At 67.8% G+C, this 55,882-nt stretch carries 53 protein-coding genes and 1 tRNA gene (1 of these 54 running past the window's edge); 29 read left to right on the top strand and 25 right to left on the bottom strand.

The features are described from left to right. Window positions 1-747, bottom strand: partial view of a DUF3137 domain-containing protein gene (locus ABDC25_RS09730; protein WP_167254263.1) — the 5' portion only. Its footprint begins 261 nt before the window's first position; 747 of the gene's 1,008 nt are visible here — the first part of the coding sequence; it begins with the start codon at window positions 745-747; its stop codon lies off the left edge, out of view. Window positions 748-749: 2 nt separating this feature from the next. Then, on the bottom strand, window positions 750-1,247 hold the full coding sequence (locus ABDC25_RS09725) for a hypothetical protein (RefSeq protein WP_167254261.1): 498 nt from the start codon (window positions 1,245-1,247) through the stop codon (window positions 750-752). 143 nt (window positions 1,248-1,390) lie between these two features. Between ABDC25_RS09725 and ABDC25_RS09720 the strand changes: the two genes are divergently transcribed. Continuing rightward, on the top strand, window positions 1,391-3,853 hold the full coding sequence (locus ABDC25_RS09720; RefSeq protein ID WP_021200412.1) for a tetratricopeptide repeat protein: 2,463 nt from the start codon (window positions 1,391-1,393) through the stop codon (window positions 3,851-3,853). Between the two features lie 51 nt (window positions 3,854-3,904). Next, window positions 3,905-6,388, top strand: a complete 2,484-nt coding sequence (pepN, locus tag ABDC25_RS09715) for an aminopeptidase N (protein WP_347122758.1) — start codon at window positions 3,905-3,907, stop codon at window positions 6,386-6,388. A gap of 20 nt (window positions 6,389-6,408) precedes the next feature. Here the strand turns inward: pepN and ABDC25_RS09710 are convergent, their stop codons facing one another. From ABDC25_RS09710 to ABDC25_RS09700, 3 genes are all read right to left on the bottom strand, one after another. After that, window positions 6,409-7,335 (bottom strand): serine protease, encoded by a 927-nt coding sequence (locus ABDC25_RS09710; RefSeq protein WP_208323568.1) that lies wholly within the window; start codon window positions 7,333-7,335, stop codon window positions 6,409-6,411. A 115-nt stretch (window positions 7,336-7,450) separates the two neighbouring features. Then, window positions 7,451-8,347 carry a phosphotransferase gene (locus tag ABDC25_RS09705; RefSeq protein ID WP_167254254.1) on the bottom strand — a complete coding sequence of 299 codons (897 nt, stop codon included), beginning with the start codon at window positions 8,345-8,347 and terminating at the stop codon, window positions 7,451-7,453. 2 nt (window positions 8,348-8,349) lie between these two features. After that, window positions 8,350-8,988 carry an MBL fold metallo-hydrolase gene (locus ABDC25_RS09700; RefSeq protein ID WP_029265478.1) on the bottom strand — a complete coding sequence of 213 codons (639 nt, stop codon included), beginning with the start codon at window positions 8,986-8,988 and terminating at the stop codon, window positions 8,350-8,352. A gap of 150 nt (window positions 8,989-9,138) precedes the next feature. Between ABDC25_RS09700 and ABDC25_RS09695 the strand changes: the two genes are divergently transcribed. Next, a tRNA-Glu gene (locus ABDC25_RS09695) sits at window positions 9,139-9,211 on the top strand. A gap of 66 nt (window positions 9,212-9,277) precedes the next feature. Here the strand turns inward: ABDC25_RS09695 and ABDC25_RS09690 are convergent. From ABDC25_RS09690 to ABDC25_RS09675, 4 genes are all read right to left on the bottom strand, one after another. Continuing rightward, window positions 9,278-10,519: an MFS transporter gene (locus ABDC25_RS09690; RefSeq protein ID WP_021200417.1), complete on the bottom strand. Its 1,242-nt coding sequence runs from the start codon at window positions 10,517-10,519 to the stop codon at window positions 9,278-9,280. After that, a complete protein-coding gene (locus tag ABDC25_RS09685) occupies window positions 10,519-11,067 on the bottom strand; it encodes a helix-turn-helix domain-containing protein (RefSeq protein WP_021200418.1) in 549 nt (182 codons plus the stop codon). The genes ABDC25_RS09690 and ABDC25_RS09685 overlap by 1 nt, the downstream gene beginning before the upstream one ends. A 117-nt stretch (window positions 11,068-11,184) precedes the next feature. Next, window positions 11,185-12,333 carry a DUF4349 domain-containing protein gene (locus ABDC25_RS09680; RefSeq protein WP_167254252.1) on the bottom strand — a complete coding sequence of 383 codons (1,149 nt, stop codon included), beginning with the start codon at window positions 12,331-12,333 and terminating at the stop codon, window positions 11,185-11,187. Then, window positions 12,330-12,890, bottom strand: coding sequence for a sigma-70 family RNA polymerase sigma factor (locus tag ABDC25_RS09675; RefSeq protein WP_029265475.1), 561 nt, complete (start codon window positions 12,888-12,890; stop codon window positions 12,330-12,332). The genes ABDC25_RS09680 and ABDC25_RS09675 overlap by 4 nt, the downstream gene beginning before the upstream one ends. Before the next feature lie 289 nt (window positions 12,891-13,179). Between ABDC25_RS09675 and ABDC25_RS09670 the strand changes: the two genes are divergently transcribed. Beyond that, window positions 13,180-14,184: a TerC/Alx family metal homeostasis membrane protein gene (locus ABDC25_RS09670; RefSeq protein ID WP_021200421.1), complete on the top strand. Its 1,005-nt coding sequence runs from the start codon at window positions 13,180-13,182 to the stop codon at window positions 14,182-14,184. Window positions 14,185-14,223: 39 nt separating this feature from the next. On the opposite strand, the gene ABDC25_RS09665 is transcribed toward ABDC25_RS09670, so the two are convergent. Beyond that, a complete protein-coding gene (locus ABDC25_RS09665) occupies window positions 14,224-14,820 on the bottom strand; it encodes an LON peptidase substrate-binding domain-containing protein (RefSeq protein ID WP_167254250.1) in 597 nt (198 codons plus the stop codon). 36 nt (window positions 14,821-14,856) lie between these two features. Between ABDC25_RS09665 and ABDC25_RS09660 the strand changes: the two genes are divergently transcribed. After that, window positions 14,857-15,354, top strand: a complete 498-nt coding sequence (locus ABDC25_RS09660) for a DUF427 domain-containing protein (protein WP_029259080.1) — start codon at window positions 14,857-14,859, stop codon at window positions 15,352-15,354. A gap of 19 nt (window positions 15,355-15,373) precedes the next feature. Here the strand turns inward: ABDC25_RS09660 and ABDC25_RS09655 are convergent, their stop codons facing one another. Further along, window positions 15,374-16,687, bottom strand: a complete 1,314-nt coding sequence (locus ABDC25_RS09655; RefSeq protein ID WP_347122753.1) for an LLM class flavin-dependent oxidoreductase — start codon at window positions 16,685-16,687, stop codon at window positions 15,374-15,376. Beyond that, the gene (locus tag ABDC25_RS09650) at window positions 16,684-17,979 is read right to left on the bottom strand and encodes a PLP-dependent transferase (RefSeq protein ID WP_347122751.1); all 1,296 of its coding nucleotides are present in this window, start codon (window positions 17,977-17,979) and stop codon (window positions 16,684-16,686) included. The genes ABDC25_RS09655 and ABDC25_RS09650 overlap by 4 nt, the downstream gene beginning before the upstream one ends. Before the next feature lie 191 nt (window positions 17,980-18,170). On the opposite strand from ABDC25_RS09650, the gene leuC reads away from it, so the two are divergent. The 6 genes from leuC (at window position 18,171) to ABDC25_RS09620 (ending at window position 24,522) form a co-directional block, all read left to right on the top strand. Continuing rightward, on the top strand, window positions 18,171-19,616 hold the full coding sequence (gene leuC, locus ABDC25_RS09645) for a 3-isopropylmalate dehydratase large subunit (protein ID WP_347122749.1): 1,446 nt from the start codon (window positions 18,171-18,173) through the stop codon (window positions 19,614-19,616). Between the two features lie 3 nt (window positions 19,617-19,619). Next, on the top strand, window positions 19,620-20,216 hold the full coding sequence (gene leuD, locus ABDC25_RS09640) for a 3-isopropylmalate dehydratase small subunit (protein WP_021200427.1): 597 nt from the start codon (window positions 19,620-19,622) through the stop codon (window positions 20,214-20,216). 66 nt (window positions 20,217-20,282) lie between these two features. Continuing rightward, entirely contained in the window at window positions 20,283-21,650 is a 1,368-nt protein-coding gene (gene murA / locus ABDC25_RS09635; protein WP_347122747.1) for a UDP-N-acetylglucosamine 1-carboxyvinyltransferase, read from the top strand. Then, entirely contained in the window at window positions 21,647-22,411 is a 765-nt protein-coding gene (locus tag ABDC25_RS09630) for a lysophospholipid acyltransferase family protein (RefSeq protein WP_029259084.1), read from the top strand. Before murA ends, ABDC25_RS09630 begins: the two co-directional genes overlap by 4 nt. Continuing rightward, on the top strand, window positions 22,401-23,534 hold the full coding sequence (locus ABDC25_RS09625; protein ID WP_029259085.1) for an NAD(P)H-dependent glycerol-3-phosphate dehydrogenase: 1,134 nt from the start codon (window positions 22,401-22,403) through the stop codon (window positions 23,532-23,534). Before ABDC25_RS09630 ends, ABDC25_RS09625 begins: the two co-directional genes overlap by 11 nt. Continuing rightward, window positions 23,440-24,522, top strand: a complete 1,083-nt coding sequence (locus tag ABDC25_RS09620) for a D-alanine--D-alanine ligase family protein (RefSeq protein ID WP_036271561.1) — start codon at window positions 23,440-23,442, stop codon at window positions 24,520-24,522. Before ABDC25_RS09625 ends, ABDC25_RS09620 begins: the two co-directional genes overlap by 95 nt. Window positions 24,523-24,544: 22 nt before the next feature. Here ABDC25_RS09620 and ABDC25_RS09615 read toward each other — a convergent pair whose 3' ends face one another. Continuing rightward, window positions 24,545-25,027, bottom strand: coding sequence for a DUF3515 domain-containing protein (locus ABDC25_RS09615; RefSeq protein WP_021200432.1), 483 nt, complete (start codon window positions 25,025-25,027; stop codon window positions 24,545-24,547). 23 nt (window positions 25,028-25,050) lie between these two features. Here ABDC25_RS09615 and thiL point away from each other — a divergent pair, with 23 nt between their 5' ends. After that, the gene (thiL, locus tag ABDC25_RS09610; protein WP_167254242.1) at window positions 25,051-26,046 is read left to right on the top strand and encodes a thiamine-phosphate kinase; all 996 of its coding nucleotides are present in this window, start codon (window positions 25,051-25,053) and stop codon (window positions 26,044-26,046) included. Here thiL and rsmD read toward each other — a convergent pair. Further along, window positions 26,016-26,630 carry a 16S rRNA (guanine(966)-N(2))-methyltransferase RsmD gene (rsmD, locus tag ABDC25_RS09605; RefSeq protein WP_167254240.1) on the bottom strand — a complete coding sequence of 205 codons (615 nt, stop codon included), beginning with the start codon at window positions 26,628-26,630 and terminating at the stop codon, window positions 26,016-26,018. The genes thiL and rsmD overlap by 31 nt on opposite strands. Before the next feature lie 61 nt (window positions 26,631-26,691). On the opposite strand from rsmD, the gene ABDC25_RS09600 reads away from it, so the two are divergent. The 6 genes from ABDC25_RS09600 to mutM all read left to right on the top strand — a co-directional run bounded on the left by ABDC25_RS09600 (window position 26,692) and on the right by mutM (window position 31,788). Next, window positions 26,692-28,866 (top strand): ATP-dependent DNA helicase RecG, encoded by a 2,175-nt coding sequence (locus tag ABDC25_RS09600; protein ID WP_029265468.1) that lies wholly within the window; start codon window positions 26,692-26,694, stop codon window positions 28,864-28,866. 30 nt (window positions 28,867-28,896) lie between these two features. After that, window positions 28,897-29,394, top strand: coding sequence for a pantetheine-phosphate adenylyltransferase (coaD, locus tag ABDC25_RS09595; RefSeq protein WP_021200436.1), 498 nt, complete (start codon window positions 28,897-28,899; stop codon window positions 29,392-29,394). A 71-nt stretch (window positions 29,395-29,465) separates the two neighbouring features. Next, complete coding sequence (locus tag ABDC25_RS09590) at window positions 29,466-30,014, top strand: DUF177 domain-containing protein (protein WP_021200437.1); 549 nt, start codon at window positions 29,466-29,468, stop codon at window positions 30,012-30,014. Window positions 30,015-30,016: 2 nt separating this feature from the next. Next, a complete protein-coding gene (gene rpmF / locus ABDC25_RS09585) occupies window positions 30,017-30,226 on the top strand; it encodes a 50S ribosomal protein L32 (RefSeq protein WP_017830754.1) in 210 nt (69 codons plus the stop codon). A gap of 10 nt (window positions 30,227-30,236) precedes the next feature. Beyond that, a complete protein-coding gene (gene rnc / locus ABDC25_RS09580; protein WP_029265467.1) occupies window positions 30,237-30,929 on the top strand; it encodes a ribonuclease III in 693 nt (230 codons plus the stop codon). Further along, entirely contained in the window at window positions 30,922-31,788 is an 867-nt protein-coding gene (mutM, locus tag ABDC25_RS09575) for a bifunctional DNA-formamidopyrimidine glycosylase/DNA-(apurinic or apyrimidinic site) lyase (protein ID WP_347122742.1), read from the top strand. Before rnc ends, mutM begins: the two co-directional genes overlap by 8 nt. Before the next feature lie 81 nt (window positions 31,789-31,869). On the opposite strand, the gene ABDC25_RS09570 is transcribed toward mutM, so the two are convergent. The 4 genes from ABDC25_RS09570 to ABDC25_RS09555 form a co-directional block, all read right to left on the bottom strand. Further along, window positions 31,870-33,192 (bottom strand): FtsX-like permease family protein, encoded by a 1,323-nt coding sequence (locus ABDC25_RS09570; RefSeq protein ID WP_167254234.1) that lies wholly within the window; start codon window positions 33,190-33,192, stop codon window positions 31,870-31,872. Then, on the bottom strand, window positions 33,189-33,884 hold the full coding sequence (locus ABDC25_RS09565) for an ABC transporter ATP-binding protein (protein WP_021200441.1): 696 nt from the start codon (window positions 33,882-33,884) through the stop codon (window positions 33,189-33,191). The genes ABDC25_RS09570 and ABDC25_RS09565 overlap by 4 nt, the downstream gene beginning before the upstream one ends. Before the next feature lie 101 nt (window positions 33,885-33,985). Then, window positions 33,986-35,065: a GNAT family N-acetyltransferase gene (locus ABDC25_RS09560; protein WP_021200442.1), complete on the bottom strand. Its 1,080-nt coding sequence runs from the start codon at window positions 35,063-35,065 to the stop codon at window positions 33,986-33,988. 173 nt (window positions 35,066-35,238) lie between these two features. Beyond that, the gene (locus ABDC25_RS09555; protein WP_021200443.1) at window positions 35,239-35,523 is read right to left on the bottom strand and encodes a hypothetical protein; all 285 of its coding nucleotides are present in this window, start codon (window positions 35,521-35,523) and stop codon (window positions 35,239-35,241) included. A gap of 530 nt (window positions 35,524-36,053) precedes the next feature. Between ABDC25_RS09555 and smc the strand changes: the two genes are divergently transcribed. The 3 genes from smc to ABDC25_RS09540 are packed head-to-tail and all read left to right on the top strand — an operon-like array spanning window position 36,054 to window position 41,071. Next, window positions 36,054-39,596, top strand: coding sequence for a chromosome segregation protein SMC (gene smc, locus ABDC25_RS09550; protein ID WP_347122739.1), 3,543 nt, complete (start codon window positions 36,054-36,056; stop codon window positions 39,594-39,596). 57 nt (window positions 39,597-39,653) lie between these two features. Beyond that, complete coding sequence (gene ftsY / locus ABDC25_RS09545) at window positions 39,654-40,526, top strand: signal recognition particle-docking protein FtsY (RefSeq protein ID WP_167254230.1); 873 nt, start codon at window positions 39,654-39,656, stop codon at window positions 40,524-40,526. Between the two features lie 44 nt (window positions 40,527-40,570). Further along, the gene (locus ABDC25_RS09540) at window positions 40,571-41,071 is read left to right on the top strand and encodes a DUF2004 domain-containing protein (RefSeq protein WP_017830742.1); all 501 of its coding nucleotides are present in this window, start codon (window positions 40,571-40,573) and stop codon (window positions 41,069-41,071) included. Window positions 41,072-41,106: 35 nt separating this feature from the next. On the opposite strand, the gene lipA is transcribed toward ABDC25_RS09540, so the two are convergent. Both lipA and lipB read right to left on the bottom strand, forming a co-directional pair. Beyond that, complete coding sequence (gene lipA / locus ABDC25_RS09535; RefSeq protein ID WP_167254228.1) at window positions 41,107-42,096, bottom strand: lipoyl synthase; 990 nt, start codon at window positions 42,094-42,096, stop codon at window positions 41,107-41,109. Then, entirely contained in the window at window positions 42,093-42,746 is a 654-nt protein-coding gene (gene lipB / locus ABDC25_RS09530; RefSeq protein ID WP_021200449.1) for a lipoyl(octanoyl) transferase LipB, read from the bottom strand. The genes lipA and lipB overlap by 4 nt, the downstream gene beginning before the upstream one ends. 98 nt (window positions 42,747-42,844) lie before the next feature. Here lipB and ABDC25_RS09525 point away from each other — a divergent pair, with 98 nt between their 5' ends. Then, window positions 42,845-43,429, top strand: coding sequence for a TetR/AcrR family transcriptional regulator (locus ABDC25_RS09525; RefSeq protein WP_029259099.1), 585 nt, complete (start codon window positions 42,845-42,847; stop codon window positions 43,427-43,429). 52 nt (window positions 43,430-43,481) lie between these two features. After that, the gene (gene ffh, locus ABDC25_RS09520) at window positions 43,482-45,041 is read left to right on the top strand and encodes a signal recognition particle protein (RefSeq protein WP_021200451.1); all 1,560 of its coding nucleotides are present in this window, start codon (window positions 43,482-43,484) and stop codon (window positions 45,039-45,041) included. Between the two features lie 6 nt (window positions 45,042-45,047). Here the strand turns inward: ffh and ABDC25_RS09515 are convergent, their stop codons facing one another. Next, a complete protein-coding gene (locus ABDC25_RS09515) occupies window positions 45,048-45,965 on the bottom strand; it encodes an EamA family transporter (protein ID WP_347122735.1) in 918 nt (305 codons plus the stop codon). A gap of 78 nt (window positions 45,966-46,043) precedes the next feature. On the opposite strand from ABDC25_RS09515, the gene ABDC25_RS09510 reads away from it, so the two are divergent. Further along, window positions 46,044-46,925, top strand: a complete 882-nt coding sequence (locus ABDC25_RS09510) for a LysR family transcriptional regulator (RefSeq protein WP_347122733.1) — start codon at window positions 46,044-46,046, stop codon at window positions 46,923-46,925. 107 nt (window positions 46,926-47,032) lie between these two features. Further along, entirely contained in the window at window positions 47,033-47,950 is a 918-nt protein-coding gene (locus ABDC25_RS09505) for a hypothetical protein (protein ID WP_347122731.1), read from the top strand. A gap of 80 nt (window positions 47,951-48,030) precedes the next feature. Here ABDC25_RS09505 and glpK read toward each other — a convergent pair whose 3' ends face one another. The 3 genes from glpK to ABDC25_RS09490 form a co-directional block, all read right to left on the bottom strand. Further along, window positions 48,031-49,545 carry a glycerol kinase GlpK gene (gene glpK, locus ABDC25_RS09500; RefSeq protein ID WP_021200455.1) on the bottom strand — a complete coding sequence of 505 codons (1,515 nt, stop codon included), beginning with the start codon at window positions 49,543-49,545 and terminating at the stop codon, window positions 48,031-48,033. A 26-nt stretch (window positions 49,546-49,571) separates the two neighbouring features. Then, entirely contained in the window at window positions 49,572-50,324 is a 753-nt protein-coding gene (locus tag ABDC25_RS09495) for an MIP/aquaporin family protein (RefSeq protein WP_347122728.1), read from the bottom strand. Window positions 50,325-50,416: 92 nt separating this feature from the next. Next, entirely contained in the window at window positions 50,417-52,126 is a 1,710-nt protein-coding gene (locus ABDC25_RS09490; protein ID WP_021200457.1) for a glycerol-3-phosphate dehydrogenase/oxidase, read from the bottom strand. A gap of 103 nt (window positions 52,127-52,229) precedes the next feature. Between ABDC25_RS09490 and ABDC25_RS09485 the strand changes: the two genes are divergently transcribed. Further along, window positions 52,230-53,201, top strand: coding sequence for a sugar-binding domain-containing protein (locus ABDC25_RS09485; RefSeq protein ID WP_021200458.1), 972 nt, complete (start codon window positions 52,230-52,232; stop codon window positions 53,199-53,201). A gap of 18 nt (window positions 53,202-53,219) precedes the next feature. Here ABDC25_RS09485 and ABDC25_RS09480 read toward each other — a convergent pair whose 3' ends face one another. Beyond that, window positions 53,220-54,371: a glutamate--cysteine ligase gene (locus tag ABDC25_RS09480; protein WP_347122726.1), complete on the bottom strand. Its 1,152-nt coding sequence runs from the start codon at window positions 54,369-54,371 to the stop codon at window positions 53,220-53,222. 210 nt (window positions 54,372-54,581) lie between these two features. Between ABDC25_RS09480 and rpsP the strand changes: the two genes are divergently transcribed. From rpsP to rimM, 3 genes are read left to right on the top strand one after another with little or no spacing between them, the layout of a single operon-like run. Further along, the gene (rpsP, locus tag ABDC25_RS09475) at window positions 54,582-55,016 is read left to right on the top strand and encodes a 30S ribosomal protein S16 (protein ID WP_021200460.1); all 435 of its coding nucleotides are present in this window, start codon (window positions 54,582-54,584) and stop codon (window positions 55,014-55,016) included. Window positions 55,017-55,022: 6 nt separating this feature from the next. Continuing rightward, the gene (locus ABDC25_RS09470) at window positions 55,023-55,253 is read left to right on the top strand and encodes an RNA-binding protein (RefSeq protein ID WP_017830729.1); all 231 of its coding nucleotides are present in this window, start codon (window positions 55,023-55,025) and stop codon (window positions 55,251-55,253) included. Beyond that, entirely contained in the window at window positions 55,237-55,863 is a 627-nt protein-coding gene (rimM, locus tag ABDC25_RS09465) for a ribosome maturation factor RimM (protein ID WP_347122723.1), read from the top strand. The genes ABDC25_RS09470 and rimM overlap by 17 nt, the downstream gene beginning before the upstream one ends. Window positions 55,864-55,882: the final 19 nt, after the last annotated feature.

The following is a 55,882-nucleotide window of genomic DNA, read 5'->3' as shown; positions in this document are numbered from 1 at the left end:
GTCGACGGCGGGGAAGTACACGTGGAGCGTGCTGTCAATGATCTCCAGATCGAGGTCGGCGCTCTGGTCGAGGAGCACGACCATCAGGTCGGGTGTGAGCACGTAGAGCGCATCCGTCTCGTAGCCCGCCGGCACCGAAACCTCGAAGACGTCGCTGAAGTCGCCCTCGAGTCGAATCCGGGACGCGCCCGTCGGACGTCGGGGGAGCACGCTGAGTGCGCCGCCGCCGCGCCGTGATCGGAGCGTGATACGCGGCGCTTCGGAAGGAAGGGGGATCCGCACCGCCCGCACCGTGTGCATCGTCGCCCCCTCGCGGTCGCCGACGACGAACGTGCGCTCGATGCTGTCGAAGGGGAGGGCCGCGTGTCGCGCGTCCAGATGATCCCGTGCGGTTCGGGCGCCGCGATCGATCTGCTCATCGATGGAGCCACCCCACACGCGGTCGCCGATATCCGTGCGGAACTCCCAGCCGAGTGTCTCTGCGACGGCGGCGAGAGCGGCCCGATGTCGATGATGCCGGCGAACGGCGATCGTCGACGAGGCGACGATCGCCGCGCAGAGAAGCATCGCGGCGACCTGCGCGAGCACGAGCGTCGCGCCGGTCAGGCCGAAGCCCACGGGCAGCAGGTAGAACGCGATCACGGCGGCGATGCCGACCGTGGCCAGCGACGACCCGATGAGGGCGAGGCCGCCCGGCACGCGCTCGTCGGCGTGCGGGGCGGACTCGCCTTCCAGGAGCGTCGGCACCGTCAGGGCTTGTACACGATGGCGATGTTCAGCTGATCGCCCTCACGTGCCCACGCGAGCCAACGCGGCTCGACCGTGCCGGTGAGTCGCTGGATGGGGATCACGTAGATCCCCTGGTCCAGCCGGCTCAGAGCGCGGAACTCGGGCTTCTTCGAGATCCAGATGGTGCCGCCCCCGTCCCAGGGCTCGAGGCAGGTGTACACATAGCCGTGTGCGCGCAGGTTGACCTGGTCGGCGAGGGCATCCGCTTGTTGCCGGAGTTCGGAGACGACCTCCGCGGGCACGATTCCGTCGAGGGCGAAGGCCGCGACGTCGTACACGTTCCCCTCGCCGTAGTCTCGTGTGGTGAGCAGCGTCAGCTCCGTGACGCCCTTGTCGGAGGTGCGGGTCCACAGTGCGTGCGAGCTCTTGGCCCGCTTGTTCATCAGGAACCCGCCGAAGTTCATCTTCTGAAAGGAGAAGTCGTCGAGTTTCGCTGCGATCACTGCACGTGTCGTCATGGGGTTTGTCTCCTCGTCCGGGAGGTCGCGGTCGGCCTCTCCGTCGAGCGAGCATAGGGGTGATGAGCACAGGGCCGTCCGACTCCGAACGAGCCCGAACGGCCGCCGTCCGTCGCCGCGACGGCGTGCCATAGGCTCGACCCATGCCCGCGCCGCGCACCCTCGACGAGCTCTGTCTGGGGCTCGGACGGATGCGCGCGAACGCGGGATCACCGTCGTATGCCGAGATCGCCCGTCGCATCGGCGGCCTGCGCGACGGCGCAGAGCCGCCCAAGGTGACCGTGTACGACTGCTTCCGCCCGGGGCGGAGGCGACTCGATGAACGCCTGGTCGGCGACATCGTGCTCGCCCTCGGCGGTGACGATGCCGAAGCCGGCATCTGGCGGGAGAACGCGCGTCTCCTCAACGGTGAGAGAGCGGGTGTGCACGTCGAGGTGACGCTCGATGTTCGGGACGCGGCGGGAGCGGACGTCGGACGGGAAGAGCTGCTGGCCTCGGTCCCCGAGGCCGAAATCCTCCTCCTCACCGGTCTGCCGGGAGCGGGGAAGACCACTCTCGCGACGGCGTTGGCCGGTCCGTCACCCGTGCTCACCGTGCATCTGCGCGAATCGGACGTGGATCGTCCCCGAGCCGACCCGATCGACGTCCTCCGGCGGATGCTGGGAGCCCTCGGCGTCCGCTCTCTTCCTTACGAGCTGTCGCGGCTGCGCGAAGGGCTGCAGTCCGCGGCGCGAGGCATGACCGTGATCATCGAGGACGCGGGCGATGCCAGGCGTCTCGCCGCGCTGCTCGTCCCCGGTGTGCGATTCATCGTGACGACGCGCGTCGACCTTGCCGACCTGGAGGAGCGGATCTCGGCGATGGGTGCACGCGTGGCGCGGGTCCTCGTCCCACCGATGACGAGCGCCGAAGCCCTCCGACTCCTCACCCATCTCCTCCGGGGGGATGACGCGTCGTCAGGGGCCGATGCCGACGCCGACGTGAACGTGCACGCGGATGCGCTGCGCCGCATCGTCGCCGTCGGCGGGGGTCTCCCTCTCGATCTCGCGATGCTGGCGGGGATCGTGCGGGAGCACGAGGGCTGGTCGTTCCAGGATCTCGCATCGCGGTTCGAGCACGAGCCTCGTGATCTGCGCATCCGCTCCGTCCTGGAGGCGGCGACCCGGTCGCTGTCCCCCTCCGAGGAAGCCCTGCTCGCGGACGCCGCCCTGTTGGACAGGGACATCGACGAAGGAGTGCTCCTGGCCGCGGGCGGGGCATCGTCCGCCCTCGATCTGCACCGGCTGCACGCCCGCCATCTGGTCGAACTGCGCGACGGCCGAGTGCGCATGCACGACACGGTCTTCGCCTTCGCTGCGTCTCGGTCACGATCACTGCGCCCGTCGTCCACCCGCAGAGGGTTCGTGGAGAGGTCCGCGTCTGCGGTGCTCGCGCGGATCCACGAAGATCCCGACTTCGCCGCACGTGCGGTCACGACGGTGCTCGCGGTCGCGGCGGCGGCCCGCGAGCACGGCCTCGACTCCTCGGTGGAGCGGCTGGCGATCGAGGCGCATCCCGCGCTCTCACGCTGGTCGTTCTGGAACGAGTCGCTGCGGCTGCACGACCTCGCGTCGCGAGGAGAGGGGCTCGACCTGGTCCCGGACATCGCCCTCGGCATCGCGCACTGCGCCGAGAAGCTCGGGCGCCTCGACGAAGCGTTGGTGACCCTGAATCGCGTGCGCCGCATCGCCTCGGGTGCGGCGCTGGCGCGCACGTGGAATCAGATCGGCAACGTGCAGCGCTGGATGAGTCACCTCGATGAGGCTGTGGAATCGTACGAACGAGCGATCGCGCACGCACGGGACGCGGGGGACCGGATCGTCGAGGGCCGTGCCACCGGGAATCACGCCGACACCCTTCGTATCCTCGCCCGCTATCCGGAGGCGCTGGAGCGCTACGCGAGTGCCCTGTCCATGGCGCAGGCCGAAGGCGATGAGCTCAACATCGCCGTCGTCCGTGGCAACCGCCCGCTCCTGCTCCTCGCCATCGGTCGACTCGATGACGCGGAGGTGGAGCTGCACGGGCTGTTGGACGAGTCGAACGGCGAGCCGCTGCCCTTCGTCCGGCGCACTCTGGCCCTCGTCGCAGAGGCACGAGGCGATGATGTGCGCGCCCGCGAGCTCTGTGCGACTGCGATGCAGACGCTGGCGACCGCGGGCGAGTATGGGACCTCTGCCGACCTCGTGCTCCTGCACGCGCGCATCGACGGACGAGCGGGAGATGTCCGGAAGGCGACGGCTGCCGCGGAACAGATCCTCCGTGAGGCGGAGCGCGCGGGCTCGCCGTTGATCGCGACAGAGGCTGCGAACTCCCTCGCCGAGATCCTGCTGTCGGCGAACACGGAAGACGCGGCGGATGCGGGCGCGGTCCTGCACGAGGCTGAACGACACGCGCAGGAGGCCCGGAGCATCGCAGAGGCGACCGGTGATCGTGCCGAAGTGGCACGAAGCGATGCGATCCTCTCGTCCATCGCGCGGGTGCGAGAAGACGAGGAGTCCGCCGAGGCACGCGCTCACGCTTCGGCACAGGTCTACGCCGAGATCGGGCATCGTCTCCAGAACGCCTGATCCGTCGCACGAGGGTCTGTCCGCCTCGCCTCCGGATGCCAGGATGGAAGCATGGACACAGCCAACCTCACCCGCGAGGAGACCGCAGCGCGATCCGCTGCCGTCACCGTGCACCGCATCCGCGTCGAGCTCGATCTGACCGGAGCGCCGGAGCGTGCTCGGACCGGGTTCCCCAGCGTGACGACGCTCGAGTTCGACGCGACCACCGACACGACGTGGCTCGACTTCATCGGCGAGGGCGTTCAGCGGGTCTCCGTGAACGGGGTCGACCAGGAGATCGTCTATGACGGGGCACGCATCTCGCTCTCCGGGCTCGCCGCGTCCAACCTCGTGCGGGTCGAAGCGGTCGGAACGTACAGCCGTTCCGGTGAGGGACTGCATCGCTTCCACGACCCCGTCGACGATGAGACCTATCTGTACACGCAGTACGAGCCGGCGGATTCGCGACGCGTCATGGCATGCTTCGAGCAGCCCGACATGAAGGCCGAGTACACGTTCGTGGTGGACGCGCCGACCGGATGGGAGGTGCTCTCCAACCAGTCTCCGACGCATACCGACCTCGGCGTCGGTGTGCAACGTGTGGAGTTCGCCCCCACGCTGCCGATCTCGAGCTACATCACCGCCGTCGCTGCGGGACCGTACTCCCGCGTGGATGGGGAGTGGCAGCGCGGCGAGCAGAGCGTCACGCTCGGGGTGTTCGTCCGGAGGTCGCTCGCTCCGCACCTCGAGGCCGAGGAGATCCTCGAGGTCACACGCCAGGGTCTCGACTTCTTCACCGACGCCTTCGCCTCCCCGTATCCGTGGGGCAAGTACGACCAGATCTTCGTTCCGGAGTACAACCTCGGTGCCATGGAGAACCCCGGTCTGGTCACGTTCACGGAGTCGTACCTCTCCCGCGGCGCGGCGACCGATGCGCAGCGCGCGGCTCGCGCCAACACGATCCTGCACGAGATGGCCCACATGTGGTTCGGCGATCTCGTCACGATGACGTGGTGGGACGATCTGTGGCTCAAGGAGTCTTTCGCCGACTACATGGGTGCGCACGCCTCAGCGGTCGCGACGCGCTATCACGATGCGTGGGTCAAGTTCGCCGCGAGTCGCAAGGCATGGGCGTACCAGCAGGACCAGCTGCCGACGACGCACCCCATCGTGGCGGACATCACCGATCTCGAGGCCGCCAAGCTGAACTTCGACGGGATCACTTACGCCAAGGGCGCCGCCGTGCTCAAGCAGCTCGTCGCATTCGTCGGAGACGAGGCCTTCTTCGAGGGGGCGCGGCGCTACTTCGCCGCCAACGCGTTCGGCAACACCACCCTCGACGACTTCCTGGTGCAGCTGAGCGCGGTGTCGGGGCGCGATATGAGCGACTGGTCCGCGGCATGGCTGCAGACGTCCGGCGTGTCGACGCTCTGGACGGAGACCGACCCAGAGGGACGACAGATCCTCGTGCAGACCGACCCACGGCCGCATCGACTCCGGATCGGGCTGTACGAGCGCATGGACGGTCGTATCGTCCGCCGTGAGCAGCGCGAGCTCGACGTGGTCGGAGAACGCACGGAGCTCGACCTGCCCGAGGCCGATCTCGTTTTGCTCAACGACGATGACCTCACATACGTCAAGGCGCGTCTCGACGAGGGCTCTCTCGTCACCGTCGAGGAATCCCTCTCGGCGATCGACGATCCGCTGGCCCGTGCACTCGTCTGGTCGTCGTTGTGGAATGCGACGCGGGACGGCGAACTCGCCGCGCAGCGCTATCTCGCGATCGTCCGCTCCCATGCGCCTCACGAGTCCAATATCGGGCTGCTGACGGGAGTCCTCGCGAACGCGATCTACACGATCCGCCATTATGTCTCCGCGACCAGCCGCGAAGAGGAGCAGCGGACGTGGACCGACGGCGTGTGGAGCGCGCTGGTATCCGCCGAGGCCGGCAGTGACGCGCAGCTCTCCTGGGCACGGGCGTTCGCGACCGCATCCGCTTTCGACGACGAGCATCATGCACAGGTGCGAGCACTGCTCGAGGGTGATGCGCCGGAGGGACTCGTCATCGATCCCGACCTGCGCTGGCAGCTGCTCAGCGCACTCGTCACCACCGGACATGCCGACCTGGCCGATGTGGCGGTCGAAGAGCAGCGGGATGACACGGGCGACGGTCGAACAGCCGCACGCCGGGCTCGGGCATCGCGCCCGGATGCGGCGGTACGTCGCGACGCGTGGCAGTCCGCCTGGGAGGATCTCGCGCTCAGCAACGATCACCTCGATGCCGAGATCAGCGGTTTCGGGGCCGGCGGGCGGCGCGACCTGATCGCCGGGTTCGACGCGGAGTACTTCGCCAGGATCGTCCAAGCCTGGGACGAGCGCAGCATCGAGATCGCACGACGGCTGGTCATCGGTCTGTTCCCTGCCGGGGACTCCCTGGATGCCGTCGACGCGTGGTTGGCTGCCAACACAGCGGCGCCGGCGGCATTGCGGCGTCTCGTGGTCGAGCAGCGCGACCACCTCGCGCGGGACCTCCGGGTCAGGGCCGCACAGGACTGAGCCTGCGCGGCCCCGGCTGCTCAGCGTCCGAGGGCCTCCTTCAGGGCCTTGCCTTCGCTGCTCTCCGCCATCGTGTCCCACAGGTCGGCAGAGCTCAACGAGACGTACACCCCAGGCGCTCCTTGTCCGCCGCATCCGTCCCCGTAGGAGACGACACCGATCTGATAGGCGGTCTCGCGAGCGGGCGGCTGGCGGAAGAGGGGGCCGCCGCTGTCGCCCTGACAGGAGTCCTTGCCGACGACCCCGGCGCACAGGTTGACGTCGGGCCGGAAAGCACCGTAGCTGAGCTCGCACTCGGCAGTCGCGAGCATCGGCACCTGTACCTGACGAAGACGGTCGGGGAAGTTGGCGAGAGCGGTGTCCGTGTTCCCCCAGCCGATGACGGTCGCACTCTGACCGGGGCGCAGCAGGGCGTCCGTCCCCTTGGTCGGCAGCTTCACCGGGACGATGCCCTGGACGGGCGCGTCCAGCACGAGGAAGGCGACGTCATAGGCACTGTCGCCGGCGAGGTAGCGAGGATGGACGATGGGCTCGGCGCCGGGGGACTCGGACAGCCCGCGTTCCTGTCCCTGCGTACCGTCGGACAACACCGTACGCCCCACGACCACCGAGACGCCGTCGACGTCGATCGTCGGCAGACCGGTGAGGGAGTCCGTGCCGGTGACGCAGTGCGCTGCGGTCATCACCAGCGTCGGGCCCAGGAGCGAGCCCCCGCAGAAGGATTCGCCGCCGGCCTGGAGCGAAGCCATGAACGGGTAGGCGTCGTTCGGGACCGCCTGGCCCCCGATGATGCGCGACAGCGCGCGCTCGTCCTGGTCCGGTGGGGTCGTGCCGTCATTCGTCGTGGCGCCTGCTGCGGGCCCGATCAGCAGGCTGGCGCAGATGACGGCGGCGCCGGTAATCCCGGCGCCGAGAATCTTCTTCGTTCTGGATCGTACGGTCGTCATGGTGATCTCCGTTCAGATGAGTGATGGGTAACACGCTACTGCGCAGTCAGTACACCATGTCCGAAAACCTGTGGCAAGGATGAGCCCCGAACGTCGGGCGCCCGCCCGCGCGGCATCAGCAGGAGGAGGAAACTCCGGACAGCTCCAGAGCGGTGTCGTGGCCGAGCGCGCGCAGGTCCTCGCGATCGTCGCTCGAATGGCAGAGGATGGCCGCGACGGCTGCTGCCCAGGCGCGAGCGCGCATCCAGGTGGCGTCGTCGTATCTCGATGCCGTCGCGCGCCGGAACACGTGTCGGCCTTCGGTGTCGAAGGCGAGCCACCCCGCGGCGAGATCGTAGGCGGGATCGCCCGAGGTCACATCACCGAAATCGATCAGTGCGGAGAGGCGGTCGCCGTCGACGAGGATGTTGCCGGGGTGCAGATCACCGTGGATCCAGGTGCTCTCGGCTGCTGGTGCGGCGTCCAGGCCCGTCTGCCAGAGGGCGTCGAGAGGCTCCGCGAGCGCTGGGGCGAGGTCGGCGAGGCGCGAGCGGATGCTCTCATCGCGAGCACTCAACGGGACGCCGCGCATGGGGTTCCGGGGCGCATCGACGGGCGCGTCATGGTGCAGGGCGACGAGCACCGCGGCGAGGTCTGCCGCCCAGGAGGTGTTGTCGCGACGGGCGCGACCGAGCGCGTGGCTTCCCGGAAGCCACGGCACGATCGACCACGGCCAGGGGAACATCGGCGTGGGTGCGCCGGCGAACACCGGAAGAGGGGTGCGGACGTTCGTGGGGGCGAGGCGGAGGGCGATCGCAGGAAGGGCGCGCTGTTCGTGCCTGATCAGAGGCGCCGCGCGTTCGCGGCGGGGGATGCGCACCGCGAGGTCGGGCCCGAGGCGCCACGTGACGTTGTCCCATCCCTCAGCGACGCGTGTCAGGGGAAGCGCTGCCCATTGTGGCGCGACACCGTGGAGGAGCTCTCGCACATCACGCTCGGCGAGGGTGAGCTCGGCGGCAGGGGAGTCCGCCATGTTCAGAGATCGAGGGATTCGCCGGGCTCGAGGACGAAGAACTCGCCGCCGCCCTGCTCCGTGGCCCACTGCAGTCGCTGTCGGTGCATGTTCCTGCCGATCACGGACAGCGTCATGTCGTGGGTGCCGAACGCGCGGCGCGGGGCGACAGCGAGCACGTAGTCCATCGCGTCACCGATCTTCAGCCAGGGGGCGCCGAGCGGCGCGGCCAAAGTACCGACGGCGACACCCTCGGGAACCGCGTAGGAGTCGCCGGGGTAGTAGAGCTCGTCGTTCACGAGGACCCCGACGTTCTCGACCGTCGGGAGAGAGGCGTGGATGACCTCGTGCGTTCCGCCGAAGAATCGCAGAGTGAATCCGCCGATCTCCACGGTGTCGCCGGGGGAGACCACCGTGATGTCGTATCCCTCGGCCGCGCGGGCGACACCCGCGGGCGCGAAGATCGGCGTTCCGGGCGCTGCGCGGAGGAGGCGGTCGAAGTGATCGGTCGTCCAGTGGTCCGGATGCTCATGGGTGATCACGATTCCCACCAGATCGGTGAGGTCGTTCAGGGGTGCCGTGAACGATCCGGGATCGATCAGAAGGGTCTTCTCGTTCGCATCGAGACGGAGGGCGGCATGTTCGAACTTGGTGACGCGCATGGCATGAGTCAACTCCTTCAGGTCGCCCACGGCAAACGGAATCGGTGCGCCACGCCCGGGATTCGTTTCAGGGCGGCGCCGATTTGGCGCAGTGAGAATCGCCGTGGCATACTTGAACGGTTGTCGCGCGACGGAAACGTTTCGCCAGACGGCCCCATCGTATAGCGGCCTAGTACGCTGCCCTCTCACGGCGGTAACGCGGGTTCGAATCCCGCTGGGGTCACACAACAGAGAAAGCCTCCGGTTCGCCGGGGGCTTTCTTGTTTCCGCCGTCCACGTGCCCGTGCGCTCAGACTGCGGGTTTCAGCGACATCGCCCGGAAAGTCCGATTGCTCAAGGGCAGGATCATCAGCGCCATCATCGCGCCGCCGAAAATGGTGAACGGCACCCAGAGTGCGGTCGCGGAGGCGAGTGCGCCGAATCCGGCCATCGCGAGCGGCATGAGGCAATCGTCGCCAAGACGGGTGAGGGACCCCATGCGACCGAGATATGCGGTGTCGACGGTCGCCGAGAACGTCGCACTCAGCAGCACCGATGCGTACCCCGCGGTGGCGCCGATGACGAAAGCGGCGGTACCGACGGTCCATGCCGGCCCGAAGCCGAGCGCCACGATTCCGGCGCCCTGCACGACCAGCGCCCAGAAACCTGCCCGTGCCTCGTGCCGCGGGCGCCACTTCGCCACCGACACAGCCCCGAGTGCGGCGCCGAGGCCGAGCAGCGCCTCGAACAGGCCGACAGCCTGGGCGCCCCACCCCTCGTCATGCGCCCTCAGGGCGAGCCCGATCCCGACGGCGGGTCCGACGGCCAGGTTCAGTCCCGAGAGGGCGATCACGAGCGTGCGGGTCGTGGGGTTCGCGGAGAGATGGGCGAACCCGCGCGCGATGCCGCGCAGAGCGGTCTCCTTCTCCGCACGGGCGAGACGGAAGCGGGGGCGCAGCCAGATCGCGATGAAAGCGACCACCAGTGTGAAGGTCAGGGCGTTCACGGATGCGCTTCCGGCGAGACCGGCGTGCGCGACGACGAATCCACCGATCGCCGCGCCGCCCATGGTGCCGAGCCGAGACGCCGTCTGCGCTGCAGCGCCGTAGCTGGGGAGGTCGACGGCTCTGACCAGCTGGCGGGCGATCGTGCCCGCCGACGGCTCGTAGAACGCATCGCAGACGCCGAACGCGATCGCGGCGAAGAGCAGCACGGCGACAGAGGGAGGAGTCGTGAGCACCCAGACCGCGACGGCGACCAGCACGCCGACCCGGAGCACGTTGAACACGAGCATGATGCGACGGGCGTCTGCGCGGTCGGCGATCACGCCTCCGAACAGCAGGATCACCGCCCGGGGCACGGTTCCCGCGGCGACGATCAGTCCTGCGACGGCGGGAGAGGCGACCTGCACGGCCGTCCAGGCGAGGGCGATGGTCCAGAGAGCGTCGCCGGCATCCGAGAGCGCCTTCACGCCGATCCACGCGTGCACCAGGCGATCGCGGCGGAAGGCGGGGGGCGCGACGATCTCGACAGGGTCGCTGACGGTCGACATCACGGCGCCGTCGGGAAGGCGTGCGCGAACACGAAGACGGGAGCGCGGTCCTGGCCATCGTCGAGGTCGATGTCGTCCTGCCACGCGCGGATCGTCGTGAGGATCCGCGCGGAGAGGTCCCGCAGTTCCTCGGGTGACGCCCAGGCTGTGGTCTCGGTGTTCGAGCCGTCGTACCCGGCGAAGGCCGGATCGTGGCGACTGCGATGCCAGCGCTGGAGCCGATCGATCTGCATCCGGATGCCCTGTCGCTGGGCCTCTCTGGCGAGCAGGGCATCGGCGGGCGAATCGGCGTAGTCGTCGGTCGACCAGGTGAGGCCCCGACGCGCGACCTTCCACCAGCTGGTGCGTCTGTCGCCCGCAGGATCCGGGGCGCGTTCCACGACACCGGCGCGCTCGAGCATGCGCAGGTGATGGCTGATGCTGCCGACCTGACTGTCGAGTGCGCGGGCGATCGCGGTGACCTGCGCCGTGCCGTACAGGAGCAGGTAGTCGTAGATGCGGCGGCGCAGCGGGTGATGCACGGCGGTGATCACGGAGATGTCTTCCACGGCAGACGACGCTAATCGCGGTTCACAAGATGCACAAGTGTTCTTGTATAAGCCGGAAAATCAAGAAGGGGCCAGCTCCCGTCACAGGGAGACGGCCTCTTCCTGACACCGCCCGCGTCAGGCTTCGACGATCGTCTCGTCTGATGTCGTCGCGCCGGCGAGGCGTCGGTTCCGTCGTGCGCGGCGGAGGAACCAGACGACGAGCACGACGGCGCCCGCGATCACGAGCCAGGGGAGGAGGAAGCCCAGGGCGATGACCAGCGCGTTCAGCGACACGACGAGCCCGTTCCATCCCGCCGTCAGCCCGTCGACGAAGCCGGCAGGGTCGGCGGTGGTCGGCGTGCTCGCCTTGGTCAGCTGCACCTGCAGCGATGACATGGCGACCTGATCGTCGAGAGCGGCGAGCTGCTGCTCATACGATTCGAGCTGTGCCTGGCGGTCTGTCAGCGCCACCTCGGCTTCGATCAGCTCGGCGACGGTTCCCGACTGCGCCATCAGCTGCGTGAGCCGCTCGACCGACGCTCGGGTGGAGTCGACGCGCGCCTGGAGGTCGATCGCGACCGATGTCACGTCCTGCTTCGACGTCGACGACGAGAGCACGTCGCCGGTGTCATCGAGAGCGGCGATCACGTCGACCAGATCAGCCGACGGCACCCGGATGCTGATCCAGCCGTACGCCGAATCGGCGGGAACGGGGGCCGGCTCGGAGGGGCCGTCGGCGGCGATCGACTTCCCGATCTCCGTGCTCTCGACGTAGCCGCCGTGCTCCTCCGCCAGGGCGGCGATCGCCGTCGCGGCATCGGGAATGCTCTTCACCTGGACCGTCGCCTGCGCCGTGGCGATGATCTGGCGTCCGGTGTCGGCCTCCGCGGTGCCGGACTCCACCGTGCCGGGGAGAGTTCCGTCCGTGCCGGAGCTCAGTGCGCCGTCGGGCAGCGATTCGGGTGTGATCCCGGTGATCCGCTCGGGGGAGGAAGGAGCGGAATCGGCGACGGAGCCGCCGGAAGTGCTCACGCCGTCGGCCGTGACAGAGGTGCCTCCGCCGACGGCACCGAGGATCGGCGGAGTCACGAGCACACCCACGACGAAAGCCGCAGCGATGCCTGCGCCGGTGAGCCAACGCCGATGGCGCGTCCGCGATCGCGCTTCCCCGACGTGCGCAGGGGCCCGCTCGGTGGCGATCTCGGCGAAGACCGCGTCTTCGATGCGGGAGATCGTCTCGTCCGAGAGCTCGGGCAGGTCGCCGCTGGTGGTCTGTTCGTTCATGCGTCTCTCGCTTCCGTGACGGCGCCCCGCAACTGCGTGCGCACTCGGGAGAGACGATTCCGAACGACCGCGTGGGTCACCCCGAGCTCCTCGGCAGCCGTCTGATAGGCGTAGCCCTCCGACGCGCACAGGCGGAAGATCTCGCGGTCCAGCTCGCTCAACGTGCCCACCTCCTGCGCGATCCGCGCTGCCAGCTCCGCCGTGATGACCTGTTCCTCGACGCTCACCGTGTCCGGCAGCAGGGTCTCATCGACCGCCTCCGCGGTGTGCGCCTGATCCCTCCGACGTTGGCGAACTCGATTCGCTGCCTGGAAGCGACAGATCGTGGCCAACCAGGGCAGGATCGACTCGCCCTGGAGCTCCAGACGGGGGAGTTTGCGCCAGGCGACGACGAACGTCTCCTGCGTCACATCCTCCGCGTCGGCCGGCGAGGCGAGGATGCCGTGCGCGATCCAGTACACAGGTCGCACGTGTGTGCGGTACAGCTCGCGGAAGGCGCTCTCGTCGCCCGCCGCGGCCTGCGCCGCCCATCTCTGGTCATCTGTCTGCAGGGGCATCCCGGTTCCGTTCGGTGTCTCTCACAGGGAGAGTGTCGATCGACGCCCCATCGTCTCAGATTCGATGCGGGAGCCGGGGGTCGGGTGGGGCGCGAAGATTCGGGCGTCATCCGCTCCCGCTGATGCCGAGGCTCCGGTAGCATTGCCCGGGCGAGAGGGAGTATCCCGAATCCGCGCGTAACGTCATCACGAGCACCGTCATCGCTGCTCCGGGCGCGCGCCGCACGTCAGTGCGGGGGAGAGACTTTCGACTCATTCCCGACCCCTCCGCGAAAGGTGCAGTGCGCCCTTGGACATTCCCGTCTGGTTCGAGATCACCTCGATGATCGTCCTCACGATCATCCTGATCGGCGACCTGCTCCTCATCCGGCTCCGGCCGCACATCCCGTCGACGAAGGAATCCACACTCTGGGTGGTCTTCTACGTGGGCCTCGCGCTGTTGTTCGCTGTGCTCCTCGGAAACGTCGGGGGCTGGCAGAACGCCGGCGACTTCATCACCGGATGGGCGTTGGAGTACAGCCTCTCCATCGACAATCTGTTCGTCTTCGTGCTGATCATGGCCCAGTTCGCCGTTCCGCGACGGCTGCAGCAGCAGGTCTTGATGATCGGCATCATCATCGCGCTCGTCCTGCGAGGGCTCTTCATCCTCGCCGGCGTCGCGATCGTCGAGAACTTCTCGCCGATCTTCTACATCTTCGGCGCCTTCCTCATCTGGACCGCGATCCGCCAGGCCATGCCGGACGGCGACCACGAGGGCGAGGTGCAGCGTGAGAACTTCATCGTGCGGCTGCTGCGTCGCCGGGTGGACATCAGCGAGACCTACGACGGCTCGAAGATCCGCACCACGGTGGACGGCAAGCGCATGTGGACGCCGATGGTCATCGTCTTCATCACCATCGGTGTGACCGATCTGATCTTCGCGATCGACTCCATCCCCGCGATCTTCGAGATCACCACGAACGGCTTCCTCGTCTTCGCCGCCAACATCTTCGCGCTGATGGGGCTCCGCCAGCTCTACTTCCTGCTCGGCGACCTGCTCGACCGGTTGCGCTACCTGCACTACGGCATCGCCGTCATCCTCGGTTTCATCGGCATCAAGCTGATCCTGCACGCCCTGCACGTCAACGAACTGCCGTTCATCAACGGCGGCGAGCACGTCGAGTGGGTGCCCGACATCAGCAACATGGTCTCGCTCGGCGTGATCCTGGCCTCGATGACCATCGCGACGGTCGCAAGCCTGATCGCGTCGTCCCGTGAGAAGCGCGTGGCGAGGCGATCCACCACCGTGGAGTGACGCCGGCGGCGGCACGCTCGCCAGCGGACGCCTCTCCTCTCATCCGCGTGACCACAGAAGCTCGGCGTCCAGGGTGAGGTCGATGATCTGACGAAGCAGCCCACCCATCGTGGTGGAGTTCAGCAGTGCATATCTGTCGTACTCGCCCAGGGGAGCGATCGCCGCGAGCTGCCAGGCCGCGGCGACCGGCTCGTCCGAGATCTCGGTGTCGGCGTCCCACTGCGCTCCGGGGGCGCGTGCGAGAGTGCGGCGCACGATCGCCTCGGCTTCGGTGCGGAGCGGAGTGAGCTCGTCGTTCCATTCGAGCGCGGACAGCGACGTCACCTCGGCGCGGGGGAAGGGGTCGTCATCGAGCCACTCCTCGACAGCGAAGCGGTCGGTGCCGACGGCGACGGCGAGCAGCGCATCCGCACCGGCGGATACGTTCACCAGCCGGGCCATCGTCCCGATACGACTGCGCCGATCACCCCCGCCGACCTCGTGACCGCGTTCGATGAGAACGACCCCGAATCGAGGGTCCTCCTCATCCAGGAGCCGGCCGATCATCGTGAGGTAGCGCGGCTCGAACACGCGGAGGGGAAGCGGCGTATGCGGGAAATGCACGGAGCCGAGGGGGAACATCGGGATGACGGTCACGGCACCAGTCAACACCGAGAGACGTAAAGTGAACAGATGCGTCGACCTCGTCCCATCGCCCCGGCCGCCGGACAGGAATCCGTCTGGGACTACCCGAGGCCCCCGCGCGTCGAGCCGGTCACGGAGCGCGTCACGATCCGCCTCGGCGGAGACCTGATCGCCGATACCCGTCGTGCGGTGCGCGTGCTGGAGACGAGCCACCCTCCCGTGTATTACCTTCCGATCGCCGACTTCGTCCCCGGTGCACTGGTCGAGGCCGATGGTGCATCGTTCTGCGAGTTCAAGGGCGCGGCCCGCTACTTCGACGTGCGCAACGGCGGCACCGTGCGCCGGGGCGCCGCCTGGAACTATCCGAATCCGACACCGGGATTCGAGGCGCTGACCGATCGGATCGCCGTGTACGCGGCCCCGATGGACGAGTGCACGGTGGGCGACGAGATCGCGACGCCACAGCCGGGTGGGTTCTACGGCGGCTGGGTCACCTCGTCCGTCGTCGGCCCTTTCAAGGGCGATCCCGGTTCCCTGGGCTGGTGACGGTCGGCCCCACCGACGATCAGAACGCGCGCAGGTTCGCCTGCAGGCCACCCTCTGCGTACTCGCGTCGGAGGATCCCGCGGCGACGCAGAACGGGTACGAGCTCATCGAGCGTCCGGTGCAGCGTCACGGGGTGGAAGTCGCCCCACAGCAGCACGCCGTCGTTGCCCCAGTCGCCGAGCTCCTCGATCACGTCTGCGAACTCCTCGGCGGTGCCGACGAATCCGGTGCGATCCTTGAGGCGACCGGCGCGGGCGAGCGCGCTCAGATGCGCACGCAGCGGGGCGTCCTCCCCGCGGTCGCCGATCAGGCGCTGGATGCTGCCCCGCGAGACATGGGCGCCGAAGATCGAGAGGTCGAGCGGCCGGTCGAGGTCGAGTGACGTCAGGTCGGTCTCGAGATCACTCGACTGCTTGCGGGCGATCTGCACGAGCGCGGCGTCGTCGGGGTGCGTAGAGGCCGCGACGATGCGATCGGCTTCGTCGCTCGACGACGTGATCACGGGCTGGATGGCGAAGAGGATCTTGATGTCGTCCGGACGTCGGCCTCTCGCGACCGCCGCCTCGTGCACCTTGGCGCGGTAGTCGCGCACGGACTTCTCGTGCAGCGGGGCGAGCGCCAGCTGTACGTCGGAGTTCGCGCCGGCGAAGCCGAGTCCTCGGCCCGAGCCGCCGGGCGAGACGATCGCGGGTTCCCCCTGGGTGAACGGCACGGCGTTCAGCGGTCCGTCGAACGCGAAGTAATCGCCCCGGTGCGTGACGGCCCGCAACCGCGTGCCTTCGGCGAAGACATCGGTCTCGCGGTCGGCGACGAGGGCCCCGTCATCCCAGCTGCGCCAGAGCGAGCGGATGCCGGTGAGCCATTCCTCGGCGCGGTCGTACGCTTCGTCGTGTCCCAGCTGCGTCGCGTCGGAGAAGTGGCGGGCGCTGCCGGTGTCGGTGACGACGTTGAGTCCGAGCCGGTGACCGCTGAGGTGCTGCAAGGTCGCGAACTGCCGCGCCGCCGTGTAGGGGAGGGAGGCGGCGGGATTCACCGTCGGGACCACGCCGAGATGCCTGGTCGCCTGGAAGAGGTACGGCGCGAGGAGGAGCGGATCATGCTTCGGCCCGCCGAAAGCGTGCCGCACCCGCAGGTCGATCGTCGAAGGCGATCCCAGAGATGGTGCGTCCTCGATGATGACCAGATCGAACCCGGCCTGTTCGAGCGTCCGCGCGGCCTCCTGATAGATCTCGGGACGCGTCCAGTCGTAGTCCCAGTCGAGCGACGGATACCCCCAACCCTGCGGGCCGAAGCCACGGGCGACGAACCAGCCGAAGTGCTGAGGGCGGGTCATGCCACCGTCTCCCGCACACCCTGGAGCACGCGAGACAGGTCGGAGAGAAGATCGTCGACGTCCTCGATGCCGATCGACAGGCGGAGGGTGCCCGGTCCGACGCCGAGGATCTCGCGTTCTTCGTCGGTGCGCTGCGCATGACTCGTTGTCCCCGGATGCAGCACCAGGGAACGGACGTCTCCGATGTGGGTCATGTGGGTGAAGACCTGGACATCCTCGACGAAGCGGCGCGCTGCGGGGAGTCCGCCCCGAAGGGTGAAGGTGAAGATCGAGCCGGAGCCGCCGTCGAGGTAGCGCTTCCCGAGCGCGTGGTCGGGGTGGGAGGGGAGTCCGACGTAGTCCACGCTCTCGACGGCCTCGTGCTGCTCCAGCCACCGGGCGATCTGCAGAGCATTGCGGGACTGACGCTCGACCCGGAGTCCGAGCGTCTCCACGCCCTGTCCGATCAGGAAGGCGTTGAGCGGCGAGGGAGAGGCGCCGAAGCGCGGAGCCACCGACTCCCTGGCGTACGCGATGCGGGCACGACCGCCGTGTCGCGCGAAGACACTGGGCGTCTCGCCTCGACCGGGAAGTACGAGGTGGGGGGCGTTGTGGCCCGCCAGCTCGGCGTCGAAGCGTCCGTCGTCGACGAGCACGCCACCGAGCACGGAGCCGTGACCGGCGAGGAACTTCGACGCGGAGTGGACCACGATCGCCGCTCCGTGCTCGAGAGGCCGCAGCAACGCAGGCGTGGCCAGCGTGTTGTCCACGATGAGCGGGATGGCGTGCTCGTCGCCGATGCCGCTGACGGTGCCGATGTCGAGCACGTCGTTGCGCGCGTTGGCGAGCGATTCGGCGAACAGCGCACGGGTGTTCGGGCGTATCGCCGAGCGCCAGGCCTGCGGATCGGCGATGTCGTCGACGAACGTCGTCTCGATGTCGAGCCGCGCAAGGTTGTCGAGGAACAGGCCTCTGGTGCCTTCGTAGATGTGCGTGGACGACACGATGTGATCGCCGGCGCCCGCGACGGTCAGCAGGGCTGTGGCGACCGCCGCCTGCCCGCTGGCGACGAGCACGGCGTCCGCTCCCGATTCGAGGGCGGCCAGTTGCCGTTCCACCGCGCGCACCGTGGGGTTCCCGGTGCGCGTGTATCCGAAGCCTGTCCCTGTGCGGAAATGATCGGCTGCGTGATCGAAGTCGTCGAACTCGAAGCCCGCCGTCAGGTAGATCGGCGTCGCGCGCGACGCCGCAGTCTCGCGGGTTCTCGCCGCATGGACCGCGCGTGTGGCGAAGCGGGCGGAGTCGACGGTCATGCGGTGCCTCTCGGTCGGTCGGGGTGCTCAACAGAGTGTCATGACGGGGAGGAGCATGTCCGAGCGGTGGTAATCTGACGTCATGCGGGCCGTCCTCCTTCTTCTTAGGCGCCGCGACGAGACCTCGTTCTGAGCCCCTCCTCGTCGCGGAGTCCATCGTGGGCCGAACCGCCAGCCACAGGAGACACGCAATGACCACCCCCGCAAACGGTGCCGATCCCGCACGCCGCAGAACTCTCGCAGAGAAGGTCTGGGACGACCATCTCGTCGTGAAGGGTGAGAACGGCGAGCCGGATCTCATCTACATCGACCTGCATCTGGTGCACGAGGTCACCAGCCCGCAAGCCTTCGACGGACTGCGCAGCGAAGACCGCCCGCTGCGCCGTCTCGATCTCACGATCGCCACCGAGGATCACAACACCCCGACGTGGGAGATCGACAAGCCGATCGCCGATCTCACCAGCCGTACGCAGATCGAGACGCTGCGCCGCAACGCGGCCGAGTTCGGGGTGCGTCTGCACTCGCTGGGTGATGCCGAACAGGGCATCGTGCACGTGGTGGGTCCTCAGCTCGGGCTGACGATGCCCGGCATCACGGTGGTGTGCGGCGATTCGCACACGTCGACCCACGGCGCATTCGGCGCGATGGCGTTCGGCATCGGCACGAGCGAGGTCGAGCATGTCATGGCGACCCAGACGCTCCCGCTCAAGCCGTTCAAGACGATGGCGATCAACGTCGAGGGGACGCTCCGCCCCGGTGTCACGGCCAAGGACATCATCCTCGCGGTCATCGCGAAGATCGGCACCGGCGGCGGTCAGGGATACGTGCTCGAATACCGCGGCAGCGCCATCCGCGCCCTGTCGATGGAGGGCCGGATGACCATCTGCAACATGTCCATCGAGGCCGGGGCCCGCGCCGGCATGGTCGCTCCCGACGAGACGACGTTCGCATACCTCGAAGGCCGCCCGCATGCGCCGAAGGGACAGGACTGGGAAGAGGCCGTCGCGTACTGGCGCACGCTGCCGACCGACGACGGCGCGACGTTCGACGCCGAGGTGTTCATCGATGCCGACCAGCTCGAGCCCTTCGTGACGTGGGGCACGAACCCCGGTCAGGGCAGCTCGCTCTCGGCCTCGGTGCCCGACCCGGCCGAGATCGACGATCCGAACGAGCGCGCCGCCGCCGAGCGTGCGCTGGAGTACATGGATCTGACTCCGGGGACACCACTCAAGGAGGTGCCGGTCGACGCGGTCTTCATGGGGTCGTGCACCAACAGCCGTATCGAGGACCTGCGTGCGTTCGCCTCGATCATCGAGGGCAAGAAGAAGGCCGACGGGGTGCGGGTCATGGTCGTCCCCGGATCCGCCAGGGTGCGGCTGGAGGCCGAGGCGGAGGGCCTCGACAAGGTCATCAAGGACTTCGGGGCGGAGTGGCGCTTCGCCGGATGCTCGATGTGCCTCGGGATGAACCCCGATCAGCTGGCTCCGGGGGAGCGCTGTGCGTCCACCTCCAACCGGAACTTCGAGGGCCGGCAGGGCAAGGGAGGGCGCACGCACCTCGTCTCGCCGCTCGTCGCCGCAGCCACCGCGATCCGTGGCACCCTGTCCAGCCCGAGCGACCTCACGGAAGGGTTCTGAATCATGGAGAAGTTCACCACTCACACGGGTATCGCGGCGCCTCTGAAGCGCTCGAACGTCGACACCGATCAGATCATCCCCGCCGTCTTCCTCAAGCGGGTCACGAAGACCGGTTTCGAGGACGCTCTGTTCCACGGATGGCGTCAGGATCCCGATTTCGTTCTCAACCAGGCGCCTTTCCAGGGGGCATCGGTGCTTCTCGCCGGACCCGACTTCGGCACCGGATCCAGCCGCGAGCACGCGGTCTGGGCGCTCCGGGATTTCGGCTTCAAAGTCGTGCTCAGCCCGCGCTTCGCCGACATCTTCCGGGGCAATTCGGGCAAGCAGGGTCTGCTCGCCGCGACGATCTCGGAAGAGGATCTCGAGCGGTTCTGGGCTGAGATCGACCGGAATCCCGGGGTCCAGATGACCGTCGACCTCGAGGCGCGCACCGCGTCCATCGGCGACGTCCAGGCCGACATCGGTATCGACGATTACACTAGATGGCGGCTCCTCGAAGGGCTCGATGACATCGGGCTCACGCTGCGCAACGAAGACAAGATCGCGCAGTTCGAGGCCCGTCGCGAGTCGTGGCGGCCCCGAACCCTTCCCGTTCAGTAAGACGGTGGGGGCGGGGGAGCCAGGGGCAACCCGCCCCCGAAATCCGTGAATGAAGTGAGGCTCCGAATGACGACACCTGTGCGCGACGCTCTTCCGGACGGAGTCCCTGCCCTCACCGGAGACGTCCTCGCCATCCGAGGCGGACGTCCGCTTCGCGGCCGTGTCGATGTCAAGGGCGCGAAGAACCTGGCGACGAAGGCCATGGTCGCCTCGCTCCTGGGCGAGACCGTGAGCACTCTGCGCGACGTGCCGGCGATCAGTGACGTCGCCGTCGTGCGGTCGCTGCTCGAGGTGCACGGCGTTCGCGTATCCGAGGGCGATGAGCCCGGTTCGCTCGTGTTCGACCCGAGCGATGTGGAGTCGGCGCACTTCGAGGAGATCGACGCCCACGCGGGAGCCTCGCGTATCCCGATCCTGTTCTGCGGACCGCTGCTGCACCGTCTCGGTCAGGCGTTCATCCCCGACTTGGGTGGATGCCGCATCGGGGATCGTCCCATCGACTTCCATCTGGACGCTCTGCGCAAGTTCGGCGCGATCGTCGAGAAGCTGCCCAGCGGCATCCGCCTCTCGACGGGGGGAAGCCGTCTGCACGGCGCCAACATCCACCTTCCGTACCCGAGCGTCGGTGCCACGGAGCAGGTGCTGCTCACCGCCGTCCGCGCCGAAGGCGTGACGGAGCTGCGCAACGCGGCCATCGAGCCCGAGATCATGGACCTGATCGCCGTGCTGCAGAAGATGGGCGCCATCATCTCGTACGAGCCGAACCGCGTCATCGTGATCGAGGGCGTCGAGAAGCTCCGCGGATACGACCACAGGTCGATCTTCGACCGCAACGAGGCGGCATCGTGGGCATCCGCGGCGCTGGCCACCGACGGCGAGATCTTCGTCGGCGGCGCCAAGCAGCAGGAGATGCTCACGTTCCTCAACGTCTTCCGCAAGGCGGGCGGCTGGTTCGACATCCAGGAAGACGGCATCCTCTTCCGTCGCGACGGCGACATCAAGCCCGTCGTGATCGAGACCGACGTGCACCCCGGCTTCATGACCGACTGGCAGCAGCCGCTCGTCGTCGCTCTCACGCAGGCACACGGCCGCTCCGTCGTGCACGAGACCGTGTACGAGAATCGGATGGGGTTCACCGATGCCCTGGTCAAGATGGGGGCCGACATCGTCGTGCACCCCCGTGGTCTCCAGGACGGCCCGCGCCGCGTTCCGCGGCGGGACCTGGAGCAGGCGGCAGTCATCACCGGCCCGACGCCTCTGCATGGCGCGAACATCGTGGTTCCCGATCTCCGCGGCGGCTACAGCCATGTGATCGCGGCACTGACGGCCACCGGCGAATCGAAGGTGTCGGGTGTCGACATCCTCAGCCGCGGCTACGAGAAGTTCCTCGCCAAGCTCGACGCGCTCGGCGCCGACTTCGACGTCATCCGGTGACCGCGGTGACGTCCCGATCATCGGAGACGAAGCGTCCGAGCATCTTCTGGCCGCTCGCGGCGCTGATCATCCCGCCGGTCTCTCTGATCGCGAAGATCCGTGTCCGCGGGGCCGAGAAGCTGCCCCAGGAGGGGTCGTACGTCCTGGCGCCGAACCACTACTCCGAGTTCGATCCGCTCATCGTCGCCGTCGCCGTGTGGCGCTCCGGTCGCGCGCCGCGGTTCATGGCGAAGGAGAGCCTCTTCTCGGTCCCGGTGCTGGGCTGGTTCCTGCACCGCACCGGGATGATCCCGGTCGCGCGGACCTCGTCCGCTGCCTCCGCACGGCAGACGATGAAGCAGTCGGAGGAGCTCGTCGAGCACGGCCGCGGCGTGATCGTCTACCCTGAGGGCACGCTCACGCGTGATCCCGACCTGTGGCCGATGCGCGGCAAGTCGGGTGCGGTACGCCTGGCCCTCGCCGATGGCATCCCGCTGATCCCGATGGCCCAGTGGGGCACCCAGGCGATCATGGGGCGCTACCAGAAGGGTCTGAGCCTCTGGCCGCTGCGCAAGCCGGTCCAGGTGCTCATCGGCGATCCGGTCGACGTCTCCGATCTGCGCGAGCGTGCCGGAGAGCCGGCGGCCCTCACCGAGGCCACCAATCGACTCATGAACGCGATCACCGCGCTCCTCGAGGAGCTGCGGGACGAGAAGGCACCGGCGGAGCGGTGGAACCCCGCGAGCCATGGGCAGAAGGAGACCGGGCGCCTTGACTCCTAAGAGAACCGTTGCAGCAGGCCCACGGGCCACCGTCATCGGCTCGGGCAGCTGGGGGACCACCTTCGGCAAGATCCTCGCCGACGGGGGCGCCCAGGTGACGATGTGGGCGCGTCGTGCCGAACTCGCCCAGGAGATCAACGAGGCCAAGCGCAATTCGCGCTACCTGCCAGGGATCAACCTTCCCCGCACGATGGCGGCGACCCACGAGCTCGCGACCGCGCTGGAGGGGGTGGACCAGGTCTATCTCTCCGTGCCGAGTCAGTCGCTGCGCGAGAACCTGAAAGCTCTGCGGCCGCTGATCGCGGACAGCGACGCGAAGATCATCAGCCTCATGAAGGGTGTCGAACGCGGCACCGGATTGCGCATGAGCCAGGTGATCCAGCAGGAGCTGCGGTGTGACCCCGATCGCATCGCGGTGGCTTCGGGGCCGAACCTCGCCCTCGAGATCGCTCGGGAGCAGCCGACCGCCGCCGTCATCTCCTCACGCAGCCAGGAGACGGCGGAGATCGTCGCACGCGCGGCCCGCAACAGCTACTTCCGTACCTTCGTGAACACCGATGTGATCGGTACCGAGTTCGGTGGCGTCCTCAAGAACCTGATCGCCGTGGCCATCGGCATCGTGGACGGTGTCGGCTACGGCGAGAACACCAAGGCGTCGATCATCACCCGTGGACTGGTCGAGATGACCGACTTCGCGGTCGCGAACGGCGCGCACCCGGAGACGCTTCAGGGCCTCGCCGGTCTGGGCGACCTCATCGCCACGTGCCAGTCGCCACTGAGCCGCAACAACACCGCCGGGCGACTGCTCGGTCAGGGATACAGCTTCCAGGACGTCGTGAAGCAGATGCAGCAGACAGCCGAGGGACTCGCCTCCGTCGCGCCCATCCTGCAGCTCGCTCGCGAAGCCGAGGTCGACATGCCCATCGTCGAGCAGGTGAAGATGGTGCTCGACGGCAAGATGGATCCGCGAGACATCGCACCCCACCTGACGACGGACGACGACACCCCGCAGGGTGAGAGGACCAACCATGGACAAGCAGACGGTGGTGGTGCTCTTCGGCGGGCGCTCCAGCGAGCATTCGATCAGCTCCGCAACGGCGGGGGGCGTGCTGGGCGCGATTGACCGCGACCGCTACGCCGTGATCCCCGTCGGGATCACCCGTGAAGGAGCGTTCGTCCTCGAGGACGACGATCCGGCGAAGTTCCCGCTCGATGCCGCGCACCTCCCCGAAGTCGTCGACAACGGCACTCGGGTGCTGTGGCCGGAGCCCGGTGGCGACCGCACGTTGCGGGTCGTGCACGCCGATGGCACCGTCGAGGGGCTGGGGGAGATCGACGTCGTCCTGCCCATCCTGCACGGACCCCACGGGGAGGATGGCACGATCCAGGGCTACTTCGACACCCTCGAGGTCCCCTACGCCGGAGGCGGTGTCCTCGATTCCGCTCTGTGCATGGACAAGCACTTCATGAAGATCGCGCTCGAGGCATCCGGCATCGCGGTCGCGCCGTGGGTGACGGTGCGCCGAAAGGACTGGGACCGCAGTGCCGCAGACGTTCGTGCGCGTGCTGCGGAACTCGGCCTCCCGGTGTTCGTGAAGCCCGCCCGTGCGGGCTCGAGCGTCGGAGTGTCCAAGGTCGAGACCGCCGACGAGCTCGACGCGGCTCTGGCGGTGGCTTTCGCCGAAGACGACAAGGTCCTGATCGAAACCGGGGTGAGCGGGCGCGAGATCGAGGTGGCGGTGCTCGAGACCGCTGACGGAGTCAAGGCTTCGCTGCCCGGCGAGATCGTCTTGACGTCGCGGGGCTTCTACGATTTCGAGGGCAAGTACCTGGGCGGTGACGGCGTGGACGTCGTGTGTCCGGCCGAGGTGACGGATGCGGAGTGCGCAGCGATCCAGGAGATCGGCGTCCGCGCGTTCGAGGCTGTCGACGGACGAGGCCTCGCTCGTGTCGACATGTTTCTGACGCCGTCGGGTGAACTCGTGGTCAACGAGCTCAACACGATGCCGGGATTCACCCCGATCTCGATGTTCCCCAAGTGCTGGGTCGCATCGGGCCTGAGCTACGGCGATCTCATCACCGAGCTCATCGAAGCGGGCCTGCGCCGCTGAGATCGGAGTTCCCCGGGGGCGGTCAGCCCGCGGGGAACTCGACGCGGTCCGTGCACTGTCCGGTCGCCGGCTGGAGCCCGGACTGGATGCTCGCCGAGATCTTGTCGACGATCGCCTGGAAGTCGATCTGTTCGCCACGGCGGATCGTCACTTCCACCGCGGGGTCGCGACCGAAGGTGACGAGGCGCTGACGGTCCTCTTCCTGGTCGAGCACGAGCCAGTCGACGCCGCCGAGGGTCGTGCACACCAGGGCCGACGGCGCAGGGGGTTCGACACCGCACCGCAGCACGACTGTGGGGTCGCCCCAGGCACCGGTCGCCTGCGCGTCGGTGAAGACGCGATCGAGTCCGCCGACGGACTCCGGCAGCAGCACCGAGACGTTCGCACACGCCGGATTGTTCGCATCGGCTGCAGGCTCGAGGTGCACGGTGGTCGAGCAGCCGGCGAGCACCGCGGTGAGGGTCACTGCCCCGGCGAGGACAGCGAGGCGACGGGAACGGGGCATGCTTCCAGGCTACCTTTGACAGCATGCCCTCCCGACACGAAGCCGACGATCCGCGCCTGGGAGATCTCTCCGAAGGGCGCATCCTGCAGGCGATCCTCACACGGACGCCGACGGGGGCCCACACGCTCATCGGGCCGGGAGACGATGCGGCGGTGATCGCCACGCCGTCGGGTTCCGTGGTCGCGACGACGGACACCCTCGTGCACGGCCCGGACTTCCGGCTCGCATGGTCGAGCGGGTACGACCTCGGCTGGAAGGCCGCAGCGGTGAACCTCGCGGATGTCGCGGCGATGGGGGCGCGCCCGACCGCGCTGCTGGTCGCTCTCGCGGTGCCGCGCGACCTGCGGCTCTCTTTCGTGGAGCGGCTCGCCGACGGCTTCCGCGATGCGTGTGCCGCGCTCGCCCCCGGCTGCGCCGTGGTCGGCGGCGACCTGACGGTGTCGGATGTGCTGACCGTGGCGGTGACGGCGCTGGGCGACCTCGAGGGACGCACTGCCGTGACCAGGAGCGGTGCGCGCCCCGGAGATGTCGTCGCGGTCGCCGGTGAACTCGGTCATGCCGCACGTGGACTCGCGGTGCTGTTCGGTCGATTCCGAGACGGCGACGTGCCGGTGGCTGTCGATGCCGCGAAGCTCGCCGCCGGAGAGCGCGCGGCGGTGACGGCGCAGCTGCGGCCCGCGCCCCCGATCGGCCTCGGCGCAGTCGCCGCGACGGCGGGGGCGACGGCGATGATGGACGTGTCCGACGGACTCGCCCTCGATGCGCGACGGATGGCCGCGGCTTCCGGCGTCACGATCGCGCTGGAACGAGCCCTTCTCGGGGACGATCCTGAGCGAGCGATCGCCGGAGGGGAGGATCACGCCCTGCTCGCCGCGTTCCCCGAGGGCGTGCTCCCGCCCGGGTTCCGCGTCATCGGCGCCGTTCGTGCTGCCGGACCGGAAGATCTGCTCTGCGATGACCTTCCCGTCGACCTCAGCGGGTGGGACCCCTATCGGGACTGGGACTCGGTCGCAGGCTGATCGACCGGCTCGTCGTCCTCGTCGGCAGCGGGCTCGGCCCACCAGATGGTGGTGTCGCCGTAGGTCTTCTCCCGGAACTGCTCCAGGTTCGCCGCGCCGAAGTCCGGGGGCGTCGAGCGGCGCGCCCGTTCCACGACGACGACGGCATCCGACGACAGGAGTGGAGCGAGGGCGACGAGATCGGCGGTCATGGCGACGTCGTCGAGGTCGTACGGCGGATCGGTGAAGACGAGGTCGAAGGGTCCCGTCGCGCGCTGCAGGAACGCATGCACCGTGCTCTCGTGCACACGACCGAGCGGGAGACTGCCGGCCTTCGCGACCACGCCGGCGTTTCGTCGGACGATGGCGGCGGCCGGGCGTCCGCGCTCCACGAAGTCGGCACTCGCGGCTCCGCGGCTGAGCGACTCCAAGCCCAGGGCTCCCGATCCGGCGTAGAGATCGAGGACCCGCGCCCCGGCGATCGCGCTCAGTGATTCCAGCGCGCCGAACAACGACTCGCGCACCCGATCGCTCGTGGGCCGTGTGCCCGAGCCCGGCACCTCGAGTCGGGCTCCTCTGGCGCTGCCTGCGATGATCCTCGTCACCCGTTCACGATACGACAGGCGGGATGTCTGCCGTGTCCGTCGCGTTCCCTAGACTCGGAACATGTCGCTCACGCTCGATTCCTCGTTGGAGGATGCGCTCGGTGCGGCGTCTGCCAAGACGCTCGGTCGCGCCTTCGGCATGAAGAGCGTCGGTGACCTTCTCGCGCACTATCCTCGGCGCTACGCCGATCCGGGCGAGCTGACTCCGATCCGCGACCTCCCCCTCGGCGAGACGGTGACCATCGTCGCGGAGGTGCTGTCGTCCAGCTTCCGCCGCATGCGCAATCGTCCGGGAGCCATGGTCGATGTCGTGATCGGTGACGGCATCGGACGCATGTCGTTGACGTTCTTCGCGAAGAACGTCGGTGCTGCCGAGTGGCGATCGAAGGATCTGGCGGTGGGTCGAAGGGGCGTGTTCTCGGGAAAGGTCGGCGAGTTCAACGGTGTGACGCAGTTCGCGCACCCCGAATACGAGCTGTTCGACGACGAGGACTCGGCCCGACGCAGTGCGGATGCGCGGGCCGCCGTCCCGATCCCGATCTACCCGGCTACCTCGGCGATCCAGACCTGGCAGATCGCTCGACTCATCGGACGCGTGCTGGATGATCTCTCCGACGCGCCCGACCCGTTGACGGCGGAGATCCGGGAACGAGAAGAGCTGCTCACCGCTCGCGAGGCCCTGGAGCTGGTGCACCGTCCCCGTACTCGCAACGACATCGATCCCGCCGTGCGAACCCTGCGCATGCACGAGGCACTCACCTTGCAGACCGCGCTGCTCCAGCAGCGCGATGCGATCCGTGCCCTCTCCGCCACCTCACGGCCTGCGAGTGCCGGCGGACTGCTCGAACGCTTCGACGCGAGCCTCCCGTACACGCTCACGCCCGATCAGGAGACGGTGGGACACCAGATCGCCGAGGATCTCGTGGGTGCCTGGCCGATGAACCGGCTCGTCCAGGGAGAGGTCGGTTCGGGTAAGACCCTCGTGGCTCTCCGCGCGATGCTGCAGGTCGCCGAGAGCGGCGGGCAGGCGGCGCTGATCGCTCCGACAGAGGTGCTGGCGGGTCAGCACCTGCGTTCCATCGCGAAGATGCTGGGTCCCGATCTCGCGCCCCAGCTGATGCCGACGCTGTTGACCGGTCAGATGCCGGCGGCGGAGCGTCGCAAGGCTGCTCTGCGGGTTGCTTCCGGTCAGGCGCTGATCGTCGTCGGAACCCACGCGCTGCTGGGGGAGAAGACCACGTTCGCCGACCTCGGCCTGGTCGTGGTCGACGAGCAGCACCGGTTCGGTGTCGAGCAGCGCGAGGCTCTACGGGCGAAGGGGTCGAGCCCGCATGCCCTCGTGCTGACCGCGACGCCGATTCCGCGGACGGTCGCGATGACGGTCTTCGGCGACCTCGACACCTCGGTCATCCGCACCATGCCGGCCGGGCGCGCGGGTATCGAGTCGTTCGTGGCGCCGCTCGCTGAGCACCCGGGGTGGTTCAACCGTGTCTGGGAGCGCGCTGCGGAGGAGATCGCTCAGGGACGACAGGTCTTCGCCGTCTGCGCAGCGATCGACACCACCAAGAAGACGACGGAGGCGGGGGAGCAGCCGTCGCTCGCTCCAGAAGGGGCCTCCGGGCCGCGATGGGGCGTCGTACAGCTCGACGAAGCCCTCGCCACCCATCCCACTCTGGGCGGATTGCGCCGCGCCGTTCTGCACGGTCGTATGCCGTCGGACGAGAAGGACGCGGTGATGCAGTCGTTCGCCCGGGGAGACATCGATCTGCTGCTCGCCACCACGGTGATCGAGGTCGGCGTCGACGTGCCCAACGCCTCCACGATGATCGTTCTCGATGCCGATCGTTTCGGCGTCTCGCAGCTGCACCAGCTTCGAGGGCGCGTCGGTCGAGGGGGTGTTCCCGGGCTCTGCCTGCTCGTGACCGAGGCCGAGGCCGGGTCGCTCGCCCGTGACCGCGTCGACGCGGTCGCCGCCACGCTGGACGGGTTCGCCCTGGCGGAGGTCGATCTGGAGCTGCGCGGGGAGGGCGATGTGCTCGGCGCCGCACAGGCGGGTGTGCGCTCTTCTCTGAAACTCCTCCGCGTCGTCAAGGATGCCGGCCTCATCACGCGTGCGCGCGAGGTGGCGGAGGGCATCCTCTCCGTCGATCCGGATCTGGCCGACCACCCGGGCCTGCGCGAGGCGATCGGACGACGTGTGAGCGACGAGGATCGAGCGGCGCTGGCGAAGAACTGAACCGGAACCGGCGTGCCCTAGGCTGGAAACATGAGCAGCCGGATCGCCGTCGTCCCGGGTTCCTTCGATCCGCCGACCCTGGGTCACCTCGATGTGATTCGGCGCGCGGCCGCCCTTTACGACGAACTGCATGTGCTCGTCGTGCACAACCCGGGCAAAGAGGCGATGCTGCCGATCGCGCAGCGGCTCTCCCTGCTGGAGAAGTCGATCGCGGATGACGGCATGCAGGGCAACATCGTGATCGGTTCGTGGAGCATGGGTCTCCTGGTCGACTACGCCCGCGATGTCGATGCCGGGGTGCTGGTGAAGGGTATCCGCTCGCAGATCGATGTCGCGTACGAGTCTCCGATGGCGATCGTCAACAGGCACCTCGCCGGTATCGAGACGGTGTTCCTTCTGCCCGACCCGTCGCACGCGATGGTGTCGAGTTCGCTCGTTCGCCAGGTGGCTTCCCTCGGCGGCGACGTGACCCCGTTCGTTCCCGCCGCAGTGGCAGATTTTCTCGACACCGGTTCCCGCGGTATCTGAGTCCCTTCCCTGAGCGCGCGGTCAGGGCGACCGCTCGCGTCGGCCGGTAGCATGGAACGGTGCGCTCTCGAATGAACGGCCCTTTTGTCCTCCCCGTCCGCGACATCGTCCGGCGCCCGGGCGAGATGCGCGAGCACGAGTTCACCGTCGCTCTCTCCGAAGCCTGGGGTGAGGGGATCGTGTCCTACGAGGCGGGATCCGAACTCGATCTCGACGTCCGGCTGGAGTCCGTCCACGAGGGCATCCTCGTGTCGGGAACCGCTGACGCCGAGTACGTCGGTGTGTGCGGAAGATGCCTCATCGACATCACTCGGCCCGTCGAAGTCGAGTTCCAGGAGCTTTTCGCGTATCCTGGTGAGGAAGAAACTGACTTCGAGGTTCAAGACGACCACGTGGATCTTGAAACTCTCGTCAGGGATGCGGCCGTACTGGCACTTCCTTTTCAGCCGGTGTGTCAGCCGGATTGCCCGGGTCTTGACCCGAAAACGGGTGAACGACTGACCGTGAGCACCGGAACGGAGCAGGCCGCTCCCATCGATCCTCGGTGGAGTGCGCTCCAGAACATCACAGACCAAGACGGCACGGAAGAATCTCGTGCCGCCGAGAAAGAAGAGAGCTAGTCATGGCTGGTAACCCCCCGAAGCGCAAGGTATCCCGTTCGAACACCCGCTCGCGCCGCGCGCAGTGGAAGGCGGCGCCCGTCGCGCTCGTCAAGACGATCGAGAACGGCCAGGTCGTCTACAGCCGTCCCCACCAGGCGAAGGTCGTCACCGACTCGCAGGGCACGGAGCTCTTCCTGGAGTACAAGGGCCGCAAGGTCGCTGACGTCTGAGTCGCGTACCGTGACGGAGGTCCCCGGGGGGACGAGGCCTCTCCCAGATAAGCTCCGCGTCGATATCGACGCGGAGCTTCTGGAGTTGGCCCTGACCCACCGCTCCTACGCGTACGAACACGGCGGCATCCCGCACAACGAGCGACTGGAGTTCCTCGGAGACTCCGTCCTCGGGCAGGCGGTGACCGTCATGCTCTTCACCACGCACCCCGACCTCGATGAGGGCGAACTGGCGAAGCGGCGTGCGAGCGTCGTGTCGACGGTCGCTCTCGCCGAGGTCGCTCGAGGGATCGACCTCGGCAGTCATCTGCTGCTCGGTCGCGGCGAAGAGCAGACGGGTGGCCGAGACAAGGATTCGATCCTCGCCGACACGATGGAAGCCGTCATCGGAGCCACCTACCTTTCCGCAGGTCCCGAGGCCGCCACGGAACTCGTGTTGCGTCTGACGAAACCGCTGCTGGCCGACCCGGAACGCTACGGCGCGGCGATGGACCCGAAGACCAGCCTGCAGGAACTCGCGGCCCGCGTCGGTGCGACGCCTCCGCAGTACTCGGTGGAGGCGAGCGGTCCGGATCACGACCGTCGTTTCGTGGCGACCGTCATCGTCGGCGACGTGAGCATGACCGGTGCCGGCAGCAGCAAGAAGACAGCCGAGATGGCCGCGGCTCTCAGTGCCTGGCGCACCCTCAGCGAGCGTGCCTGAGCTTCCCGAGGTCGAGGTGGTCCGGGCGGGCCTCGCCCCGGCCGCGGTCGGATCTCTGATCACCGCGGTGAGCGTGTTCGACGAGCGAGCGCTCACGCGGCACGTCGCCGGCGCCGCCGATTTCGTCGCTCGTCTCGAGGGTCGGACCTTCACCGCAGCCTCTCGCCGGGGGAAGTTCCTCTGGCTTCCGCTCGACGATGAGGATTCCGCGCTCATCGCGCACCTCGGGATGAGCGGACAGATGCTGTTGCGCGCACCGGACGCCGGTGCCGAGCGGCATGAGCGGGTGCGCATCGGCATCGAGCATCCCGTCCACGGCGAACTCGCGATCGTTTTCGCCGACCAGCGCACCTTCGGGTCACTCGCGGTCGATTCCCTGGTGGATGACGACGGTTCTTCGATTCCGACGCAGGTCGCGCACATCGCCCGCGATCCGCTGGATCCGGCTTTCGACGACCGGGCGTTCCGTGCCGCTCTGGCACGGCGGGGGAGCGCGATCAAGCGCGTACTCCTCGACCAGGGCGTCGTGAGTGGGATCGGCAACATCTATGCCGATGAGTCGCTGTGGGCGGCGCGCATCCACCCGGAGACACCATCCGACCGACTCTCCACACAGGCGGTGCGCCGACTGCTGAACGAGGTGCGGCTCGTGCTGGCGAAGGCGCTCGCGGAGGGCGGCACCAGCTTCGACGCGCAGTACGTGAATGTGAACGGCCAGGCCGGGTACTTCGCGCACTCGCTCAATGCCTACGGGCAGCAGGGAAAGCCCTGCCCGCGATGCGGCACGCCGATCATCCGGGAGAGCTTCATGAATCGCGGTTCGCACTTCTGCCCGCGGTGCCAGCGGCTGCCGAAGTAGGTCGCGTGCTCGGGCCGGGAGCCTGAACGCTGTGTGCGTCAGGCTCCCGGCCCGTCAGTCACCGCAGGTGCGGAGTGGCGGTCACGCCGTCTGGAAGGAGCGCTGGAGCAGCGGGCGGGTGGCCCATGTGGTCGCCCACACCACACCGATCCCGACGGTGACCACGAGCGCGATGGTCATCAGAGAGACCGGAGCGGTGATCAGCGCGATACCGACCAGCGGGAACACCAGGAGCGCAGCCACCAGCGCCGACCCGATCGCCGTCACGAGCAGAGGCGACATGATCGCGCGTCGGCGTGCCCGGTCCACGGTGTCGAGCGGCATTCCGAGGTGGTGCAGGCTGCGGTGCAGTTCGCTCTGGTCGAGAACGTCCGAGGCCTGATTGACGCCGACGGACGCCGCGACCATCAGGAAGGAGCCGATGAGCGTGATGATGAGTCCCGTGCGGATGTCGTCGGCGAGCGCGATGTCGGCAGCGGCGGCGTCGGAATCGCTCATCATGCTCATCAGCGCCACTCCGGTGCCGGCGAAGACGGCCATGAAGCTCGCCATGGCGATTCCACCCACCTGGCGCCAGGCTGCCTTGGGCGAGTCCAGCACGATGCGTGCGGCCAGCAGCCGCTCGGGTCGCTCGGCGCGACGCAACTGACGCGATGCCGCGACCTTGAGCACCCACGGTCCCACGAGATTCAAGACACCGAGTGCGGCACCGAACAGTCCCGCGAGGACGACGATCGTCATCACGACTCCACCCACCGAGGGGAACACCTTGATGAGTGCGAACGCGATGGCGATCGCGCCGGCTGCCAGTACTGCTCGAATCCAGTGCACCTTCGGCACATCAGTGCGCGTACGGACGCCCAGCGGCGAGATGACGACGCGACGAAGTCCGATGACGGCGCTGGTGGCTGCGAGCGCGAGCACGGCGACCACGACGATGACGGTCTGCAGCGGAGGGAGGACCACGGCCGCGAACCCGAGCGGCTCCCCGCGGAACGGGATGAGCCCGATGAGCGGACTGATAGCGACATGCCCGATGACGCCGGCGAGGGCGCCGACCGCCGCGACGAGGACGGACTCCGTGACCGTCGCGATCGTCACCCCGCCAGGTGACACACCGAGCAGGCGGAGGGTGGAGAGCCGTTCATCGCGTCGACGCGCGGAGAGACGAGCCGCTGCCCCGCCGAGGGACATCAGCGGCACGACCAGGAGAACGAGAGCGATCGCTGCAAGCCCCTGGTATAAGGGTGCGAACTCATCGGTCCATCCCCAGAAGGACTGTGCGCCCCCGATGACCGTGAGCACCAATGTGGTCACGACCCCGAACGCGACGACGGGCAACGCGAGGACGCTGCCCTGTCCGGGCGCCGGACGCAGGAGGAGCGCCAGCACGTTGCGATTCATGCGGCCACCGCCGAGGAGATGATACGTCCGTCGCGCACGGCGATCGTACGGGAGCAGCGGGCGGCCACCTCCGGGTCGTGTGTGACCACCACGAGTGTCCGCCCCTGCCCGGTCGTCGACCACAGCAGGGCGTCCATCACCTCGGAGGAGGTGGTCGAATCGAGCGCACCGGTCGGTTCGTCGGCGAAGACGAGCTCTGCGCCGGTGGCCTGTGCTCGGGCGATCGCGACGCGTTGTGCCTGACCGCCGGAGAGCTCGCCGATGCGGCGTTCCTCCATACCGGCGAGTCCGAGGGCCGCGAGCCAGGATCCTGCGTGCTGTACGGCATCCTGACGACGGACGCCGTTGATCATGGATGCGAGAGCCACGTTCTCGACGGCGGTCAGCTCGGGAATGAGAAGCCCCTGCTGGAAGACGAAGCCGAACCTCTCGCGACGCAGACGCGACCGCGTGGACTCGCCGAGTGCGGTGACCTCGATCGGGGCGCCCTCGGCGGGGCGGAACAGTACGCTGCCGGAATCGGGGGCGGTGATCCCGGCCAGCACGTGGAGGAGCGTGGTCTTCCCCGATCCGGAGGCGCCCATGATCGCGACGGCCTCGCCACGATGGATCGCGAGGTCGACGCCGGCGAGAGCGCGGGTCGTCCCGAAGTTCTTGATGAGGGCGTGGGCTTCGATCACGGGGATGTTCATGGTTCCAGCCTCGCCGAGCGATCCTGCGCCGTCGTCGCCCCGGCGGATGACCGCGCGGGCCCGACGTCATCCCGAAGAATGAGATCGGGTCCGCGCGCACCTCAGATCTTCTTCTGCCACGCGCCCGCGTACGACACGGGCACGAAGCCGATCGCCTCGTTGATGCTCAGCATCGGTCGGTTCTCCTCGGCGTTGAAGGTGGAGACGACGGTCGAGAGAGGCATGAGCTCGCGCCATCGGAGCAGGTTCGCGCACTTCACGATCGTGCCGAGGCGGTGCCCTCGGTGCTCCTTGCTGACCAACGTTCCGAACTGATGGGTGACACCGGTGCGATCCGCGGCGATGAGCAACTCGTTGTAGGCGACGAGCTGGCCGCTCGGCACATGTAGCACGGCGGCCACGGACACCGTCTGACCCGCACCGAGAAGTCGCGCTTCGCGGCGGACGACGCGGTCCGCGTCCCAGTGTTCCTCGGCGAAGTCCATGTCGCCGCTCGGGGCATCCGTGGAAAGACGTGCGAGCACGGCGGCGAAGCCGTCCCGCCACTCCGGAGGCGTCGGCATGTTCCACTCGACGATGCGGTAGTCCGGCCCGGCGAACGCGCTCGCGTCCGCCAGAGCATCGCGGAGCGGGCGGACGTCGCTGTGCAGGTCATACTCACTGTTGCGCTCGACCTGTTCCAGCGAGTAACCATGGTCCTCGGCGAGCTCGGAGAGCGGGGTGGCGGGGATGCGTCCCCATCCCGTTCGAGGCACGAGCATCCGGTCGGCTTCCACGGGACGGTGGAGACTCCAGATCTGCAGGACGGTTCGCCCGTGAGCGCGTGCTTCTTCTTCGGCGCGGTCGAGCAGAGCGGCCTCGACGCCGAGCCCCCAGTGCGCTTGCGGAACCAACAGGTCGATCTCGGCCGCATGGGCTTCGGCCTCCTGGGCGAGTGTGACCGTCACCATGCCGACGATCTCGTCATCGATCCGTGCCACGAACCCACGGTCGAGCGCGTCGCTGTCGTCCTGCCAGTTCGGCAGCATCTGCGCGGCGTCCGGCGCGAGATCGGGGAGTCCCACCTGCTCGTCGCACACGAGTCGGTTGAGGTCTCCGTACGCGCGGAACTCCGCGGCGTCGTCGGCATCCAGGGAGACCGGCACGATCAGCGGTGTGATGGTCGGTTCGGTGGTCTTCATGTCAGTTTCTTTCGTGCAGGTGCTCAGGGTGATGATCGAGGCCGGGCGTCTACGGGATTCGACGTTCGCGCCACGAGGAGACGGAACCTCTGTGCGCGCCCGCCCGCGGACTACACGGGCGGGCGCACTCAGAGGGGGACGGTGCTGCGGAGGGCGACCGCTGAATCGCGGCGTCAACGCATTCCGCGCTGCATGTCATACGTCAGCAGTGCGTACGATTCCGCTGCCGAACGATGACGCTGCTCACCGAGCAGGAACATGTCTGCCGGATCGATGCGCAGGCCGCGACGCGGACGTCGGGGGCGCTGCGCCCTCTGGAAGAGCCAGAGGCCGATCCGGAGGGAGAGACGATCGGCGAGCGACAAGCGGCGCAGTTCGTCGGGGCGGGGGATCTGGAGGACCTCGCGGTCCTCGGTATCGGGCGGGTGGATGTCGCTGCGATGCAACGTGGTGTTCACGATGGTCCTTCGAAAGGGATGGTGGTGATGGATGCGGAAGCACCGCGCGCCGACAGCGGAGCGGTCGGGAACGATGCGGAGGAAGCGTGGGTCGGCGGATGCCACGGAGCGTGGACGCCATACGCGGAGAGGAAGTCGTGATCTGCGGTGCAGATCAGCAGACGGGGCGCGGAAGAGCCGGCCGGAGAGTGCCCACTACGGGCCCGAGATCTCGGGGTGCGGTTCTACGAGAGAGCGCTGATGCGGACGCCGGCGGTTACCGAGAACGCAAAGCGCGGCGCAAAATGCGCGGGCGCGGCGAGGCCAGTGGCCTGTGCGTTGAGCTGAGTCGTAATCATCGGTAACCTCCTTTCGTGTGGCGATCCGGAGGACACGGTAGCGAATCCGCGCGGCGGACGTCAAGCACCTGCGGTTCTCCTCGGCGTGTCGCGCGGTTCCCGAGTTCTCCCACCGTCCGCGCGGGATGAGGCTCCAGGCCCGGAATTCCGGTAGCGTAGCCGCGTGATTCTCCCCGGACGAGCGGCGCCCCCATGCATCTGAAGAGCCTGACGCTCAAAGGGTTCAAGTCGTTCGCGCAGCCGACCAGCTTCGTGTTCGAACCCGGCGTCACCTGCATCGTCGGACCGAACGGCTCGGGCAAGTCGAACGTCGTGGACGCGCTGGCCTGGGTGATGGGTGAGCAGGGTGCGAAGACACTGCGCGGCGGCAAGATGGAAGACGTCATCTTCGCGGGTACCTCGACGCGCGGCCCGCTCGGTCGTGCTGAGGTGCAGCTCACGATCGACAATGCCGACGGTGCCCTGCCGATCGAGTACGCGGAAGTGACGATCAGCCGCACGCTGTTCCGCAACGGCTCCAGCGAGTACGCGATCAACGGCGAGGGATGCCGACTCCTCGACGTGCAGGAGCTGCTGAGCGATTCCGGACTGGGCCGGGAGATGCACGTCATCGTCGGTCAGGGGCGCCTCGACACGGTTCTGCAGGCGTCGCCCGAGGATCGTCGAGGGTTCATCGAGGAAGCCGCGGGAATCCTCAAGCACCGCCGCCGCAAGGAGAAGACCCTCCGCAAACTCGACGCGATGGAGACCAACCTCACTCGGTTGAGCGATCTCGCCGGAGAGATCCGCCGGCAGCTCAAGCCGTTGGGGCGTCAGGCAGAGATCGCCCGCGAGGCGCAGACGATCGCCGCCGTCGTGCGCGACGCGAAAGCCCGTATCTTCGCCGACGACGTGGTCGCACTTCGCGCCGCGCTCGCGGACCACACACGCACCGAGCAGGAGCGTCACACCGAGCGTCTGGTGCTCTCGGATCAAGCCGAGACGGTGCGCGCGAACATCGCGCGGCTCGAACAGGATCAGAACTCGGTCGCGGTCGATCAGGCGCGCAGCGTGGCGTTCGGGCTCGAGCAGGTTCAGGAGCGGATGCGCGGGCTCTACACCCTGGCGAATCAGCGTCTCGCTCTCCTCGGCACCGACGATGACGACGCCGCGGTCACTGCCGTCACCGTGACACAGGCCACGATCGACGAGGCGAAGGACGAGATCGAAGCGGTCTCCGCCGGGCTCGGGGATGCTCAGGACGCCGCGGCGGCTGCCAGCCGTGAGGTGGTGCACGCCAGAGCGGAACTCGACACGCTCGACGTCGATATCGCCGAGCAGAGCGCCCTGGTCTCCGAGTACGACATGCGCCTCTCCGCCTTACGCGGGACCGCAGATGCCGCAGCCTCAGCCCTCGCCGCAGTGCGTGGCGCCGTTCTCCGCCAGGAGAACGCGCTCGAGGCCGCAAACGCACGCAGGCGCGAAGCCGCCGAGGCACTCGACGCGATCGACGACGCGGAAGCTCCTGAGGGCACGGCCGTCGAACATGCCGCTGCGTACGACAGTGCGCAACGGGCAGCGACCGCCGCGGAATCGGAGCGTGAGACCCTGCGCGAACGTCTGCACTCGGCAGAGCGCGAGGTCGATGCGCTCACGGCCAAGGCTTCGGCGCTGAGCAGTGCTCTGGCGTTGTCCGGTGGGGCGGCGGAGATCGTCGAAGCGGGCGGAAAGGGTGTGCGGGGGCTCGTCGGAGACGCTGTGCAGGTCCGAACGGGTTTCGAGGCGGCCATCGCCGCGGTCCTCGGTCCGCTCGCGGAGGGCGTGTTGATCGACTCCGTGGACGACGCCTTCGCGTCGGCGAAGGAAGCGGCGGAGCAACGCAGGGGAGTGGTGGACTTCGTCATCGCGAATGCGGTCCGTGGCGACGGCGTGACTCCGACGATCGCCGGAGTCACGCCCGCCGTCGATACCGTGACAGCGCCCGACGGCATCCTCGGCGTGCTCTCGCATGTCCTGATCGCGGACGACCTGGATTCGGCGCGATCGGCGCGGACAGCGCTCGATGTCGCGGGTGACACGGCGACGACGATCGTCACGGTGGCCGGTGACGTCCTCACCGCGCATACCCTGCGCACCGGTTCCGGCGGAGAGCGATCCCGTCTGGAACTCGCCGCCGAGCGGGATGCCGCTGCCGAACGTCTCGCGGAGATCCAGATCGTGGTCGACTCGCTTCGTGAGGCCCGCCGCGACGCCGAGGAGGCTGTCGAGACGACCAGGCGTCACGCGAAGGACGCCCTGCGCGCACTCCGTGAACACGATGCTGCTCTCGCCACGCACGCCGAGCAGCTCAACCGGGTCACGGTGCGCCATGAGTCCGCCGTCGCCGAGTGCGAACGCCTCGAGACCGGGTTGGCACAGGCGCAATCCGCCGTCGCCGAGGCCGAGGCGAAGGCCGAAGCAGCGAAGACGGCGCTGGACGATGCCATCGCGACGCCGAGGCCGGTGCTCGACGCTTCCGCGCGCGACAGCCTGCTCGAGGCGCTCGAGGTCGCTCGCGAGGGTGAAGTGCGGGCGCGGCTCGAGATCGAGACGCTGCGTGAGCGTGTGCGTGCAGCGCAGTCCAGGGTGGTGTCTCTGGAGCGCCAGCGTGAGCATGAACGCGATGCGGCGGCGGAGGCGGCACGGCGAGCAGTCATCCGTCGCGCGCAGCGCGAGGCGGCCTCGGGGGTGGTCGAGGAGCTGCCGCGCATCCTCGACTCGCTGGATCGATCGGTGACGGAGGCGCGTCTCGCCCTGGCCGAGGCCGAGACCGCGCGCTCGGCGCAGAATCAGGAACTGGTCAGCTTGCGCGCGCAGGAGAGTTCCCTGCGAGAGCGCCTCGCCGGGCTCACCGAGAGCGTGCACGGACTCGAGCTGCAGATCCACGAGAAGAAGCTGCATCTGAACAGCCTGCTCGAGCGCGTCTCCTCCGAGCTCGCTCTGGAAGAAGATATTCTCATTGCAGAATATGGTCCTGAACAGCTTGTTCCGCGGGATCCCGGTGCAGAACCCGCCGAAGCAGGGCACGACGACGACACGGCGATTCCGTTCGACCGCCGGATTCAGCAACGCCGACTCGCGGAGGCGGAGCGCAAGCTCGCACAGCTCGGCCGTGTCAACCCGCTGGCGCTCGAGGAGTTCGCCGCGCTGGAGCAGCGGCACGCCTTCCTCACCGAGCAGCTGGCAGACCTGACCCAGACGCGCCAGGACCTCCTGACGATCATCACCGATCTCGATGAGCGGATGCAGACGATCTTCGCGAGTGCTTTCGAGGACACCAAGGAGGCATTCGGTCAGGTGTTCCCGCTGCTGTTCCCCGGTGGAACCGGCAGCATCTCCCTGACGGATCCCGACAACATGCTGACGACAGGCATCGAAGTGTCCGTCCGCCCTGTGGGGAAGAAGATCGAGCGACTGTCGTTGCTCTCGGGAGGCGAACGATCCCTGGCGGCCGTGGCGCTGCTCGTCGCGATCTTCAAGGCGCGCCCGAGTCCTTTCTACATCCTGGACGAGGTCGAGGCGGCGCTCGACGATGCGAACCTCGGGCGATTGCTGACGGTGTTCGAACAGCTGCGGGAGAGTTCTCAGCTGCTGGTGATCACGCACCAGAAGCGCACGATGGAGATCGCCGATGCCCTCTACGGCGTCTCGATGCGGCAGGACGGCGTCTCCGCTGTCGTGGGTCAGCGTGTCGGCGACCGGGCGGCGGCGGTTTAGGGGCGCGTACGGGCTTGCGCGCGGAGCATCCACTCGCACAACCCGTAGGCTGGAGTGATGGCGGAGAAGTCCTGGTCTCTTGGTCGCGCACTGCGCGGCATGTTCGTCAAGCCCACCATCGATGAGACGACCTGGGAGGACCTGGAGACCGCTCTCCTGACGGCCGACTTCGGCCCGGACATCAGCGAACGCGTCGTGGATGAGCTGCGTGCGAAGGTCGAGCGGTACCGCACCACCGACCCCAAGGATCTCCAGCGGATGCTGCGGGAGACGTTGGAGGAGCACTTCGCGAAGTTCGACACGACGCTGAAGCTCACCGAGCGTCCAGCTGTCGTCCTCGTCGTGGGCGTCAACGGCGTCGGGAAGACGACGACCATCGGCAAGTTCACGAAGTTCCTCCGTGGCTATCAGCGCAGTGTCGTGGTCGGCGCGGCCGACACCTTCCGCGCGGCCGCGGTCGACCAGCTCGCCACCTGGGCGCAGCGCGGTGGAGCCGCGATCGTGCGGCCTCAGCAGGAAGGTCAGGATCCGGCATCCGTCGCGTTCCAGACGGTCGAGTATGCCAAGCGCGAGGGCATCGAGATCGCCATCATCGACACGGCCGGGCGTCTGCACACCAAGGGCGGCCTCATGGACGAGCTCTCGAAGGTCCGGCGCGTGATCGAGAAGCAGGCGCCGATCAGCGAGGTGCTGCTCGTGCTGGACGCCACCACGGGCCAGAACGGTGTCATGCAGGCCGAGGCCTTCCTCGAGCACGCTGGCGTCACCGGACTCGTCCTCACCAAGCTCGACGGGTCGGCCAAGGGCGGGTTCGTGCTGGCGGTGCAGGAGCGCACCGGTATCCCGGTGAAGCTGCTCGGACAGGGCGAGGGGATCGACGATCTGACCGGTTTCACCCCCCATGTGTTCGTCCAGTCGTTGGTCGGTTGATGACGGGACTACCGCAGTGAGCACGAGGCTGGTTTCATAGCGTTATGGCGATCGAACACGACTACTTCGGACTCCTGTCCTCAGGCCCGGACGGCTCGATCTTCTGGTCGGAGACCGTGGAGCTCGGCGACCAGAGTGTCACCGTCGATCTGACCGCTCCGGATCAGGACGACGTTTCCGCGGATGCGCTCGACATCGCCGCCTCGCTCATCGCAGGCCTCGAGAGCGTCGACGACACCGCCCGGCGTGGCATGCTCGCCGAAGTCGATGACCGCACGAGCGAGGTGACCGAGTACATCCTCCAGCAGCAGGAGACGTACGGCGACGATCTGCCGGATGTCCTCGTCGATGTCTCGGGCGACGCCGCCGTCGACATCATCCGATCGCTCCGGTTGATGAGCATGACGATCCTCGCCGATGAGCACGGAGGCTCCGAACCGTTCGCGGTGCTCGAGTATGCGCTCGACGACAGCTCGACGGACGACGTGCTGCTCGTGAATCTCGGCTCGGACGGCAGCGTTCAGTCCGTCATGAGCGCGGACTGATCCGCTGCCCGAACGGGGGCCGGGCAGCACTCAGGTCAGACGGCCTGCGCGAAACCGAGATCTGCGCTCTCGGCGATATGCGCGAGGTGTGCGGGGATCTCGCGTCCCTTCGACGTCATGGACTGCGCCCACAGTCGACCGGCCCGATACGACGACCGCACGAGGGGACCCGCCAGAACACCGAGGAAACCGATGCGCTCGGCTTCCTCCTTGAACTCGACGAACTCGGCCGGCTTCACCCAGCGTGAGACCGGGTGGTGGCGGGGTGTCGGTCGCAGGTACTGCGTGATCGTGATGATGTCGCAGCCGGCGTCGTGCAGATCGTTGAGCGCCTGCACCACCTCTTCGGGTTCCTCACCCATCCCGAGGATGAGGTTGGACTTCGTGATCAGTCCGGCGTCCCGGGCCTGGGTCAGGACGTCGAGCGATCGCTCGTAGCGGAACGCCGGCCGGATGCGCTTGAAGATGCGGGGCACCGTCTCGACATTGTGCGCGAACACCTCGGGGCGCGCGTCGAAGATCTGCCCCAGGAACGCCGGATCGGCGTTGTGCTCGTTGGCGAGCAGCTCCACACCGGTGTTCGGGTTCAGCTCATGGATCTTGCGCACCGTCTCGGCGTTGAGCCAGGCGCCGGTGTCCGGGAGGTCGTCGCGGGCCACGCTCGTGACGGTGGCGTACCGGAGGTTCATCCGGACGACGCTCTCCGCAACCCGGCGTGGCTCGTCGGTGTCGTAGTCGGCGGGCTTGCCCGTGTCGATCTGGCAGAAGTCGCAGCGGCGGGTGCACTGGGAGCCACCGATGAGGAAGGTCGCCTCTCGGTCTTCCCAGCACTCGTAGATGTTCGGGCAGCCCGCCTCCTGGCAGACCGTGTGCAGGTCCTCGCTCTTCACGAGCGAATGCAGCGCCGTGTACTCCGGGCCCATCTTCGCCTTCGTCTTGATCCACTCCGGCTTGCGCTCGATCGGTGTCTCGGCGTTGCGGATCTCGAGGCGGAGGAGCTTGCGACCCTCGGGGGCGGCGGTCATGCGAAGGCTCCTGTCAGTTCGGTGGTCGTGTACTCGGCGAGGAAGGCGCGGGTGACGGCGTCGACGAGGTCGAGGGGCGGGACGGCGGACCCCACCACCTCGCTCACCGTAGTGACGCCGGCATCGGTGATGCCGCACGGGATGATGCCGCGGAAGCCGGCCAGCGAGTTGTCGCAGTTGATGGCGAAGCCGTGCATCGTGACCCCCTGCTGCACGCGCACTCCGATCGCCGCCACCTTGTCCTCCGAGAGTGGCCGGCGTACCCAGACCCCGCTGCGGCCCTCGACCTGATAGCCGTCGACGCCGAAGGGGCGCAGTACGTCGATCAGGAGGCGCTCCAGACGGCGCACGTGCGCGACGACATCGATCGGCTCGGGGAGTCGCACGATCGGATAGCCCACGAGCTGCCCCGGCCCGTGCCAGGTGATCTTCCCGCCCCTATCGACGTCGATCACGGGGGTGCCGTCCTGTGGCCGCTCCTGGGGTTCCGTGCGCTTGCCCGCGGTGTAGACGGCCTCGTGCTCGAGGAGGATCAGCGTGTCGGGACGGGTGCCGTCGACGACATCGGCGTGGACGCGACGCTGAAGCTCCCACCCGTCGATGTACGGCACGAACGTCGGAGCGAACCCGGGCGTGAGGATCTCGAGCATCACAGAACCGCCTTCATTGCGTAAATGGACTGAGGACAACAATACCCCTCGGCGAGAGGGGCGGCGCTCTCGACCCGACCCCGCGATAACGTGAGGACATGAGTTCCACTGGCAGAGCCGGGCGACCCAAGGCGTCGTCGCGGGAGACCCTCGCAGAAGCAGCATGCGAGCTCTTCCTGGAGCGCGGATACGACGCGACATCTGTGGCGGACATCACGCAGCGCGCTGGCGTCAGCCGGTCCAGCTTCTTCAACTACTTCGCGTCCAAGAGCGACGTGCTGTGGTCGGGCGTCGACGAACGGATCGGACAGGCCATCGCCTCGCTGGAACAGCTCGGCAGGGCGGCGACGGGTGACGCGGTTCACGACATACTGCTGTCGATCGTGCACGATTTCGCACCGGACCCCCTTGCCTTGGCGCTGCGCAATGCCGCAGCGATGGGGGTGGAGGGCGAGCTCATCCGTGACACCGGGCTCCGCCTCGCCCGTCTGTCCGCGGCGGTGTCACGCGCGGCGTCCGCCTCGGGAGTCGACGTCATCCGTGCCGACATCCTCGGGGCGGCACACGCGGCCGCCGTGCTCTCCTCACTGCGCGTGTGGGCGGAACAGGGAGCCGGACGGGGGACGCCGGAGACGGTCCTGAGGGAAGCCCTGGGAACGATCCACGACCTTCCCTGGTCCTGACTCCCGCGCGGGGCTGAACGACCGGCCTCGGCTCGCGTAGAATCGGAGCACCATGGCTACATTTGGCACGCTCTCCGATCGGCTCACCGAGACCTTCCGCAATCTGCGCACGAAGGGAAAGCTGACCGCGGCCGACGTCGACGGCACCGTCCGCGAGATCCGACGCGCCCTGCTCGATGCCGACGTCGCGCTCGTCGTCGTCAAGGAGTTCACCGCGAAGGTCCGCGAACGCGCACTCGGCGATGAGGTCAACAAGGCGCTGAACCCCGCGCAGCAGGTCGTCCAGATCGTCAATGAAGAGCTCGTGCAGATCCTCGGCGGAGAGCAGCGCCGTCTGCAGTTCGCGAAGACGGCACCGACGGTGATCATGCTCGCCGGCCTGCAGGGCTCCGGTAAGACCACCTTCGCCGGCAAGCTCGCGAAGCAGCTCGAGGGCGAAGGGCACACGCCTCTGCTCGTCGCCGCCGACCTCCAGCGTCCGAACGCGGTCAACCAGCTTCAGGTCGTCGCGGAGCAGGCCGGTGCGTCGATCTACGCCCCCGAGCCTGGCAACGGCGTCGGAGATCCCGTGAAGGTCTCTCGAGACGGTGTCGACTACGCACGTCGTCAGCAGCACGATGTCGTGATCATCGACACCGCCGGCCGCCTCGGCGTGGACGCCGAGCTCATGAAGCAGGCGGCGGACATCCGCAAGGCTGTCAACCCCGACGAGGTCCTGTTCGTCATCGACGCGATGATCGGTCAGGACGCCGTGAACACCGCCAAGGCGTTCCAGGACGGCGTCGACTTCACCGGAGTCGTGCTCTCCAAGCTCGACGGCGACGCCCGCGGTGGCGCCGCGCTCTCGGTGGCCTCCGTGACCGGCCGTCCGATCATCTTCGCCTCGACCGGTGAGCGACTCGAGGACCTCGAGCCCTTCCACCCCGACCGCATGGCGAGCCGCATCCTCGACCTCGGCGACATCCTCACCCTCATCGAGCAGGCCCAGCAGGCCTTCGATGAGGAAGAGGCCATGAAGATGGCCGAGAAGCTCGCGACCGAGGCCTTCACCCTCGAGGACTTCCTCGACCAGCTTCAGCAGATGAAGAAGATGGGCTCGATGAAGAAGATGCTCGGGATGCTCCCGGGCATGGGCCAGATGAAGCAGCAGCTCGACGACTTCGATGAGCGGGAGATCGACCGCACGGAGGCCATCATCCGCTCGATGACGCCGGGGGAGCGCCGCAACCCCAAGGTACTGAACGGATCGCGCCGTCTGCGCATCGCCAAGGGTTCCGGTATGACCGTCACCGACGTGAACCAGCTCGTGCAGCGCTTCGAGCAGGCCGCGAAGATGATGAAGACGGTGGCGCGCGGCGGCACCCCGAACATCCCCGGTATGGGGCCGGTGCCCGGGATGGGGCGTCCCGGCGCTTCTTCCAAGCGCGGCAAAAAGGGCAAGTCCTCCGGTGGATCGCGTTCAGGCAACCCGGCCAAGCGCGCGGCCGAGAACGCGGGGATCGCATCGTCAGCGACGCCGACCGGCTCCGGATTCGGTTTGGGCGGCGGGGCGGCTCAAGCTCCGAGCGAAGCCGACCTCGCCGAGATCCAGAAGCTCTTCGGCAAGGGCTGACTCCGCTCAGCGCGGCGCCGTGAGAGCATCCGCGGCCGTTGCATGCGGGGCGGGCGCGGCAGTGCGCCGATTGGGCCGCGAGGCCAGCTGCCCCAGCACGAGTGCGCCCAGAGTCAGGACGAGGCCGATGGCCTGGAGGGGGCTGAATCGCTCCCCGGCGACCACGACGCCGAGCGTCGTCGCGACGATGGGGGAGAGCAGCGCGAGGAGCCCCGGCGCGATGACCGGGAGCTGCTGGACGCCGCGGAACCAGAGCGTGTAGGCGACGATCCCGCCCGCCGTCCCGAGCCACAGATATCCGAGCACGGCGCTACCGTCGATGGTCTGGGGCACGCCTTCGACGATCAGTGTCAACGGCAGCAGCAGAAGCCCTCCCGCGCTGAGCTGCCACCCGGCGTAGGCGACGGGTCCGACGCCAACCGGCCGGCCCCATCGCTTCGTCAGGATCATCCCCGCTCCCGTCGCGGTGACGCCTCCGACAGCGGCGAGGATCCCCCCGAGATCCAGCTCGGCGGCGGGACCCAGGACCACCAGGGCCACTCCGCCAGCGCCGACGACGGCAGCGGCGGCGGCGAGCGGCCGGATCCGTTCTTGCAGCACGAGCGCTCCGAGGACGAGGACGATAAGCGGCTGCGCACCCGCGACCGCGGCTGCGACGCCGCCAGGGAGCCGCTCCGCGGCCAGGAACAGCAGCGGGAAGAAGGCGCCGATGTTGAGCGCTCCCAGGATGAACGACTTTCCCCACCACCCGCCGCGGGGGAGACACCCGCTGATGAGGACTGCCAGGAGCCCCGCGGGGAGGGAGCGGAGGAGCCCGGCGAACAGCGGGTGCCCGGGCGGGAGCAGTTCTGTCGTGACGAGGTAGGTCGTGCCCCATGCGATGGGGGCGAGGGCGGTCAGTAGCACCAGGGGCAGGCGGCTCATGCTTCCAGCCTGCGAGGACCAAAGTGATGAGTCCAACGCATGGTTGTCACCGCATACATGAACCGAGATCATGGAAGCATGGAACTTCAACAGCTCCGCTATGTCGTCGAAGTCGCCGAGACGCTGAGCTTCACCCGGGCCGCCGAACGGTGCTTCGTCACCCAATCGGCGTTGAGCCACCAGATCGCGTCACTCGAGCGTGAACTCGGCCGCCGACTGTTCGCACGGTCGAGTCGCCATGTGCGCGTGACGGAGTCAGGTCAGGCGTTCGTCGCACACGCGCGGCGCGCGCTTCGGTCAGCAGACCAGGCGAAGGAGGACGCCGCCGCCGTCGACGGCGTCGTGGAAGGCACGCTGCGAATCGGCGTCATCCCGACGGTGACCGCCATCGACCTCCCCGCGGTGCTCGTCGCCTACCGTGGGGCCTACCCGCTCGTCAGGGTGGAACTGCAGGTAGGGAACAGCGATGTCCTCGCCCGCAGGCTCCGAAACGACGAGCTCGACATCGCGCTGCTCGGACTGCGAGAGGGTGTCGATCCAGAGGGGGTGGAGTCGCGTGTCCTCTCTCGGGATCCCCTCGTCGCCGTCTTCCCTCGCGGGCACGAACTCGCGGATGCGGAGAGCATCGCGCTCGACGATGTCGCGGGGATGACGTTCGCGGACTTCCCCGCGGCGACCTCCGGTCGTGCGCAGAGCGACGGGGCGTTCGCTGCTGCGGGCCTGACGCGTGACGTCGCCTTCGAGGCCGACTCCGCGACCCTCATCCTGGGACTCGTCGAGGCAGGGCTGGCAGTGACCCTGCTGGCGCCGGGCACCGTCGATCGCTCCGGTTTCGACGTGGCCACGGTGGAAGTGCGCGGCGGCCCTGTGCGTCTCGAATACCTCGCCTGGGACGCTGCCGCGCCACGGAACGTCGCACGCGCGTTCATCGCCGTGACCGAAGTCGCGCACTCGGCGTGACCACCTCCCGGCGGAATCGACCGTCGGCCAGCCTGCGTTAGTCTGAGTCCGTTTGAGTCCGCGCCGAAGAAGTCCTTCGGCCGGTGATCGCCGGGGGAGAATACCGCATGGGGTTCCTGAATTTCGGTGAGAAGTCGAACGCAGCACAGCCTGATGCGGATCTCGAAGACCTCACGGTCCCGCAGGCCACCCTGCTGCGCACTCTGTTCGCGGAGAAGTGGCCTACGACAGCAGGGGCGATCACCGTGCACGGCGACTACGCCGAGGGGGACTCCGGCGCGCAGTACGGGCTGTACAACCTCGCGCGCGCCGTGAAGCTCGAACCGGAGTCGAACTGGCCGGAGGCTGTCGAGCGTCACATCTCCGGTCTGCTGAGCCGTCAGGCCGCCCCTCGCGACGAAGATCTCTCCGATCATCAGGTCCTGTCCCTCGTGAAAGCACGTCTCATCCCGTCGTCGTATCTCCCGGAGAGCCACCGTGCGGCGTACACGTACCGGCGCACGATCGTGAGCGGCCTCGAAGCGATCCTCATGCTCGATCACCCCGAGACCACGACCGCCGTCCCTGACGCGATCGTCGGCCGGTTCGATGCCGGACAGCTGTGGGCCACGGCCCTCGCGGCAGTTTCGGCGGAGCCGATCGAAGAGGTGCACACCGTCGACGTCGGCAACGGCGCGTTCCAGGCGATCGTGTCGGACTCCATGTTCACCGCGAGCCGGGTGCTCGACTTCCCGGCCCTCCTGGCCGCAGCCGGTATCTCATCGGCTCCGCACGGCGTCCTGTTCGCCGTGCCCTCACGTCATCATGTCGCGTTCCATGTGATCACCGGACCGGAGGCGATCTATGTCGTGCAGGACATGCACGGATTCGCTCAGCAGATGTTCGGACAGGGCGTCGGCGAGATCGCGACGGATGTCTTCTACTGGAGCGACTCCGGCTACGAGCAGGTGACGTCGAGCGACGAGAGCGGACGCGTCTCGGTCGACGGTACCGGCGCCTTCTTCGCGTCGATCAACGGGTTCTGACGGTTCAGCGGGCCGCTGCCGCGGAGACGACGAAGCGGGTCCGGAGTTGGACTCCGGACCCGCTTCGCTGTCACGTCAGATCACTTCACGTCGTCGTCGACCCAGTCCATCGACTTGGTGATCGCCTTGCGCCACAGGCGCAGCTGGCGGTCGCGCTCGGCCTCCTCCATGGAGGGTTCCCAGCGCTTGTCCTCCTGCCAGTTGGCAGAGAGGTCGTCGAGACCGTTCCAGAATCCGACCGCGAGTCCGGCCGCGTAGGCCGCACCGAGCGCCGTGGTCTCCGCGACCACCGGGCGAACGACCGGCACGCCGAGGACGTCTGCCTGGAACTGCATGAGCGCATCATTCGCCACCATGCCGCCGTCGACCTTGAGCTCGGTGAGATCCACGCCGGCGTCCGCGTTCACGGCATCCAGCACGTCACGCGTCTGGAAGGCCACCGCTTCGAGAGCTGCGCGAGCGATGTGGTTCTTGTTCGCGTACCGGGTGAGTCCGACGATCGCGCCTCGGGCATCGGGACGCCAGTACGGAGCGAACAGACCGGAGAACGCCGGCACGATGTAGACCCCGCCGTTGTCCTCGACCTTGTCGGCCAGCTCCTCGACCTCGGGGGCCGAGGAGATGATGCCGAGCTGGTCGCGCAGCCACTGGATCAGCGATCCGGTGACGGCGATCGAGCCTTCGAGGGCGTAATGCGTGGGCTGGTCGCCCAGCTTGTAGCCGACGGTGGTGAGCAGCCCGTTCTTCGAGTGGACGATCTCCTCGCCCGTGTTGAAGATCAGGAAGCAGCCCGTTCCGTATGTGTTCTTGCTCTCGCCCTTCTGGAACGCCGCCTGACCGAACGTCGCCGCCTGCTGGTCGCCCAGGATGCCGGCGATCGGGGTCTCGCGAAGCAACGAGGAGTCCTCCGCCGCGCCGTAGACCTCCGAGGACGAGCGGATCTCCGGCATCATCGACCGCGGCACACCGAAGGCCTCGAGGATGTCGTCGCGCCATTCGAGCGTCTCGAGGTCCATGAACATCGTGCGCGAGGCGTTGGTCACGTCGGTGACGTGCACTCCACCGTCGACGCCACCGGTGAGGTTCCAGAGAACCCAGCTGTCGGTCGTGCCGAAGATCAGGTCGCCGGCTTCCGCCTTCTCACGGGCTCCATCGACGTTCTCCAGGATCCAGGCGATCTTGGTACCCGAGAAGTACGTGGCCAGGGGCAGACCGACGATCGGCTTGAACCGCTCGACGCCGCCGTCAGCAGCCAGTCGGTCCACGATCGCCTGGGTGCGCGTGTCCTGCCACACGATCGCGTTGTAGGCGGGCTTTCCCGTGGTCTTGTCCCAGACCACCGCGGTTTCGCGCTGGTTGGTGATGCCCACTGCAGCGATGTCGTGGCGGGTGAGGTCGGCGCGGCTCAGAGCCAGGCCGATGACCTCCTGGACGTTGCGCCAGATCTCGGAGGCGTCGTGCTCGACCCAGCCGGCCTTCGGCAGGATCTGCTCGTGCTCTTTCTGGCCCGTCGCGATGATGCTGCCCTTCTTGTCGAAGATGATCGCGCGGCTCGAAGTGGTTCCCTGGTCGATGGCGAGGATGTAGTCAGCCATTGTGTTCTCCTTTGAATTCAGGTCGTTCAGGCGAGGTGCAGCAGGACGGGCGCTGCAGCGGCGGCGATCGCACCACCGATGAGCGGACCGACCACCGGGACCCACGAGTAGGACCAGTCGCTGGAGCCCTTGCCCTTGATCGGGAGGATCGCGTGAGCGATACGCGGGCCGAGGTCACGCGCCGGGTTGATCGCGTAGCCGGTCGGGCCACCGAGGGAGGCGCCGATCGCGACCACGAGGAGTGCTACGGGGAGCGCGGTGAGCGGTCCGAGGCCGCCGGGGGTGCCGACCTCGATGTCGCCGTAGTCGGCGAACGCGAAGATCACGAACACGAGCACGAAGGTACCGATGATCTCGGTGACGAGGTTCCAGCCGTACGAGCGGATCGCGGGGCCGGTCGAGAACACGCCGAGCTTGTTGGCCGGGTCGGGCTCCTCATCGAAGTGCTGCTTGTATGCGAGCCACGTGACAACGGCACCGAGGATCGCTCCGACGAGTTCAGCGGCCGTGGCCGTCAGGAACATCACGAAGCTGATCTTGCCCGCGAGCAGCAGGCCGATGCCGACGGCCGGGTTGAGGATCGCACCGGAGTAGGCGGAGACGAGCACACCGGCGAAGACCGCGAGGCCCCATCCCCAGTTGACCATCAGGAAGCCGCCGCCGAAGCCCTTGTTCTTCGCGAGGGCCACGTTGGCGACGACACCACATCCGAGCAGCACGAGCATCGCTGTGCCGACCAGCTCGGAGAGGAAGTAGAGACCGAGATTCACATCAGCCATGTCTTCTTTGACCTTTCTTGTGTGTCGGGGCACCTCTGCCCCGACACGTTATGGGAGTTGCGCCGCGAGGAGGGCGGCAGTCCGAGACCCCGTCAGCCGCGGGTGCGGGACGGGATATCGAGTCCGTGTCGTTCGTTCAGCAGCTGGCGCGTCTGCTCGAGCTCGGCGTCGTGACGCGAGCGATCCCAGCCGAGCATCGGCGCGAGCGCGTCGGCGATCTCGTCGAGGACCTCGGCATCGGCGCCACCGGTGAACGCGATGCTGGTGCGACGCAGGACGACATCCTCGAGGCGCGCCACCATCTCGTTCTGCACCATCCACTCGAGTTCGCGCGTGGAGAGGGCGCCGCCGGCAAGCGGAGCGTCCGTTCCCTGCTCGACGTACTCCCAGACCTGGGCGGCCCGGGTGCCGTAGCGGGCGAGCAGCTGATCGGCGCGGGCACCGGCACCGGGAAGGTTCTCCTGGATCCAGATGCGCTTGGCCTTCTCGGTGCGCGGGAACTCCCGGCCGCCGCCGATCGCGCGTCCCGCGGTGGAGACGGTCCTGGTGCGGTCGATGAGGCCGAGCACGACGTCGGAGAGCGATTCGCCGAGCGCGCGGAACGTCGTCCACTTTCCGCCGACGAGGCTCACGAGGGGGACTGCGCCCTTCTCGTCGACTTCGATGCGATAGTCGCGGGAGACGAATCCGGGAGCGGTGTCCTCATGGCGCGGCAGCGGACGGATACCAGAGAACTTGTACACGATCTGGTCGCGTGCCACGGGGATCGTCGGGAAGACGTGGTGGATCAGGTCGAAGAAGTAGTCGACCTCCTCCTCGGTGCACACCGGCACCTCGCGCGGGTCGGCGTCGATGTCGGTGGTGCCGACCAGGACGCGTCCCTTGAGCGGGTAGATGAGTACGATGCGGCCGTCGGAGTGCTCGAAGAAGATCTCCCGCCCCCGCGTCGCCTCGAGCAGCTCTGGGTGATCCAGCACGATGTGCGAGCCCTTGGTGCCGCCCATGAAGCGGGTGTCCGTGCCCAGCGCGTCATTGGTGAGGTCGGTCCAGGGGCCGGAGGCATTAACGACCACGTCAGCCTGCACAGTGAACTCCGTGCCGCTCTCGCGGTCGCGGAGGACGACCTTGTCGCCGTCGCGGGCGATGGCCTCGACGTAGTTGAGAGCGTGCGCTCCCGGGTGCGCCGTGCGTCCGTCCTGCAGCACGTCGAGCGCGAGGCGCTCCGGGTCGTGCATCGAGGCGTCGTAGTACGTGGCGGTGTACTTGATCTTCGGGTCGAGCGAGGGAAGCTCGGCGAGAGACTTCTTGCGGCCGAGGAACCGATGGCGAGGCACCATCCCTCCGTCACGGGAGAAGGTGTCGTAGATCGTGAGGCCGACCTTGATCAGGAACGCGCCCCGTTCCTGGGGCTTTCCGCTCTTGTGCGTGAGGAAGCGCAGGGGAGCGGAGAGGATGCCCGAGAATGTCGAGTAGATCGGGATGGTCGTCTGCAGCGGCTTGACGTAGTGCGGGGCGATCTTGAGCAGGCCGTTGCGCTCCTCGACGGACTCGCGCACGAGCCGGAACTCACCGTTCTCGAGGTAGCGGATCCCGCCGTGGATCATGTGGCTCGATGCGGAGGATGCGCCGGAGGCGAAGTCCCCTCGCTCGACGAGCACGACATCGACGCCCTGCAGAGCCAGGTCGCGGAACGTGGAGATGCCGTTGATCCCCCCGCCGATGACGAGGACGCTGGTGCGTCCGGATTCACGGACGGCGCGAATCTCCGCGCGCTCCGCCGACGAGTGTGTCGAATCGATCATCGTCGACCCTCTCTTCCTTACTTGCCAACCAGCATCGACCTGTGTGACATCCCGCGCAAGCCCACTGCACATATGTGCAAGGATCGAGGGCGAGGAGGTCATCATGGCCGGTGCAAGCGCGGAATCCCGCGACAGCAAGCTGATCGCGGCGCTCACCGCCGCGCAGCTCTACTACATGCAGGACAAGACGATGGAAGTCATCGCGAAAGAGCTCGGCACCTCCCGGTCCTCGGTCTCGCGGCTGCTGAGCTTCGCGCGGGAGAGCGGCCTGGTCGACATCCGGATCAACTCCCCGCTCGAACGCCTCGGCATGCTCGAGCATCGGATTCGCGACAGGCATCGGGTGGCGGCGCACGTCGTGCCGATGCCGGAGATCCTCAGCGAGGTCGAACGTCTCGAGCGCGTTGCGCTCACCGCCGGACGGCTGCTGTCGCAGTTCGTCGACTCGAACATGGTGATCGGCGTCGCATGGGGCTCGACCATCAGTGCGGTGAGTCGCGGGCTCACGCAGAAGGAGACGCACAACACGACCTTCGTGCAGCTCAACGGGGCCGGGAACACGCAGACGACCGGCGTGGAGTACTCCAGTGACATCCTGCAACGGTTCGGCAGCGCCTTCGGTGCACAGGTACAGCAGTTCCCCGTTCCCGCGTTCTTCGATGACCCTGCCACCCGCGAGGCCATGTGGCGTGAGCGCAGCACTCGTCGTGTGCTCGATCTGCAGGCGAAGATGGACGTCGCCGTGTTCAGCCTCGGCTCGCCCGCCGCCGAGGTTCCGAGTCGGGTCTACGTCGGGGGCTATCTCGGACGCGATGACTATCGCAGCCTTCGGGAGGACCACGCCATCGGCGACGTCGCGACGGTGTTCTTCCGTTCCGACGGGTCCTGGCGCGACATCCGTGTGAATGCCAGAGCCACGGGTCCCGGCCTCGACCGTCTGCGTCGCGTCCCGCGTCGCGTGTGTGTCGTCTCGGGAATCCCGAAGCTGGTGAGTCTCCGCGCGGCCCTGGCCGCTGGCCTGATCACGGATGTCGTCCTGGACGAAGGGCTCGCGAGGCGCCTCGTCGAGGACTGAGCTCGCTGCCCTCGACCGCTAGGGCTCGTCGGTGGAGGACTCCGGCCCGGAGCGGAACTCGCGGATCAGGTGGTGCACCACCGCTGAGAGGTCGCCCCCCGCGGCATCCGCCACCGCGAGTTGTCGCGCGTAGCTTGCGCCTCCCTCCAGGATCGTGGCGATGCCGCCGAACTCGCGACCGCAGCCGAGCTCGACGGCTGTCGGGGTGAGGGCTTCGAGCGTCTCCGTCAGATGCTCGCGCACCGGGCGCTGCGTGCCGTCGGCGTCGACGATCACGCGGGCCTCCAGCCCGTAGCGCGCGGCGCGCCACTTGTTCTCGCGGTGGAACCAGGCGGGAAGCTCCGGAAGTGCCTTCCCCTCGTCGAGCTGTCGTGAGAAGTCCTCGACGAGCACCTGGACGAGCGCCGCGACCGATGCAAGTTCCGGCAGGGTGGAGAGCCCGTCGCACGCGCGGACCTCGATGGTGCCCCAGCGTGGAGCGGGACGGATATCCCAGCGCACCTCGGTCGCGTCGGCCATGACACCCGTGCGCACCATGTCATCGAGGTAGGACTCGTACTGCCACCAGTCGTGCAGCGGCCACGGCAGGCCGGCGGTGGGAAGCTGCTGGAACACGAGTGCGCGGTTGGAGGCATATCCGGTGCGTTCTCCCGCCCAGAACGGGCTCGACGCCGCCAGCGACTGCAGGTGCGGGAGGAACCCGGCGAGAGCGTTGATGATGGGGAAGACCTTGCGCTGGTCCTCGACGCCGATGTGCACGTGGATTCCCCAGATCATCATGTTGCGTCCCCACCACTGGGTGCGCTCGATCAGGGTGTGGTAGCGCGACTTGTCCGTCACCTGTTGGTCGTACCACTGCGCGAAGGGGTGGCTTCCGGCCGAGAGCAGCTCGACACCCGCGGGATCGGTCGCGGCCCGCACCGCGGTGATGGCGTTCGCGATGTCGTCGACCGCATGAGCCACGGAATCGCCGATACCGCTCGTGACCTCGATCGTGTTGGTGAGCAGTTCGCCGGTGACCGTATGACGCTCATCGGCGCTCTCGGCCTCGAGCGCGGCGAGAAGTTCGGGGGCGCGACCGACGAGGTCACCGCTCGCGGGGTCCGCGAGCATGATCTCCCATTCGAGGCCGACGGTGGACCGGGCGGATGAGGCGAACTCGAGCTTCACCCGCACAGTCTGGCACGCGAGGCATGCGACACGGCAACGGCGGTTTCGCCACGTTTCGCGCCTGGCGCGCGCATCTGGCAGAATAGAGGGCTGGACCACCTGCTCGACCCTCTATCCAGCAGGTGTCCACACTCATTTGAGCTTCCGCCGGGTGTGCACCCCACTCTCCAGGCGACCGGTTCGTTTCCTTCCACACAATTCAGGAGAATCGTGGCTGTCAAGATTCGTCTCAAGCGCCTGGGCAAGATCCGTGCGCCGTACTACCGCATCGTCGTCGCCGACTCGAAGACCAAGCGCGATGGTCGCGTGATCGAGGAGATCGGCAAGTACCACCCCACCGAGGAGCCCTCGTTCATCGAGGTCGACTCCGAGCGGGCGCAGTACTGGCTCTCCGTCGGCGCGCAGCCGACCGAGCAGGTCGCCGCCATCCTCAAGATCACGGGCGACTGGGGCAAGTTCAAGGGCGACAAGGACGCGAAGTCCACGCTCAAGGTCGCCGAGCCGAAGGTCCCCTTCGAGATCGACGCGTCCAAGAAGTCCGTCGTCAAGCCCAAGGTCGAGAAGAAGGCCGAGGCTCCCGCTGAGGAGGCTCCCGCCGCGGCCGACGCGGAGGCCGCTGAGGCTCCCGCAGCAGACGCAGAGTAATCCGTCGTGCTCGCCGCCGCGCTCGAACACATCGTCAAGGGGATCGTCGATCACCCGGAGGATGTTCGCATCAACGAATCCACGTCGCCGCGAGGCGACCTCCTCGAGGTGCGCGTGCACCCCGATGACCGTGGACGCGTGATCGGGCGCGGCGGCCGCACTGCGAAGGCCCTTCGCACCCTCGTCAGCGCACTCGCTGACGGGCGTCGGGTCCGCGTCGATGTCGCGGACGACTGACGTGGTGCCGAAGGACCGCAATCAGGGCAAGAACCAGCTGCGTGTCGGACGCCTCGTCAAGGCGCACGGACTCAAGGGTGGGCTCAAGCTCGAGCTGTACACGGACAACCCCGAGGGTCGTTTCACCCCCGGTGCCGGATTCACCTTGCAGGTGCCCGAGGCATCTCCGTGGCACGGCAAGCAGATCACGGTGCGCGAGTACCGCGTGATGAACGGCAATCCCGTCGTCTTCTTCGAAGACGTCGACGACCGTGACGCCGCCGACAGCCTCGTCAGGGCGATCCTGTGGATCGACCAGGACGCCGACGAGGTCGAGGACGACGCATGGTTCGACCATCAGCTCGTCGGACTCGATGTCGTCCGAGACGACACGGTCATCGGGCGGGTCATACGGGTTGAGCACTTCCCGGCACAGGATCTCCTCATCGTCAAGGCCGGCGAAGACGAGGTCATGGTTCCGTTCGTCGCCGCCATCGTCCCGACCGTCGATGTGCAGGAGGGCCGCGTCATCGTGACGCCGCCGCCGGGACTCTTCGAAGAGATCGAAGAGATCGCAGAGATCGCGGACGCCGAGCCGCAGGTCGCCCCGGACGCCGACGCGTCCGAGTGACCGCTGATACGGTTCCTCC

Source organism: Microbacterium sp. SY138 (assembly GCF_039729145.1).
Taxonomy (GTDB): Bacteria; Actinomycetota; Actinomycetes; order Actinomycetales; family Microbacteriaceae; genus Microbacterium; species Microbacterium maritypicum_A.
Note: the sequence above shows the minus strand (reverse complement) of the source record. Positions and strands in the feature narration are given on the sequence as shown.

Excerpts from the sequence above, each read along its gene's own strand:
- ffh (WP_021200451.1), top strand. The coding sequence starts at position 43,482 with ATGGCTACATTTGGCACGCTCTCCGATCGGCTCACCGAGACCTTCCGC.
- ftsY (WP_167254230.1), top strand. The coding sequence starts at position 39,654 with ATGGCGGAGAAGTCCTGGTCTCTTGGTCGCGCACTGCGCGGCATGTTC.
- ABDC25_RS09615 (WP_021200432.1), bottom strand. The coding sequence starts at position 25,027 with ATGCCCCGTTCCCGTCGCCTCGCTGTCCTCGCCGGGGCAGTGACCCTC.
- ABDC25_RS09660 (WP_029259080.1), top strand. The coding sequence starts at position 14,857 with ATGCGTCGACCTCGTCCCATCGCCCCGGCCGCCGGACAGGAATCCGTC.
- ABDC25_RS09490 (WP_021200457.1), bottom strand. The coding sequence starts at position 52,126 with ATGATCGATTCGACACACTCGTCGGCGGAGCGCGCGGAGATTCGCGCC.
- rimM (WP_347122723.1), top strand. The coding sequence starts at position 55,237 with ATGTCGCGGACGACTGACGTGGTGCCGAAGGACCGCAATCAGGGCAAG.
- ABDC25_RS09700 (WP_029265478.1), bottom strand. The coding sequence starts at position 8,988 with ATGCGCGTCACCAAGTTCGAACATGCCGCCCTCCGTCTCGATGCGAAC.
- pepN (WP_347122758.1), top strand. The coding sequence starts at position 3,905 with ATGGACACAGCCAACCTCACCCGCGAGGAGACCGCAGCGCGATCCGCT.
- ABDC25_RS09525 (WP_029259099.1), top strand. The coding sequence starts at position 42,845 with ATGAGTTCCACTGGCAGAGCCGGGCGACCCAAGGCGTCGTCGCGGGAG.
- ABDC25_RS09675 (WP_029265475.1), bottom strand. The coding sequence starts at position 12,890 with ATGCCCCTGCAGACAGATGACCAGAGATGGGCGGCGCAGGCCGCGGCG.
- leuC (WP_347122749.1), top strand. The coding sequence starts at position 18,171 with ATGACCACCCCCGCAAACGGTGCCGATCCCGCACGCCGCAGAACTCTC.
- ABDC25_RS09600 (WP_029265468.1), top strand. The coding sequence starts at position 26,692 with ATGTCGCTCACGCTCGATTCCTCGTTGGAGGATGCGCTCGGTGCGGCG.
- ABDC25_RS09570 (WP_167254234.1), bottom strand. The coding sequence starts at position 33,192 with ATGAATCGCAACGTGCTGGCGCTCCTCCTGCGTCCGGCGCCCGGACAG.
- ABDC25_RS09560 (WP_021200442.1), bottom strand. The coding sequence starts at position 35,065 with ATGAAGACCACCGAACCGACCATCACACCGCTGATCGTGCCGGTCTCC.
- coaD (WP_021200436.1), top strand. The coding sequence starts at position 28,897 with ATGAGCAGCCGGATCGCCGTCGTCCCGGGTTCCTTCGATCCGCCGACC.
- ABDC25_RS09690 (WP_021200417.1), bottom strand. The coding sequence starts at position 10,519 with ATGTCGACCGTCAGCGACCCTGTCGAGATCGTCGCGCCCCCCGCCTTC.
- ABDC25_RS09565 (WP_021200441.1), bottom strand. The coding sequence starts at position 33,884 with ATGAACATCCCCGTGATCGAAGCCCACGCCCTCATCAAGAACTTCGGG.
- ABDC25_RS09725 (WP_167254261.1), bottom strand. The coding sequence starts at position 1,247 with ATGACGACACGTGCAGTGATCGCAGCGAAACTCGACGACTTCTCCTTT.
- smc (WP_347122739.1), top strand. The coding sequence starts at position 36,054 with ATGCATCTGAAGAGCCTGACGCTCAAAGGGTTCAAGTCGTTCGCGCAG.
- ABDC25_RS09655 (WP_347122753.1), bottom strand. The coding sequence starts at position 16,687 with ATGACCCGCCCTCAGCACTTCGGCTGGTTCGTCGCCCGTGGCTTCGGC.
- leuD (WP_021200427.1), top strand. The coding sequence starts at position 19,620 with ATGGAGAAGTTCACCACTCACACGGGTATCGCGGCGCCTCTGAAGCGC.
- glpK (WP_021200455.1), bottom strand. The coding sequence starts at position 49,545 with ATGGCTGACTACATCCTCGCCATCGACCAGGGAACCACTTCGAGCCGC.
- murA (WP_347122747.1), top strand. The coding sequence starts at position 20,283 with ATGACGACACCTGTGCGCGACGCTCTTCCGGACGGAGTCCCTGCCCTC.
- ABDC25_RS09710 (WP_208323568.1), bottom strand. The coding sequence starts at position 7,335 with ATGACGACCGTACGATCCAGAACGAAGAAGATTCTCGGCGCCGGGATT.
- lipA (WP_167254228.1), bottom strand. The coding sequence starts at position 42,096 with ATGACCGCCGCCCCCGAGGGTCGCAAGCTCCTCCGCCTCGAGATCCGC.
- ABDC25_RS09505 (WP_347122731.1), top strand. The coding sequence starts at position 47,033 with ATGGGGTTCCTGAATTTCGGTGAGAAGTCGAACGCAGCACAGCCTGAT.
- ABDC25_RS09540 (WP_017830742.1), top strand. The coding sequence starts at position 40,571 with ATGGCGATCGAACACGACTACTTCGGACTCCTGTCCTCAGGCCCGGAC.
- ABDC25_RS09720 (WP_021200412.1), top strand. The coding sequence starts at position 1,391 with ATGCCCGCGCCGCGCACCCTCGACGAGCTCTGTCTGGGGCTCGGACGG.
- ABDC25_RS09620 (WP_036271561.1), top strand. The coding sequence starts at position 23,440 with ATGGACAAGCAGACGGTGGTGGTGCTCTTCGGCGGGCGCTCCAGCGAG.
- lipB (WP_021200449.1), bottom strand. The coding sequence starts at position 42,746 with ATGCTCGAGATCCTCACGCCCGGGTTCGCTCCGACGTTCGTGCCGTAC.
- ABDC25_RS09495 (WP_347122728.1), bottom strand. The coding sequence starts at position 50,324 with ATGGCTGATGTGAATCTCGGTCTCTACTTCCTCTCCGAGCTGGTCGGC.
- ABDC25_RS09680 (WP_167254252.1), bottom strand. The coding sequence starts at position 12,333 with ATGAACGAACAGACCACCAGCGGCGACCTGCCCGAGCTCTCGGACGAG.
- thiL (WP_167254242.1), top strand. The coding sequence starts at position 25,051 with ATGCCCTCCCGACACGAAGCCGACGATCCGCGCCTGGGAGATCTCTCC.
- ABDC25_RS09515 (WP_347122735.1), bottom strand. The coding sequence starts at position 45,965 with ATGAGCCGCCTGCCCCTGGTGCTACTGACCGCCCTCGCCCCCATCGCA.
- ABDC25_RS09650 (WP_347122751.1), bottom strand. The coding sequence starts at position 17,979 with ATGACCGTCGACTCCGCCCGCTTCGCCACACGCGCGGTCCATGCGGCG.
- ABDC25_RS09705 (WP_167254254.1), bottom strand. The coding sequence starts at position 8,347 with ATGGCGGACTCCCCTGCCGCCGAGCTCACCCTCGCCGAGCGTGATGTG.
- ABDC25_RS09485 (WP_021200458.1), top strand. The coding sequence starts at position 52,230 with ATGGCCGGTGCAAGCGCGGAATCCCGCGACAGCAAGCTGATCGCGGCG.
- ABDC25_RS09590 (WP_021200437.1), top strand. The coding sequence starts at position 29,466 with ATGAACGGCCCTTTTGTCCTCCCCGTCCGCGACATCGTCCGGCGCCCG.
- rpmF (WP_017830754.1), top strand. The coding sequence starts at position 30,017 with ATGGCTGGTAACCCCCCGAAGCGCAAGGTATCCCGTTCGAACACCCGC.
- ABDC25_RS09510 (WP_347122733.1), top strand. The coding sequence starts at position 46,044 with ATGGAACTTCAACAGCTCCGCTATGTCGTCGAAGTCGCCGAGACGCTG.